Raw genomic sequence first — 54,392 nt, forward strand, 5'->3', positions numbered from 1 at the left:
TTATTCGTTTGGCATCCGGGAAATGTCTTTGTGGGCGGTGGCTAGGTAACTTTACTATCACGGAGGAATGTCTGCTGGTAGGTGTTTTTCAGTTTACCTGCAAACAACACCAATTAGATAGCTAGGGAAGCAGGACAAGTCTGGGTTGCTGTGGATAGGCATGAGGCAGTCGTTGGGTATGCGATCGCTCGTGAAGTGGATGGCACACTCTACCTCCAACAAATAGACGTTGCTCCCCAATATGGACGAAGAGGGATTGGATCTGCATTGGTGGGTACAGTTTGTACTTGGGCAAAACAGCAGGGGTATCGCATCGTATCATTATCAACCTTTCGAGATATTCCCTGGAATGCTCCTTTCTATTCAAAACTAGGGTTTCACCCTGTTGATGAAGCTTCACTGACGACTGGGTTTCAGCAGGTTAGACGCGAAGAGTTGAAAGCCGGATTGCCAATATCTGAGAGAGTCATCATGCATTGTGTGCTTCTGAATTCAAAGAACAACTGATATACCCGTAAATTGAAGGAGATAGTTGGATGAAAACACTACTTATCGGCAGTTGTATATGCGGTGCGATCGCCAGCTTCCTCTCCAGGCTTGATGAAAAAAATGCCTATGCAGTACGATCCAGCGCAACTGCTGAGGATTTACCGACAGCCTCTTTTGCAGGCCAGCAGGATACGTATTTAAACATTATTGGAAAGGAGGCAATCTATCAGCATATCAGCAAGTGCTGGGCATCGCTATTTACCGAGAGGGCAGTCATTTACCGCCTTCAAAACGGCTTCGACCACCGTAAAGTCCACCTGTCTGTGGTTGTTCAGAAGATGGTCTTTCCACAGGTGGCAGGAATTTTGTTTACTGCCGATGCCGTCACTTCTAATAGGAAGGTGTTATCCATTGATGCCAGTTTCGGACTTGGTGAGGCTATGGTCAAAGGCATTGTGAATGCTGATATCTATAAAGTGTGTAACGGCAAGGTTATCGATAAGAAGATATCCACCAAGAAACTGGCTATTTACGCTTTAAAAGATGGCGGTACGAAAGAACAGGAGATTGAGCAACAGAGACAGAACAGGCAAGCGCTGACGGATGAGCAGATTTTACAGCTTGAGCGCATAGGCAGAAAGATCGAAGAACATTTCGGCCGCCCCCAGGACATCGAATGGTGTTTGGTTGATGATACATTTTATATTGTCCAGAGTCGGCCAATCACTACTTTATACCCGATCCCTGAAGCGAACGATCGGGAAAATCATGTCTATGTATCTGTCGGTCATCAACAAATGATGACTGACCCCATCAAACCATTGGGACTGTCTTTATTCCAGTTAACAGCTGCTCGACCCATGTATAAAGCTGGTGGAAGGTTGTTTGTTGATATCACACCCGATCTGGCTTCACCTGTTAGAAGAGAATTTATAGTAGATGTTTTGGGAAAATCCGATCCGCTCATAAAAGACGCACTTATGACCATCATAGAGCGAGGAGATTTTATAAAATCGTTACCAAATGATCAAAAAGAACTGAGTTCCGGTAAAAGCAATAAAGGTATGTCGCCTGCGGATTTTCAAACACAAATCGAATACGATCCAACAATCGTTCCCAATCTGATTAAGAGTAATCAAGTATCAATAGACGATTTAAAACATAACATCCAAACAAAATCAGGATCGGATCTAATTGATTTTATTCTGGAAGATATCCAGCAATTAAAGAAGATTCTATTTAATCCACAAAGTTTTGGTGTGATTATGACTGCTATGAATGCTTCATCATGGATCAATGAAAAAATGAAGGAGTGGTTAGATGAAAAAAACGTAGCTGATACGCTTTCTCAATCTGTACCCAACAATATTACTTCGTCTATGGGTCTGGAACTATTGGATGTCGCAGATGTGATTCGTCCTTATCCTGAAGTAATTGATTATTTACAACATGTAAAAGATGATAGCTTTTTGGATGAACTGGTCAAGTTTAATGGTGGAAAGGAAACTCAAGACGCTATGTATGCTTATCTCAACAAATACGGAATGCGATGTGCCGGAGAAATCGATATTACTAAAACTCGTTGGAGTGAAAAACCAACTACACTTGTCCCTATGATTCTCAGTAAGATCAAAAACTTTGAGCCTAATGCCAGCAATCGGAAATTTGAGCAAGGGCGACAGTCAGCTTTGAAAAAAGAACAAGAGTTATTAGATCGATTGAAGCAATTACCAGATGGTGAACAAAAAGCCAATGAAACAAAACGAATGATCCACCTAATCCGGAATTTCATCGGTTATCGTGAATATCCAAAATACGGCATAGTTAATCGCTACTTCGTTTATAAGCAGGCTTTACTCAAAGAAGCCGAACAACTCGTACAAGCGGACGTTATTCATGAAAAAGAAGATATATACTATCTCACTTTTGAAGAACTTAGCGAAGTCATACGCACAAATAAACTGGATTACCAGATTATCAGCAAACGAAAAGACGATTACAAATTTTATAAAAAACTAACTCCCCCACGTGTTATCACATCTGATGGCGAAATCATTGCAGGTCAGTACAAACGAGAAAATCTCCCTGCCGAAGCTATTGTAGGTCTACCTGTTTCTTCCGGAGTTATAGAGGGACGAGCACGCGTCATCTTAAACATGGAAGATGCCGATCTAGAAGATGGAGATATATTAGTCACCTCCTTTACTGACCCTAGCTGGACACCATTGTTTGTATCCATAAAAGGCCTAGTCACCGAAGTTGGTGGACTGATGACGCATGGAGCAGTTATCGCACGTGAATATGGCTTACCAGCAGTTGTCGGAGTGGAGAATGCTACCAAGCTGATCGATGACGGGCAGAGAATCCGCGTGAATGGAACACAAGGGTATGTAGAAATCCTATATTAAATCGAAAATTACTTTCATTGGATTTTAAATATTGAGCATAGCTTGATTGTTACTAACATCCAAGGATTCTAAGCCAATAGATAGACCACCTGACTCAAGTAAACGACGTTCACCCTGCTGTGCTTCCGAGCGAATTTTATTGATACGAGAAACTCCTATTGCACCCAGGGCGGCCACATCATGTCAATAAGCAAAGCATATTCTCAATAGACTCTAAAATCATGTCATTAACTCTTACTTATTGCGAAAGTTTTAGGCGTTGGCGTCACCCGCCGCAGGCATCACTTTGGGGCTTAAAAAATAATCAAACGCGAAAGGAAAGATTTTTTCGTTGGTTCTTAACCTTCGTTGTAATTAAGAGTAATTTAGATGCGTTTGCCCTGCTTATAAGCTAGCGATCGCTTATTTTTAATAATAGTTTATTTATCGAATTTGCCAAACATCCCAACCATTAATTCTGCTACTGGAGCAGGGGTCAAAAATTGGCCCAGTTTTCCTTTTTGCTTTTGATCCTGTTTCAAGCTTGCAGCAATCCTCAGAAGGTCTACTTCACCAAGTAAGTTTCTGGCAGAACATTTTGACAAGCTTTTGAATTCCAACGGCTTGTGATGATTGTCTGTAGACTCTCTACTGCTTGATTGGAACATCACGGGTCATTTTCACAGAATAAAAACCAACTTTATCAGGTTTTGAATTTACGCCATGATATTTTAAGGAAAAACCGATGCAAGAAGCGTCTCTTTTTCCAAAAATTATTTTAAAACTATGCTTCAAGCTAAAGTCTTCGTCACTCGTCGCCTATCCATCGAATTAGAGCAACTGCGATCGCTCGCCATTGTCGAAGTTTGGCCAGAACGTCAACCCCCTCCATACGAAATTTTACTAGAAAAAGTTAAGGAAATAGATGGATTGCTATGTCTGCTGACTGACCAAATCGATCGGCAACTCATCGAGTCTGGGAAACTCAAAGTCATCAGTCAAATGGCTGTGGGTTACGATAACATTGATATTGACGCAGCTACGGCACGAAAAATTCCCGTCGGTAATACTCCTAGGGTGTTAACCGATGCTACCGCAGATTTTGCCTGGGCATTACTAATGGCAGCTGCACGGCGAGTAGTGGAGGCAGACCGATTTACTCGTGCAGGTTTGTGGCAGACTTGGGAACCAGATTTGTTATTGGGGCCAAATGTTACGGGTGCAACCTTGGGAATTGTTGGTTTTGGTCGGATTGGTCAAGCGATCGCTCGTCGTGCTAAAGGGTTTGAAATGCGGATTTTGTATACGAGTAGGCAACGATGCAGCCCAGAATTAGAACAATCTCTAGGTGTGGAGTTTACTACGTTAGAACACTTACTGCAAGAGTCGGATTTCGTGACACTGCATACACCATCGGCTGATGATACTTACCATCTGATTAGCGATCGCCAATTTGAATTAATGAAGCGATCGGCTATTTTGATTAACACGGCGCGGGGAACGATTGTAGATCCAGATTCTCTGTATCGTGCCCTTGCAAGCGGTCAAATCGCTGCGGCAGCTGTAGATGTCACCGAACCAGAACCGATTCCCAGCGATAGCCTGTTGTTGACCTTAGAAAATCTAATTATTGCACCGCATATTGGCAGTGCCAGCCGTCAAACGCGCTCAAAAATGGCAACAATGGCGATCGCTAATTTAATCGCGGGATTGAGGGGCGATCGCTTGGCTAATTGTGTCAACCCTGAAATTTATAATTCATAATTCACGCCTAATGTGAATTATAAACGCCCTCAATATCATGTACGATCGTCCTGCATATTGGCAGCAATCGTTGCGATCGGTAATTGGCTTTGAAAAAGATCCCCAGTACCGCAAGGCGAAATTCAAAAGGGACGCATAACTATGCGTCCCTAAAGCAAATTGCTGTAAACCTTTAGAAAGTGAAAGTTGTTCTCAGCGTACCGATAATTGCATCATCGTTATTGCTGTTTTGACCAGGAGAGGTCAACCAGATTACACCAGGGGTGATTGAAATGTTATCTGACAAGCGATACTTGTAAAAGCCTTCAAAGTGATAAGGTATATCATTACCAGTACCAGCAAAAACTCCGCCTCGGTTACGGGCATAAGGTTCTGCACCAGCAAAAATCCCTAAAACGTTACCCTTTTTACCGAAGTCAGGTAAGGCTACCCCAAGACCGTAGCTCCAAGCTTCATAATCATCATCAGCACCAACGCCTGTGACATCGTGGTAAGAAATGAAGCCACTAATTGACAGTTTGTCACTGGGTCTGAAAGCTGCGGACACACCATAGGAATTACTGGAAGATGCGTTTAGGAGGGTGTTAGCTTGATTAGTACCTACGACGCGGATAGTGCCAGGCAAACCACTACCTCCATCAAATAAACCGATACTTCCAGCACCATTATAACCGTGAACGTAGGTAGCACCTATAGATAAGCGATCGCCAACACTAAAGTTCAACTGTCCGAGAGCCGCATAGTTACCCTCTAACAAACCTTGATTTGCCCCAGGATCATTAGCATTTGACGCCAAGTAGCCTATAGTCAATGAAGGTTTGAAAAAACTGCCACTACTACCAAAGGGTAAAGTCAGTGCTGCACCTGCACCACCACCAATGCGATAAATCGGACTTTCAGAAGCAAAGGTAGACAAAGCACCATTACCGCCATCAAAATCCTCAAAGTAAGGGTTATTAGTGGCAACATAATCGCTATGAATACCTCCGGTGCCCGCAAAGTAGACTTGGGCTGGGCCTATGGGTACGTAATACGCCAGCCAGTCAATAATGACACTGTTGTTACTAGTGCTGCCGAGTTGAAAAGTTTGTGTACCTTCAGCAGTAGTAATAGGAAGACCAGCATTATCCACCTGATTAAAGGCTAGTGCATTACCGGCTGCAAGACGGGTGTGTAAAACGTCTTTACCCGTAAAGCTGGTTTGCAAGTCTAAACGTACCCTATCTTGGAAGACAGTATTATTTGCATCGCCAGTGTTATTGCCAAAAATATCAGTGACGGCAAAAATAGCTTCACCCACCAATTTTGTGGTAGTGGAAAACTGATTAGCTTCAAGTTCAGCAGTCCTTGCTTCTAGAGAATCTACTCGACCGCGTAGAGTTGCCAGTTCTGCCGAGAATTCCTCTTGCAAACGCTGGAGAGTCGCTAAATCCTGTTTTGTCACCAAGTCAGCAGTTGCTGTGGCAATCAGTTCATTAACTCGATCTAAACAAGCATTCAAACCAGCGGCAAACTCATAACGAGTCAGTGCCCGATTGCCACGGTAAGTAGAATTTGGGTATCCAGCAATACAACCGTAGCGCTCAACTAGGGATTGCAAAGCTTGGAAAGCCCAATCAGTTGGCTGTACATCAGAAAATTGAGAAACTGATGTGACTTGAGACAGTGAATTCTGGTTCTTGCCTTCGTTGCTGTAGCGATTAACCTCTTCTAAAACCTTATTTTCATCAGCCTTTTGGGCAACCAATTGCTGATTAACTTTTGGTTGTTCTGTTTGAATGAATATTGATGAAGCATTAGCAGCTATTGGTGCTTCTGTCTGAGCAGCTTTTGACTTTGTATCTTCAGAAGAACTTGCTACTTCGGCAGCAGCTATAGCCTTAGCGGAAACCAACACCGTCACTCCCAAAACTACTGGACTTAGTACCAGAGTTTTCCACAATAGATGAGACATTTTATTTTCCTTTCCCAAAAAATAACCAAAATCAGTTGGTTCAAGAAAAAGAGAATAAGTGATTATTCTACTTGTTGGGAATCTTATCAGATTGCTGTTACTTAGGCTATATATCTAAGAAAATTTTTACAGATCGGGAATCTTCACGTTTTGCAGATGGCTTATTTGCCACAAGTTTGAGTTTATAAAGTAATTTCGGTCGATTTTCTGCTATTTATGGACTTTAGCTTCTTGTTTTTAACCCTGATTTGCGGTAAATCTTTTTTATCTTTGTAAAAATAACATATTTCTACTAGACTTGGCCATATTTCTAGAGAGCCATGAAATTGGCTAATAACATCATCGATAATTCTGGAAACATTTTGCTGAAAAAAGTCTGGTTCAAATCCATAAAAAACTCTCGATAAATTTTCAGCAAATAATTGAAGTGACTGCTTGCGTTCTTCATTTTGGGTAGAGATTGAGGCTTTGACTACCTGCCTGTGGATAGCAGAGATTTTTTCCAGGATTTCCTCAGAATCTTGTAAAGTGACTTCGCCTGAGTAATCAAACTTGATTCCCAAATCGTCAAGATGATAAACACTGTTTTTAATCTTCTTTTTCAGCAAGCTACATATTTCTTCATTAAATAGTTCGCTAGCTAGAGGATTACGCATATAGTTATTTCTAATATGGTTTTGAACAGCATCAACATGTGCAGATGCAATCCCTTCTTGCTGTATCCAAATCCTGTAGATATAATCCTCAAATCTGAGCCGAGTTGGAAAAAAGGGTGGTAAACCTAGCTGATTGTCATATCCAGCAACTCCACAATCCATTCTCCAGTTTTTGTTAGTAATAACGGGTCGAAAATTGGTAAGAATATAAAAATCATTCAGGTCATTGGGACTAATTTGGTTCTCATCATTGAGATACATGTGAATAAAATCAAGGGTATCAATATCATTAGTTCCTGTGCGGAAAGTTTGGGCAATCTTAACGATCGCATTATTCAATACTCTCCCCTGTTGTAATAAAAGGCTATTTTCTCGAAAGTAACCTTTAGTTGTATTGGTTTCTAAATCCATTGCTGTATCAAGAACTAATTCTCCAGCCTCGAAGTTTTCTGGTACATGACTGGCTTTTTGACCTAGAACATCACCAAAAGCCGTGAGTAAGTCAAAAGATTTATGGACGTAGCCACCTTGTTGGCTAGACTTGATTAATTTTCCTCGACATATTTCATCACCTGATAAAGATTCTGGGCTAGTTTCAATTAATGCATCTGGGCGCATATCGTCATCTGCACTAACCATTAAATGTCCAAGGGTATACATCAGCGTGAAGTTGCGATTTCCGCCATAACTAGGTCGGAATAAGTTTTTGACTAGTGATTCTAGCTTGCGATCGCGCAGTCTTTCGTTTAAAAATGTAATAAATTGCTCTTTTTGCTGGGGACCAACATAAAACACATCATTGACTGTCTTAGTCTGCTCTAAAAGTGGATAATATTTCTCATGGTTGGCAATGCTGGAATCATCAAAAACGATAATTTTTAAAGCATGACCATTTGCCCAGAAATTCTCATCATACTTTTCGATGGTCTGTGCTACATCTCGGAGTCGATGAGTCGGAATAACAAATACTGTTTCTTTTTTTTTCATAAAACTTGTTTGGGTTTTTCAAATGAAGTTTTCAAGCTTCAAACTTTGTTTAAAGGTTCTCAGGTTAACACGGCATCGCTCTGATTACAGCTACATTAGAATTATATATAGTGAGAAACTCACCTATTTAGGGCTGTAGTCAGAACAATTGAGTGCTTCTTTTGTGAGAGCAGTAGTAGGATGTACTGCACACTTTAGGAAATAGTTATTGTTAAAAAATTGGCATTTTTTACAGGTATGTTGCTCTAAGTGTTTGATGCTTACTATTTCGTCTTTATCTTGTGCCGCATTTTCTGGGGGATCTTCTAGTGCCTTGCAAACAGATGAAACGAGAAAAACAACAATTGCCCAAACAAACATGAAGGAAATGTGAGCCAAAAACACTGCTAAAAAGGGAATGTCTCCGTCATGTGGTTTGCTGTTACTATGTGTTGTCTTAGACAAATTAGCTTCAATCAGGGTGGACTGATGAACACTTTTTTGGGCGGATACATAAAGTCGGAAAAGCTCCGAAGTATGCATATTAATAACCTTTAGTTAGTCGAACTCAGATTTAGTAAAGTTAAGGAGGCAGGAGGCAAAAATATATCTTCTTACTCTTGTCGCAAACTAGAACTGCCTTCTGCCTTTATTCGGGAAATGTTCATCTGTTTAATAATATGTGGAATTGAAAGTACTTGATAAATCTGAGTAATCGGAATTAACAGATTGACTGTCTGTTAGTCGAGCTTCCAATAAGCAACTATTCAGGGAATAGTAAACAGAATGGATTTTTTTAAGAGTAACTTTGAGAGCGGGAACCATCATGGGATGGGTTGCTATTACTAAAATGTAATCTCCGGCGAAAATACTAGGATTATCTGTTACTGAAATGACTTGAGTCTCTCTTAAAACTCCTAGAAAAATGCATTGATTTGGCAACTTAATATCACTTAAATGAATGCCACAGTAAACGCTATTATCTTCGATAAAAACACCAAATAGTCTTGGCTCTAAAGCTTTTTTATTTTTCAACACAAAATGTTTTTTAACTCTAATAGTATTGTCCAATACTTTACGAGAAAAATCTGCTGTTGCAGAGATATATTTTGAAGATATATAAAATGTATTAAGTAAATAAAGGATGTGTTTATTAATTAGCTAGGCAAGTATATGTTTAGAGATATAGGTTTTATATATACCTACTAAAAAGCAGATTCTCGACTTATTAAATTAAGCCGAGAATCAAACATTTAGATTTTAAGTAATCATTAAGGATTACTATAGATAACTATTTCGAATAGGAGGCATATAGCAGTCCTAAATCATTTGTGAAAATTATATATCTCTTTCTTTTTTCTTCCCTTTGCGTCCTTGGCGTTCTTGGCGGTTCGTTTCCTTATCTATATTTTTCACGACTCATTTAGGATTGCTATAGCAAGAATCAGCAGCACTCCCTAAAGTTTTATCCTTTAATCTTATCTAGAGCTAAATTCAGCTTCAACACATTAACTCCAGGCTCGCCAAAGATGCCGAGAAAGCGACCATCGGTGTTTTGAGAAATTAAAGTTTCGAGTTGGTTCGGTTGAACTCCTCGCGCCTTGGCTACTCGTGCAACTTGCGCGATCGCAGCTTCCGGGGTAATATGCGGGTCAAGGCTGGAACCAGAGGTATAAACTAAATCGCCAGTCGGCTGCACACCTGCTTTTTTCAGACGATTGAAGTCACCTTCAACTTTTTTGCTGGGGTCTGGGTCATCTTTACCTTTGATGCGTTCCATTAATGCGGGATTACTGGGAGCCAAGTTACTAGCACCGGAAACCCCAGTTTGCAAAACTCCCGCATCATCTTTTTTGGGATCGGCTGTGCTGTAGCTCGTAGTGCTGGGACGGCTGTTAAAATAGCGATCGCTAGTAAAAGGTTGACCAATCAAAGCAGAACCGACAACTTGACCTGTAGCATTTTTCAGGAGACTACCGTTTGCTTGAAACGGAAACACAATCTGCCCAATGGCAATCATCGCAAAAGGATAAATAATCGCTCCAATAACCCAGAGTACTAAGGTAGACCGAACGGCTCTACCAGCTTCGCGTGCAAAACTCATTAGAATTTCTCCGGTACAAACATTACAAAAAATAAATAGATAGAAAGCCCTAGTGTCGTCAGTCCTAACAATCCCAATCCCCAAGATTGACTGCGGGAAAGTTCTTCACCAGTAGCTGCATAGACCATAGGTGCAACCACTAGGTTGAAACACATCGCCAAGAATAAATACAGTGGTAGCTTTTGTCTACGCCATTGACACCAGATTTCAGTTATTTCTTCTAATACTTGGGATGTAGCAATCGCGCGGCGGATCTGAATAGGTTTCATAGTAAATTAAGACAAAGGTAGGATAATATCTATCAGTTTGATGGCAATGAAGGGAGCAACGATACCGCCAAGACCAAAGATCAAGATGTTACGACGTAGCAGTTGATCTGCTGTTAAAGGTAAAAATTTCACCCCTCTGAGTGCTAGCGGAATTAGTGCCGGAATAATTAAGGCATTGTAAATCAGCGCCGAGACGATCGCAGATTGGGCACTCTTTAATCCCATAATATTAAGTGCGCCGATTCCAGCAGCAGCAAAGATTGTCGGAATGATCGCAAAATACTTGGCAATATCGTTAGCGATGGAGAATGTTGTCAACGCCCCACGAGTAATTAGCAACTGTTTACCGATGGTTACTAAGTCAATTAGCTTCGTGGGATCTGAGTCTAAGTCCACCATGTTAGCAGCTTCTTTGGCAGCTTGCGTCCCCGAATTCATCGCCACACCCACATTTGCTTGAGCCAAAGCAGGTGCATCGTTCGTACCATCTCCAGTCATTGCCACCAGTTTACCCTGAGATTGTTCCGAGCGAATCACTTCAATTTTGTCTTCTGGAGTCGCTTCGGCAATGAAATCATCCACCCCAGCTTCCTCGGCAATCACCGAAGCGGTAATTCGATTGTCACCTGTGAGCATGATGGTGCGAACACCCATGCGCCGGAGTTGGTCAAACCGTTCCCGCAAACCAGGTTTGACAATATCTTTGAGGTAGATAACACCATAAATTTTGTCATCTTGGCAAACAGCCAAGGGTGTACCGCCCAAACGGGAAACTCGCTCATAAGCTGCATCTATATCATCAGGAACGTTACCGCCACGGGAACGGACAAATCCCTTAATCGCATCCACTGCACCTTTGCGAATTTGTTTGCCATCGGGTAAATTCGTGCCACTCATCCGGGTTTTGGCGGAAAATTCTACACCTTCGGCTTTATCAATGTTAAAGTCTACCCCAGCCTGGGACTTTTCTGCCAAAATCACAATCGATTTGCCCTCTGGCGTTTCATCAAACAAGCTAGCAGCTAGGGAGACTCGCGCCACATCTATTATTGAGTGATTATCCAAGGGAATAAACTCGTCAGCCATCCGATTCCCCAAGGTGATCGTGCCTGTCTTATCCAGCACCAAGGTGTTGATGTCACCGCAAGCTTCTACTGCTCGACCAGAAGTAGCAATGACATTAAATTGAGCAACTCTATCCATCCCGGCGATCCCGATCGCACTGAGCAAACCACCGATAGTTGTAGGAATTAAAGCTACCAATAGCGAGATGAGAATAGCAACGCTAGCACCCGCCCGCAAACTGTTTCCCGCCTCAGCCCCAAAGGCTGTGCTGATAAAGCTGGCGATGTAGCCGACAAATGGGGGCATTGTCGCTACCACAATCAAGAACACTTGCGTTAACACTGCCAACAATACCGTCAAAGCAATCTCATTGGGAGTTTTGCTGCGTTCTGCTCCTTCTACCAAGGCAATCATGCGATCGATAAAGCCTTGACCAGGATCGGCACTAATGCGAATTGTCAACTCATCTGAGAGTAAGCGTGTACCGCCTGTCACCGAACTGGCAATATCTGTACCTGGTTGCTTCAGTACAGGGGCAGATTCTCCAGTAATCGCCGACTCATCCACTGAGCCAATGCCTTTAATTACATCCCCATCGGCGGGAATCATATTATTTGCAACCACCTTGACCAAATCGCCCCGTCGCAGTTCCGTAGAATTGACTTTTACTATCGAACCATCAGGGAGGATTTTGTTGGCAACAGTATCCGATCGCGTCGATCGCAGTGAATCAGCTTGTGCTTTACCGCGTCCTTCAGCCACAGCTTCGGCAAAGTTGGCAAAAACGAGGGTGAAAAAGAGAATAAAGGTAATCAACCCGTTTAAAACGCGTTGTTGGTTAACATCTGCCTGGATTGTGCCAAACAGATTTGGGTTTAAGGTAACAAGCAAGGTGACAATTGTCCCTACCCAAACAACAAACATCACTGGGTTTCTGACAGTAATTCGCGGATCGAGCTTAATAAATGACTCACGAATTGCTCTTTGGTAAAGTCCCCGCATATCTGTTTTGGGGGTGTGCTTGCGCGAGTCACGAGTTCCAGATGGAATACGGGAAGAGGGAGAATCAGTAGTAATTGGCATACATTAAATTTTGAGCATGAGTCTTTGAGGTTAATGAACGGAGTGCCGAGATCGATAAACGGAGTTCCGAGATCGATAAACGGAGTTCCGAGATCGATAAACGGAGTTCCGAGATCGATAAACGGAGTTCCGAGATCGATAAACGGAGTTCCGAGATCGATAAACGGAGTTCTGAGATCGATAAACGGAGTTCTGAGATCGATAAACGGAGTTCTGAGATCGATAAACGGAGTTCTGAGATCGATAAACGGAGTTCTGAAGTGATCAATCAGTCTCTAATTCCCCTTGTCCCCTTGTCTCCTCATCCCCAATCCCTAGCCAATACCTTTGGCAATAAAGAAAGCTTCACCAATGGGCCCCAATGCAAGTACTGGGAAAAATGTAAGTGCGCCTAAGATTAAAATCACGCCTGCGGTAACGCCTATAAATAGTCCGGTATCAGTTCGCAATGTACCAGTCGTATAAGGAACAGCTTGCTTGCGGGACATACTATCTGCTAAAAACAGCAAACCGATGATTGGAACATAGCGTCCAGCCAGTAAACTGAAACAGGTACTCAAGTTCCACCACAAAGCAGTTACAGTTGGTGCTGTACCTGTAGCGATCGCCAAAGGAGACGGTTGTGAATCTCCCAAACCTTCAAAGCCAGAACCGTTGTTAGCAGCAGCGGACGCATATTCATAGATAACTTGAGCAAAGCCGTGGAAACCGGGATTACTAATTCCTGATAGTTGATCGGGAAACGCTAGGGCGATACCTGCGGGAATCATAATTGCGATCGGGTGAACCAGCAAAAGCAAGAAACTAGCAAGCACGACTTCACGTTTCTCAATCTTGCGTCCCAAAAATTCTGGTGTGCGTCCCACCATTAATCCTGTGGCAAATACTGCCAGGATCAAGTAAGTAAACAAGTAAGCGGTTCCTGTACCCTGTCCACCCCAGATAATTTGTAGGAACATATTGGAAAGAGTAATGAAACCGCCGTTGGGCATGAAGGAGTCGTGTAAACTGTTGACAGCACCGGTCATCGTGCCCGTCGTAACTGTTGCGAACAAGGCAGATTGTGCCCAACCAAACCGCACTTCTTTACCCTCAAGGTTCGGTTGCGAACTTCCTAGAAGTGCATTCACAGTCGGGTTGCCGTTATATTCCCCAATGGCATTGATAACGACAAATACGATGAAAAGCACACTAACCATGCCATATACTAACCAGGCTTGCTTGGTGTTATTAGCAAATAAACCGTAGGCGTAAATCAGGGACGTGGGGATTGAAATCATCGCCACGATTTGAATTAAGTTAGTAAATCCGTTGGGATTTTCAAAGGGGTGTGCTGAGTTGATGGCGAAAAAGCCGCCGCCGTTTTCTCCTAATTGTTTGATAATTTCAAAATGGGCAACAGGCCCACGAGCGATCGCCTGACTGATATTCGCATCTTCCAAAGTGGGGAATACAACCGCACCCCCCAGTGTTTCAGGAACGCCAGCTGCCATTAAGACAATGCCACCGACAAGACAAATAGGCAGTAAAATTCGCGTAATTGAGCGAATTAAATCTACATAAAAGTTGCCTAATGATCTACCCGTCAATCCCCGAATAAAGGCAATCCCCACCGCTAAACCAGTAGCAGCGGAAGTAAACATGTGATAACCAAGCCCCCACATTTGGCTACCATAGCTCATGTAGGTTTCACCAGAATAGTGCTGTTGGTTGGTGTTAGTAATAAAAGAAATAGTCGTATGCAGTACTGTATCCCAAGTTGGGGCATTTATCTTGGTTGGATTTAATGGCAACCATCCTTGATTAATGATGATGAAGAAAATCAGTAACCCCATTGCGACGTTACTGTATAAGATTGCCCGCCCATACTGCCAGCCAGTCATATTTTCTTTGGTTTTAACGCCAACCAAAGAATAAAGCACTCGCTCAACGGGATTCAAAATCGGATCGAGAAAAGTACTTTGCTCTAGGTATACGCGCGCCATATAGCGCCCAAAAACAGGAGTAATTGCTACTACAATTAGTAGCGTTAATATAATTTGAATCCATCCTTCTAGCATGAGTTAATCAAACTCCAACCTAAGTAAATTTGAGATAAATATCAGATATTTTCTGGTTATGAATCGGAAATATTTATGAAGTATATTGGCATACTTATTAACTAACCAACCTATAGTTATGGGCTTTCTCAATCAATCATGGAGCTTTTTTTGAAAGAACACAAGGTATAAATTGATATTTAAACTAGGCTATATAAGAAATATATGTTTCTATCTATAAGAGTGTTTATCTCGATATATATCTGCAAATATAGAAGGACGGCTAAATACTAAACAAATAGCTATTTGACACTAAAACTAGCTGAGTCTTTGAGGATTATAGTAATTTTCAGCTTTATTGACTACGTAGGGAATGAGTAAGAACCTTAGAGGATATTTGAAAACTTTTCTTCTCAGTAACAAAACGTTCTAGATCCCCCTAAATCCCCCTTAAAAAGGGGGACTTTGATTCCGGTTCCCCCCTTTTTAAGGGGGGCTAGGGGGGATCAGTTAGTGCCTAAAATCATAGTTAACCACTTTTCAAACAATTTCTTAAAAAGATGGTTGTCAACTGCAACGATACAAACAAAACCACGATTGACGCGCAATTTGTCAAAAAGCTTAATTTATCAAACCACTTTCTCTACTAAATGCTACGCTTTGCTTCTTTAAAGATTTTAAAAAACACCAAATTAACCTAAATATGGATATTTGGTAATATTACATTTTAATAATTGCATCCAATATTTTGTAGCGTTTTTTTGAGTTATTTCTATATCGCGCAAATTATGACCTTTGCCTATATTTAACATATAATTTGTTAGTTGTATAGCTATAAATAAATAACTTAAACCCAAAGGTTTTAAATGTTGCAAAAATAGGTGATATGTAACTTGAAGTTTCTGTCTATGGCGAAAATGTATCCACCATTTTGTTTGATGTTCGGCTATATTTTTTTGTAGACCTAATATAGCCTCAATCTCTATAAATTTATCTTTGACTTGATTATAAAATTTTATTTCTTTTTCAATTTCTCCAGCCTTGTATGATAAATCAGCATCATCAGATAACTGATAGGCTTCACTAATTAAATGACCAACATTTTCTGCTTTTTGTTGGTCATATCCAAGTTTAATATATATTTCAGTTGCTGCTTCTGCCAATTCAGCAAATTTTTCAGCATCATGTAGCCAATATATTTTTGTTTGTAGTTCTCCTAAAGTAGAAGCTAGAGTATGATTCATCAATTTGGCTTGAGATATGTTTTCGATTATCTAACTTAAAATTAAACACTAAAATATAGCCTTTTGAGCATCTGAACTCAACTCGCTCCCAAATTAGAAAACTAAGATTACTGGTGCTACTCTGATGTATTAGATTTAACCGATCTTTTTACCCACCAAACTCATTAACTGCTTATCCAGTTCGATGAGGTAATCTCTACCGTAAGCTCCATTCTCTAAGCCTGTGACAAGATGATTAGGAATATCTTGTGTAATTTCTTCGCTACAAGAACCAGCAGCCAGTGCGATCGCCGCTACTGTATCTACATCCCCGGTAAAAGCGATACAATCTTGTAAAAGTTCGCTCATGCTGTCATTACGCATCACCGCAGTAATCGCTGCTCTGACACTCATCCAGCCTTTGGACTTGACTTTACCTTCCCACGGTTTATTCCACTCTCCAGATACATAACCTTCCAGAAACCGTCCTAATTTGCGTTTTGCTCCCAGCCGATAAATAAAATAATGCGACATTAAGGCAGCCGCAACGGCAGCATTGATTCCATCGGGTGTATTATGGGTAATTGCCGCTTGAATTGTTGCCGCCTCAATGACTTTTTCTGGTGTGGGATAGATGCCAATGGGTGCTGCACGCATTGCTCCCCCACTTTTGTCGCTATCAGGGTTAATTTTCGTTAAAAACTCTTCCCCATCCTGAATTTCTAGTAAAAAATGGTAGAAGTTTCGAGCATAACCTTCTCTTCGATCGCGTTTAAAAGCTCTAACAAAACTATTGGCTAAAACTTCTGGCGTCCACGGTGCTTGAGCGACAATCACTTCCGCAATAGCAATACTCATCTGAGTGTCGTCGGTATAGCTGCCAGGATTGAGTCGAAACCGCGGATGTTCAACGTATCGACTCAAATCGTTGTTAGCGATCGTTTCGTCTGCATATTCAAAGCCTGCACCGTAGGCATCTGCGATCGCTAACTCTAGCAGCATAAGGGTATTAAACTAAAAACGGACGCGCCAGAAAAAAGCTAGAAACTGATTTAGCATCTACCGACTCTCCCTCCAGAATAGCTTTTTCTAATTCTTCAGGAGTCATAAATACAGTTTCTATATCTTCGTCTCCATCTTGTGGTGGTGGTGTCTCCAGCTTTTCTAAATCTCGCGCCAGAAAAGCATAGATAATTTCATCAGAATAGCCAGGAGCTAGGAAAAATTCGCCTAATTTGTCCCATTTTTGGGCACTATAGCCAGTTTCTTCGGCAATTTCACGCTGTATTGTTTCTAAAGGCTCTTCATTTCTTTCCAATGTCCCCGCCGGAAATTCTAATATCCGTCCCTGAATCGCAAAACGGTACTGGCGCACCAGTATAAGTTTACCTTCCGCTGTCACTGGCACAGCTAACGCACCGCCAGGGTGACGAATACATTCCCATTCTCCTTCCGATTTATTCGGCAAACGCAAGCGATTAACTTCAAAATCAAACTTGCGTCCTTTATGAAACAGGCGTTGTCTCAGCAGTTGTGGTAATTCTCTACCTAATGGCATAGTAAAATCTGATTATCTGTGAATACAGAGGCAAAATCAGTGTTCTTCTGCTTTTAAGGATGGTAATTTTAATTGTCCATCCATAAATCTACATCAGAACAGTCTACCTCTTTCAGCAGCTCTTTAATAACACACCCGGAAACTGGTTCTATCCAATCTGGGGCAATTTCTGCCAGTGGGACTAACACAAAGGCGCGATCCCGCATTCGTGGGTGGGGAATCTGGAGATTTGGTGTATCCAAAGTAATGTCATCATATAATAACAAATCCAAATCTAGGGTTCGTGGCCCCCAGCGTTCCTGACGCACGCGCCCAAATTGTTGTTCAATCCCTAACAAAATTTCTAATAACTCCTGGGGGAGTATTTCTACCTGCAATGTGACGCAGCCGTTGAGGTAATCTGGCTGTGGTGGTCCGACAGCTTTGGTTTGATACCAATGGGATTTGGCTTCTAAAACAATACCTGGCGTTTGGGCTAAAGTCTCTATAGCTGCTTCTAAAATTCTCTGGGAATCGCCAATATTACTACCAAGAGAAACGGCGCTTCGTCTTAGCTCTGCTTCGTCGTAGCCCGATGTAGACATTATACTTTCCTGAAATAAGCCGTTTTCGGGCTGTCTTTGCGGATGCTTGTCAATAGCTTTTATATTCGCAGTATTTATCAAAACTGCAACATTTTTTACAAAACTAAATTAACTAAATTTAAAAAACATTATTTTTTAGTGAATTCAGTTAATTATTTATAGGATATTATACTAACACAATGGTAGTGCTATAACCCCAAAGTTGATTGATGGTGGTTATATAATTGCTTACTACTTTGAGCGAGGAACTGACGTGGGGAAGCTTACCTCCTGGTTCAAGCGAAGACCAACTAATTTGAGTGACTCTGGACGAGGAGGAACGAATGAGAGCTTACCACCAGCATATCTGGCGCAAACGAGGCAGTTACTAAGCAAAATGAAAATTTTACCATCTAAGATGAGGGTCAATCGGGCAACTGGCGCTAGACCACTCTATCGCCGCATCTGGTTTTGGGCAGGTTTGGGTGTTGGTGGTGGGATACTTGCCTTCATCTACGGCATCAGTTTAATAGATCGGACTTTGCCAGATCAGTCCGAGCTGAATGCTGTGTTTCGAGAGCAAACACTGACCATTAAAGCTGCTGATGGCACAATATTACAACAACAAGGTGAAGCGACCAGAGAACAGCTACAGCTAGAACAAATACCAGATAATTTAAAAAAAGCTTTCATCGCCTCAGAAGATAGAAGATTTAGGCAACACAACGGAGTCGATCCGCAAGGGATTGTCAGAGCGGGTTTGAATAATTTGCGATCGCAAGGTGTGGTAGAAGGTGGTAGCACCATCACCCAACAGCTAACGCGGATTCTCTTTTTGAAACAAGAGCAGACAATCTGGCGCAAACTCAAGGAAGTCCGCCTTGCCCAAAAAATGGAGCAAGAATTAACCAAAGATCAGATTTTAGAGCGTTACTTAAATCTGGTTTATTTGGGATCTGGAGCTTACGGTGTGGCAGATGCCGCCTGGGTATACTTTAGTAAGACGCCAGATCAACTTTCCCTTGCGGAAATGGCAACAATTGCGGGATTAGCTCCTGCTCCTAGCTTATATGCCCCAGACAAAAATCCCGAAGCAGCTAAACGGCGGCGGGACTTGGTATTGCTACGGATGCAAGAAGATAAAGTAATTACACCAGAGCAAAGGCAAGCAGCCGTTCAGGAGCCATTAACCCTCAAAAGCAGTTTACCCAAGCGAGTGCAAGTAGAATCACCCTACTTTACCAGTTACATCCAAAAAGAATTGCCGAAGTATGTTTCTCCTAACGTGCTAAAAAATGGAGGTCTAGTAGTAGAAACCACGCTCAACCCAAGTTGGCAGAAGGTGGCAGAAGAGGCAGTTGCAAAAACATTGCGAAATCAAGGACGCTGGGAAAACTTTAAGCAAGCGGCAATGGTGGCTATAGACCCCCGCAACGGTGAAATTAAGGCAATGGTGGGGGGAAAAGACTTTGGTAAAAATCAGTTTAATCGAGTTACCCAGGCACAACGGCAGCCAGGATCGACATTTAAAGGGTTTGTATATGCCACTGCGATCGCTACTGGTAAAAGCCCCTACGATAGCTACGAGGATGCGCCCTTTGTCGTAGACGGCTATGAACCGAAAAACTATAGTGAAAACTTTCGGGGTTCAATGAACATCCGAGATGCCCTTACCCGCTCTGTTAATATTGTTGCCGTCAAGGTGTTGATTGATGTGGGATTTACACCAACGATTAAACTAGCCCATGATATGGGGATAAAATCTGAACTTAAACCCACCTACTCCTTGGCTCTTGGTTCAAATGAAGTCAATCTGCTAGAGTTAACCAGCGCTTATGGTAGTTTTGCGACTCAGGGATTGCACGCAGAACCTCATGGTATTACCCGCATCCTCAACCGCCAAGGCAAAGTCATCTGGTCAGCTAATTTCAAGTCAAAACGCGCCCTGGATGCTGACAGTGCCGCCATCATGACTTGGATGCTACGCAACGTCGTCCAAGCGGGAACTGGCGGTGCTGCTCAATTAGATAATAGAGCAGTTGCAGGCAAAACCGGCACCTCTGACGAAGCCCGCGATTTATGGTTTATTGGCTACATTCCTCAGATGGTGACAGGGGTATGGCTAGGTAACGATGACAACCGCCCTACTTATGGCAGTAGTAGTAGTGCTGCTTACACTTGGCACGAATTTATGGAAAAAGCGGTAGAGGGGATGCCTGTAGAAAAGTTTCCCAAACGACCCAAGTTAGACGGTCGCAAAGGCACTATCAAAGCCCAGTCCATCAAGCCCAAACAAATCCTGAATCGTTCTATTGCCTCTAAAGATGATGACTCAGAAGGGGAAAGTGCGAGAAATTCTGAGGAGAGTGGTTCATCTAGGAGACGTAGAAGCAGAAGAAGATATTCTCAAGAAGCACAGCAATCCAGCGATTATACCCCAAGACGGAGAAGACGCGATCGCAGCGAATCAAGTTCTAGTAACTCCTCCTCAGAATCATCTACTCCACGGCGACGCTCTAGAAGAGTAGAATCTGATTCACCCCCACCTCGAAGAAGTCGGCGAGAGTCGTCTCCTGCAAATAGTTCTGGTTCTTCAGGTTCTTCATCGTCACAACCATCTTGGCGGGATAGACTTAGACCTTCTAACCAGTAATGAGAAGTGGGCATTGTTGATACTATGCACGACTAGTGCTTGAGTTACCTATCCCACTTACACTTACTTCTATCCTTTATTCCCCGTTCGGTGTGTAACAATATATACGTTTTATGGTAGGGCAGGGGGCAGGTGAGACAAGGGAAGATGAGTGAGAACTTGCAATAAGTCTTTCCCCTTGCCCCTCTACCTTTTTAGTCAACCAGACTCAATCTCAGAAGTCAAAAGATAAAAACGCCCAGTTAAAAGCACTGCACCCATAAGTAGCCCTAGTGCTAAACCCAACCATAACCCTATAGCACCCCAGCCGAAAGTGAATGCCATCAAATAGCCCCCACCTAGACCTACTATCCAGTAAGCGAACATAGTAATTAACACTGGCACTTTGGTGTCTTTCAATCCGATTAAAGCACCAGCAGCAATAGTCTGAATAGAATAAAATATTTGGACTATTGCCCCCGCAGCCAGGAAAGAAGTTGCCGTTTTAACTATCTCGATATTATCTAAATTACTGGTGTCCAAATACATTGCCACAATATAGTTGGGAAACAGCCAAAAAATTAGTGCCACAATACTTACAAAAGGAGTAATAAGCGCAATGCAGACTAATCCCGCTGTGCTTGCACCCTTGAGATCGTTTTGTCCCCTCAACTGTCCTACTCTCATCGTGACGGCATAGGAAATACCTATAGACACTGTTTCGACAAAACTTTCTGTCTCGACGGTAATTTCATGTGCTGCTAACGTCTCTGTTCCAAACCACCCCATCATTAAAGCAGTGGCAGTGAATACTCCAATTTCTGCTCCATACTGCAATCCCAAAAACCACCCAGTTTGGAAGATATCTATAAACATATCTTTATCGAACTGATGCAAAGCACAATCAAGCTGATAGTCTTTAAAGTAGTTATCAAAGCAAATCCAACTGGCGGCAGCGATAAAATTTAGCCAAAAAATGAGTGTGCTTGCCCAACCGATACCGGCTAAACCAAGGGCTGGTAAACCAAATTTACCGAACATTAGCACGTAATTAGCAGCCGCATTTAATAATAGTCCAGCTACCGTAATTATTGTTAAAAATTGGGGACGATTGAGGGCAGAGCTAACTTCTTTTAAGATACAAAAACCGAGTGCGGCCGGAAAACCCCAAACAATAGACCGCAAATATGTTTGAGCTAATAATACATTGCTTTCTTCTTGACCAGTGAGCAGCAGAATATAGTCAAAGTGCCAAATGATAAACATTACAGGTAAGCACATCGTCACGGCTAACCAAATTCCTTGACCGGTAGCACGGCTTACTTGGTCTATCTTTCCTGCACCAAAAGCATTGGCGACACTTACACCCGCGGCTGAAAGAACAGAACGACAAACGGAAGCTAGGGTAGAAAACGTAACAGCACCTAAAGCACCCGCTGCTAAAGCTTGGCTGTTAAGTAAGCCCATCATCACCCCATCCAATAAAGGAATGCCCGCTTCTAATATTTGAGTAATTACCAAAGGAACTGCTAATTGCAGGCAAGCTTGGACTTCTGATATCAGTTCTGACTTAAATTCTTTTGAGGTTAACTCCATTGGGGCGCTAAAAAAGCAATACTGAATACATTAAGATATATTAACGCCACAGGTGTAATCAACTCAAGCTATTAGCGATCGCCTCTCCAAAAATTGTGCTTAATAACACTCTTACCAGCACATGACAAAACAGATATCACTATGAGTTGTGAATTTTGAATTAAAAAATTGCTTGAACTCAACACTCACAACTCATAACTTTCTCAGATTATCGCGCTGGTAGTTGTGGGTGTGTGGTCGAGTACTTTGTCACTATGTCAGAAATTTCCGGGTTGTAAAGCCTTAGATAATTCCAGTAGTTGCCAAATACTTGCCGCACATAATTTTTAGTTTCATCAAAGGGAATTTGTTCAACAAACTCATCTGGATCTTTTGTAGTTAGAGTTTGCAACCATTTGGAGACATTGCCGGGGCCAGCATTGTAACTAGCGATCGCCAGCAAAGAGTTATTGTTATATTGATCGTGGGTATGACCCAAATACCATGTACCCATCATGATGTTATCGTTGGGATTTTCTAGATTTATTGTTTTGAAATCCACCTTGATTTGGGGCGCGATCCATTTAGCTGTACTCGGCAACACCTGCATTAAACCAGTAGCTTCAGCGACAGATTTGATTTTTGGTTCAAACCGTGACTCTTGACGCATCAAAGCAGTTACTAGCAGAGGATTGAGTTGACGCTCAGTAGACCACTTTTCAATCTCTCGCTGATAGGGAAATGGATAACGCGCTTGCCAGTATGTGATTTGTTTACTCAGAGTCTGATATTGGGCAAGTTCACCTGGTATTTCCCGGTCTTCTAATTTAGAAATTTTATCAATTCCGATGAGATTTTCTCCTTTAGCCTGCCGCATCAACCCTTCAGTAAATTGCTCTGCTACTGTTGGCTGAATTTTGTTCTGAAATTCTGTTTGCCATTGTAACCAGGCATCGCGGTCTTGACCTAGCAAATACAATTCTTTGAAAGTTTCAGAACCAGCAGGCGGTACTGGACGCTGGGGTGCGATTACTTCCGGGTTCATGACGCGCACGTTGTCAAAGTTACCGACATTTAGCCCCAACATTGTCGCGGCTCGCCATGCATAGTAAGAGTAGGGAAACTGACTAACCACATATTCATAAGCAGTTTTAGATTCTTGCTGTTTCCCCAGTGCAGCCGCCCATTTACCTACCCAAAAGCCTGCTCTAGGAGCCAAAATACTATTGGGGTTATTAGTGACGATTGGTTCTGCCCATTGCCAAGCAGCGACGTAATCTTTGGCATTGGCTTTATCTTGAGCAATTTTCCAACGGTATTCTGCTGCTTCGTCAGAGTTACCGTATTTACCTATGAGTAATTGCCACGCCGCGCTAGCTGACTTTTGATCCTTAAGAGTTTGGATTTTGGCTTTTTGTGCCAGTGCAGTACCAGCTTGTTTGGGGAATTTACTAATTACCTGCTCAAGATAGGGTAAGCCGTCTTGAGGTGTTTTTGCGGTTTCTGCTAACCGTAGTAGTGCCGTCCCAGTTTCCTCACTATTGGGAAATTGCTGCACTAATTGTTTATAGGTGGCGATCGCTTTTTCTTTATCTTTGCCTCCCACCTGTAACCCGCGTGCAGTACGGTAGAGGTTGCGCGATGTTTTGGGTGCTTTGGCGTAAGCATTAGCCGCTTTCGGAAATTGACTATTTTCCCAATAGCTAGTACCAATGAGTTCCCAATCTTCGGGTTTGAGGGTAGTCTGTTTTGCTAGCTGATCCAAAACGCCCACTATACCTGGTTGATCGTAGGCATACTTAGCCAAAATCAATTGTAATTCTGGCTGATTGGGATTTTCTTGCAAGCGTTTGCGGATAATTTCCCAAGTTAGAGGATTAGTAGGAAATTGAGCGATCGCAGTTTCTTGTTGCTTTGGTTGAGCAATCAGATATAAGGCTTTCACGATGGCCGCTTCTTTGGGATACTGTTTCAGCACCCTTTGCCTGAGATCCGAGGCTTTGCCGTCCTCGCCCAGCATATCCTCTGCCTGAGCTTGTTTCAGCAAAATGTAAGGCGCGAGGATGGGATAGTCTTTCTCTAGTCCTTGGAGTAAAACCAGGGCTTTTTGCCCTTGGGTTCTTTCAATATAATCACTCGCCAAAAGATAACGAGCGCGATTCCGATCTGGCGATCGCGATTCTTGAGCGATCGCAGCCAGTTTTGCCGCTCGTTCTGGCAGCGATTGCGATATCAACGGAAAAACGGCTGATTGAGCAACACTACCGTCCGATTTTTGCTCTGTTTGATTCTGACTCAGTTTGAGCCATTTTCCCAGAGACTTGCCAATCTCAGGTGCTGATACCATTGCCCCAGTTAAAAAGGCAAAGAGTGCTGCACCCGCAATTATCGAAATTTGCTTTTTCTGTAGTTTCTTCAGCATGAATACCCGCTGAAAAGTTTCGGTGAATTTCTTGAAACTCTAACACTCCTAACCATCAGTGTTACCAATTTTTAATTTTAGATTTTTAATTTTATGTAGAAAAATACTAATTTTCAATCCTTCATCTGGTAGTATTGAGTAATTAGCACATATTAGATACTATTACATCTATCTTGGGTATATCTTAAAGATGGTAGTAGATAGCCCTTCAGTTAGGGATTCGACTCCTACTGATTTGCGATCGCTGAATTCCCTTACCCTGCGGGAAGCTGACACGACAGTGCAAATCTGAAACTCTTCTCTCGATAAATAAATTTCGTCGCCACCACTTGGGTATTTTCCAGTTTCGTCGGGTGTGTTATCGCCTCAGCGTAACGCACCGTCAGAGATTTTCGTGCGTTATGGACTTTAGTTTTAACGCACCCTAGCAAATTAAAGCTAATTGTAGAGCAGGTTTTTAAATTTGTGCGTACACCGTTGCCGAAACGTGAGAGGAATGGATCGGAGTTTATTAGTATACATTAATACTTAATAAATATCCTCTAAATCCCCCATCGATCGCATTCTGAATTCTGTATTCTGAATTTTGACTTCTCATTTAAGTTTTTCATGAGCAGCCAAAATAATTTTTTCGGTTTCTTCCCAGCTAATACATTTGTCAGTTACAGAAACACCATATTTTAATTCTTCTTGTTTCCCAGTAATCGGTTGACTCCCTTCATACAAATGCGATTCCAGCATCATGCCAACAATTGATGTATTACCATCCACTATTTGCTGAATAATATTTTCTAAGACAGCACCTTGTAATTTGTAATCTTTATTGGTATTACCGTGGCTACAGTCGATAACAATTCTCGTTGGTAAATTTGCCTGTTTTAATTTCTCTTCTACCAGTTTGACATTTGCTGGATCGAAGTTGGGTTGACTACCACCCCTTAAAATTACGTGACCATAGCCATTACCTTTAGTTTGAAAGACGCTGACCTGTCCGTTTTGATTAATTCCCAGAAAACTATGCGGGTTTCCAGCTGATTGTAGGGCATTCAAAGCTACTTGAATATTGCCATCAGTACCATTTTTAAAACCTACAGGCATCGAAAGTCCACTGGCCATTTCGCGGTGAGTTTGTGATTCAGTTGTGCGTGCGCCAATGGCAGACCATGTAATCAGTTCGCTGATATATTGAGGGATGATTGGATCTAGCGCTTCTGTGCCAGCAGGTAATCCCAACTCTGTAATTTTTAATAGTAGCTCCCGTGCAATTAATAAACCTTTCTCTACATGGAAAGAATCATCCATATCTGGATCGTTAATTAACCCTTTCCAGCCTACGGTTGTTCTTGGTTTTTCAAAATACACTCGCATAATTAGTAGCAAGTTATCCTTGACTCGCTCGGACAAGATTTTTAATCTCTCAGAATATTCGAGCGCTGCTTTTGGATCGTGGATTGAACATGGCCCAACTACTATAAATTTCCTGCGATCTTGAAAATCCAGGATATCTTCTATTTCCTGTCTATATGCTAAAACTTTTTGTTCGGCTAATTGTGTTAAAGGTAATTTTGACTTTACTTCATTGGGAGTTAATAAAATGCGATCGTTCTCAATGTTAGCGTTATCGATATTACTATTAAATAATTTGTTGTGCATGGGGGATGCTTTGGCAATTCTATAGACGCACTTCAACTCAAAAGTGTAACACAAACGGATGAAATTTTAAAATAGCTTATTTTCTGCTTGACAAATTTCTAATTAAACTGTAAATGAGTAAAATCATAATTGAAAAAGGGGAAATATTTTCCCCCTTTTCTTTGCTATTAAACTACCGACTGAGCAGTAGTGTAGATCGTTACTGCCATACAAACACTTTGGCTTCGTGTGGCCCTAAGTCAGTTATGATACCATCATCACCAGCTTCGACATCATAATTGCCTGTCCACTCGTGCCATGTACCAGTGCTAGGAAAGTTAGGAACGTGATAGTCAGCTAGGAAGTTTTCTGAGAAATTTGCAATTACGACTACACGAGAACCTTCATCATTCCAACGAGTATAAGCTAATACTTTTGCTTCAGGATTTTCGTGGATAAAATCGATATTTTCTGTGTAGAGAGCATGATTGCTTTTACGCAGGTTGGTTAAGCCTTTGTATAAATCAAATAAACCACGATTTAGATCGTTACTTAACAGCGTCCAATCGATTTTGGATGATTCAGGTTGTTTAGGTTTATACTCGCCAAATTCTTCTCCCATCCAAATCAAAGGCACACCAACAGCAGTCATTAGGATGGCTACTCCTAATTTGACCCGCCGAAATGCTTCTTCGTCAAAAATCTCACGGTTCCCCAGTTCAACCATGACATGATTATGGTCGTGGTTGGTGAGGTAATTTACTACATTGGTAGCACCCAAGAAGCCTTGGCGCTTGCAGTCAATCACATCTTTGAGACGCTCTAAATCAAATGTATCACCGCAAATGTGTTCTAGAATGCAGTGATAAAAACTATCATGCCAGCAGCCATCCATTGGCCCATCTACATTGGTAATGCTGGGAGTTTCAGGAATGTGCTCGGCAACATTATAAAAAGGCTTCATGCTAGCAGTTTTTTTGGCTTCCTGAACAACCCAGTGCATGAAGTCATAGTTAGCAATTTGCCGCGCCGCATCATAACGAATACCATCAAGATGATATTCTGATATCCAAAAACGGATTGTGTCGCCAATAAATTTCCATGCTGGCTTAATATCTAATTTTTCGTCATAATGTTCGTAATTAAACTCAGGTCCCCAGTTATTATCAGGGTCACGAGGTTCGTGATGATACCAATAATCGTGGTCAATTTGCGTTAAAGGAGCAGATGCTTCTGAGTGGTTATAAATACCGTCAAGAATTACACGAATCCCTTTGCCATGACACTCATCAATCAAATTTTTTAACTCAGCAGTAGAACCATAACTTGATTCTGTTGCAAAGAAGTGACGAGGGTTGTAACCCCAACTATAATCACCAGGATATTCTTTAAGTGGCATCAACTCAATAGCGTTAATTCCTAGTTCGCACAAATAATCTAACTTTTCAATAACGTGTTTGTACTTGCCTCGTGCATAAGGGTCGTCCTCGCCACCAGAAAAGTCACCGACATGCAATTCATAAATTACTAATTCGTGGTCAGCAGGTAAAGGTTTATCATCATGTTGCCAAACATAAGTATCGGTAATCCTTTGCCCATCTTTGACTCGGATAACACCATCGTCTTTTCCACTTTGTTCATCTATATCAGTTGCATAAGGATCTGTAACATCAACCCATTGTTCTGGTTCAAAAAACCATGAATTTGATTGAACGCGGAATTTATATTTATAAACGCCGTCTTCTAGTTCAACACTTGTGCGGAAATAACCATCATCACCTTTTTCCATTGGAATTTCTTGCCAATCAGAAAAAGAACCAATTAATGCTACTCCTTTGTTATAAGGTGCAAATAAATTAAATTCAATTGGCTTTGCCATAGAAGTGTTTGTAATATCAAGGGTTGATAGAGATATTCTCTGATGCTCAATATAATTTGCAAATCGTTCTAGAGAAAGAATTATATAACTAGTGCTTCTATCTTGAGGATGAATTTATAAAGTATTTTTTAACTAATATTCAGATTATATTTAGTACACTTGCTGCCTATAATACTAATTTTTAAAAGTTTTTATTAAATTATTAATTAGCAGATATTAAGTAAAACTAAAATGGTTATTGCTAAATATCTGTTGTATAAGATTACTCAATTTTGCCGCTAGTTTTTTGCAGATAACTTAACAACCAATTTGCCGCCGTCGCCCTGCGAGTTTGCCGAGGCCCAAATTCTCCAATTTTGTAACCTTTAAAGCCCAGCTTTTCTTTTAGCATTTGTTTATTTTCAGCAGGAATGGAACGAGTCAACTTGACTGTTGCGGGGCGAGATTCAAGAAAATCTGGTGGTTGTGGGTACTCATCTTGCCATTCTGGTGCAACTAGGCTACTGTCCCATTGTGCAGTTAAGGAATCATAACGATAGCCTAAATAATGCCATAGCAACTGGTTGACTGTGGCATCATCAAGTTTATCGTCAAGAATTGCCCAAATTGTTTCTGTATTGAGTGGTGGCAGGTTAGACATAAGTAATTCAAAATTCTAAGTTGAAAAACTGACTACTGAATTAATTAAATTCACTACAGTTAGGAGGTAGTTAAAAATACTTTATCACTACTTTGCGACACTCCCAAAGAGGGGGATAATTTTATTTTTATCTATACCTGCTGGAAGATTTATCCGCTACAACCATTAGACAAACTACTAAAGTGACCCCAAATAAAGAGATTCACCAACTCAGGAGGAAAATTATGGGAATAGAGGATATGTTCAGAAATATAGTCGGTGGCAAGCAGAAACAACGTGATGAAGAATGGGATAATCGCGATCGCCAGTACAGACATCGCGGCGACGATGATGACGATGACCGCCAGTACAGACATCGCGGCGATGATGATGACGATGACCGCCAGTACAGACATCGCGGCGATGATGACGATGACGAAGAGCGGGATTAATTTTGCGAGTTGGAGTTAAAAACAGGTTGTGTATACACAAACTAGGTAGACTGGAAATCGTAAAGATTAGACCAGTCTATGCAGAATTCCACATCACTGCCAAAGATTATCCGCGCCCATGTATTCATTTCTGGCCGAGTCCACGGAGTAGGCTATCGCTATTCCACTGTGGATACAGCTAGCCAGTTGGGATTAACCGGTTGGGTGCGGAATCTCCCCGATAATCGAGTAGAGGCAGTCTTTGAAGGGGCGCGAGAGGTCGTAGATGATATGGTTCGCTGGTGTCATTCTGGGCCACCTGCTGCTGTAGTTAAAGATATTGTGGTTGAGTATGAAGAACCAGAAGGGTTGCGGGGATTTGAAGTGAAGCGGGTTGAGTAAATAGTTAGTCATTAAAACTACGCGCTCACTCTGCTAACTTGACTTTGTCCATAAACTCAAATACTGAACAAATTGAGAACCCGGTGACAGGCGATCGCATGACGATTCTTCGTTCAACTAATAATATCAATGGGGAGTATGTAAAATTCCGGTTTGAACTGCCACCCGGATCGCAAGGTAGTCCGCTACACTATCACGATACTAAGACAGAAATCTTTGAGGCCTTGAGTGGCTCACTGGAGATGGAAGTCGGAAAGAAAGGAAATATTAAAGTATTGCAGCCAGGAGAAGTCTTGCAAGTTTCTGCTGGCATATATCATAGTTTCCGCAATGCATCTGATAATTGGGTAACTTTCACTTCTGAAATCCGGGGGGCGGGTGAATTTGAGCAGATCGCTCGACGGCAAGGTAAACAAGGAAGGAACTCCTACAAATATCTTGCAATTTGCCTTGCTGATAAAAAAAGCAGATACTATCGTCGTTGGGCCACCAGTATTTTTGCAAAAGCTGACGATCGGAGTTTTAGTTAGAATTGCCTGCTTTTTGCAGGTGGATCGGTCATTGTTTAAATACAAATAAATATCCTAGTGTAATGTCTAAACTAGTGTAAGAGGGTTTTTAGTAAGAACTTCAATGCTGAAAAATAAGCACTAAAGTTCTTACTACGAGCTTGTTTACCCATCAATTTAAACTTGACAGACCGCTAGTTTACCGCCTGTGAAAATTTTGATTACAATGCAGATGTCCACTAGGCGGCGTGCTGTCTATCCACGTAAATCCAGAAGATACTCAATGAGTAATCAATTAAAAGACTACAATCCCAGCGGCGTAGGTGAAATAAATGGCAACCTCTTAGGTTTGCCCTGCGATTATCAGTCTGCAAACTTGATTGTTTTTGGTGTGCCGTGGGAAGTCACTGTTTCTTATGGGGCTGGCACTGCTAATGGCCCACAGCGAATTCTAGATGCTTCGACTCAATTAGATTTGTTCGATTTCGATCACCCTGATGGTTGGAAGCAGGGAATTTTTATGGAAGAAATTTCCCAAGATATTTTAGAAAAGAACACATACTACCGCGCTTTGGCAGCAAAAATTATTGAGCGATTAGCCGAAGGTAAACAACTTTCAGATACACCAGATTTAACATCTGTCCTTACAGAAATTAATCAGGCTGGTCAACAGGTTAATCAATGGCTGTTTGAAAATTGTCAGGCAGCAATTAATAATGGTAAGCGAGTTGCAGTCATAGGTGGAGATCACAGTTCGCCTTTAGGTTATTTTCAAGCATTAGCAGCTAAATATCCAAACTATGGCATTTTGCACATTGATGCCCACGCAGATTTACGCGATGCTTATGAGGGGTTTGAGTTTTCCCATGCGTCGATTATGTTTAATGCGATGAAAATACCGCAAATTACTAAGTTAGTGCAAGTAGGTTTGCGTGATATTAGTCATGATGAAGTGCAAATGATTGACCAATCTGATCGTCGCATTATTGCTTATTACGATCCCGCTATTAAGCAAAAGCTTTACTCTGGCACAACTTGGATTGATTTATGCCAAGAAATTATCAGTCATTTACCTGAGTATGTTTATATTAGCTTTGATGTAGATGGTTTAGATCCAAAACTATGTCCGAGTACGGGTACTCCTGTTCCAGGTGGATTGGAATTAGAGCAAACTTTTTGTCTGTTCCGAGAATTGGTCAATAGTGGAAGAAAAATTATTGGCTTTGATATCTGCGAAGTTGGTGATGCGGAGTGGGATGGTAATGTGGGAGCGCGGGTAGTTTACAAGCTGGCAAATTTGATGGATTTATCAAACAGGATTCAGGAGTCAGGATTCAGAATGGGCTAAACGCCCCGTTACCGATAACAGAATTAATTCTGTACGACACTTCTCTACGTTCGCGTAGGGCGTGTTTTCAAACTACTCGTTTAGCCTCTTAATTTTTTAGATCCCCCTAAATCCCCCTTAAAAAGGGGGACTTGAAGAGATTTTTAGCCCCCATTTTTAAGGGGTTGGGGGGATATAAGACTTTGAAAACATGCTCTAGCATCTGGCTGCGATACGCTACGCGACGCCAACGGCATGGCTTCTCTACGAGACCGCGATAGCGAGTATTCGTTCGCACAGCGTCTCGTAGAGAGCGTCGCGTGTGAACAAGAAGGTTTAAAGCCCCCACTAAATCATTCGCGTAATACCAATTCAATTAACGATCGCAACACATCCTTGAGTAAAGACGTGATGAATCGCGTCTGTACAAATGGTCTATTTGTCGCATTCTTTTTTAAATTGGTATAAGTCTCTGAAAAAGAAGATTTAGTGGTTTTCAATCAGTGGCAGGTCTGTAGCAAGATGCCGCAGAGTATCCCCTACTGATTGTTCTGACTTGTGAATTCTTTTCAACCAGAATTTCTATAAGGAACAAACAATCAATACATTAGCGTCTATCTCTATATCTCTGTTGAAACACAAATACTAAAGTAATTCCAAGTGCTGAAGTTCTGGAATTATATACTTTATTGTCTACTTAGTGGCTGGATACTATTTTTTAGTTATATTTTACTAGGAAAATCATGCTGAAAAACTACTTTAACACCAATCAAGGGCGAATTTTCACTGCTTTTATTTTGACTGGAATTTTGTCTGTTGCTAGCGGTTTAACACTTATAAAAGGTGCTACAGGGGCTTCTGCAAATTTATCGCTAGAAACAAGCAATGAAGTTATCAAAGATAATATTAAACCAAACCGTTTGCCACGTCCAGTAGCTAATGCGGTACTGCGGGATTTAGCCCGCAGGCAGGGAATTTTTACTAGACAACTGCAAATTATTGACTACAATCAACAGACTTGGCGCAATGGTTGCTTGGAACTGCCTCAAGCTGATGAATTCTGTACCCAAGCTTTAGTTCCTGGTTGGCGGGTTGTGGTATCTAATGGCAAACAAAACTGGGTTTATCATACCAATAGTAACGGGCGATCGCTACGTTTAGCTTCGGCAAATACTCCCTCAGAAAATCTGCCAAATAAATTACCCACATCTGTAAAAAATACTGTTTTACAAGCCGCATCCAGACGTTTGCAACAGCCAATTTCTCAGTTAACTATTATTGAGGCTCAACAGCAAACTTGGAGAGATAGCTGTTTAGAATTAGCTAATGCTGATGAATTCTGTACCCAAGCTTTGGTATCAGGCTGGCGGGTGGTTGTCGGCGGAGTCGGCCAAACCTTGGTTTATCATACTAATCAAACAGGTTCCGCACTCAGGCTGAATCAAAACGCTAACGAAACTACACTGGGGCCTGTGCAAATTCCAGCTAGTGAGTTACCACCACCGTTAGATCGAGATATAGTATTTCGCCAAATCTCCAGTGGGGGTTTTGTTGGCAGAACCTATGAGACTGTTTTACTCAAAGATGGGCGGCTGATTCGCGTGCGGATTGGTGATGCTAATGATTCTGAACGTAGTGTTCGCCGCGTTTCTGTGCAACAGATACAACAATTTGTGCGATCGCTAGAACGTTCTCAGTTTAGTAAATTTCGAAATTTGAGTTACCCAGCCCCCAGTGGTGCTGCTGACTATATCACCTACACCCTCACCAGCCAAGAAGGTACGGTTCAGTACAACGATATTTCTCAAAATAACCTGCCAAAGAATTTACAGACAGCAGTCAAAGCCTGGAATCAAATTGTAGCCAGCGCACAATCATAAACTTCATTAATGGAATTGAAGAATAAGAGAGTGGCGGGAACCTAGCTACAGAGTCGCCACTCTCTTATAAAGTGACGGGTTTCAAATTTCCCAGATGCTGGCGATGTCTACGACGGGCTACGCCTACGCGCTATCTTGAAAAATCAACTTTCAAGATAGCGAAACTAATGAAAGGTGTTTACGGCAATATTTGGTTGAAATACTTATCTAATTCGCCGTTTTGTAAAATACCACATAGGATTAAAATTAAACATGAAGCCAACTATTAACGATCGGCTACTCAAACCACAATATTATATTCAATTGTCAATCCCCCAAAAGAAGTATATTAAAAATTTTAATCAAACTTATTTAGTTTAAATTGAGTAAGCAAGTTTGTAGTCAGGACTAAAGTGCTTATTACAAAACCTCTTGTAGTAGTACCGCAAGGCGGAATTAAAAATTAAAAATTAAAAATTAAAAATTAAAAATGAATACAGCATAAGGGTTTCGTTGATTTGGAATGATTAGTTTATTTCTGCCGTGTTGTACTAGTACAGCACAACAGAAATCTAGCTACTATCTCAATTAACTAGATAAGTTGCTCTGAACAACTTATTAAAGGTAGGCAAATTTACACCACAGCGAACTAGTCGTTTTGCTCAACTCTACTCGAATGAGGTGAAAAAATAGCACGCTTAATCAAGTAATATAAACTTAGTTAAAAAAAATGAGTAATAGTAAATTCTATAAATTTTGGAAAAACAGGCTTGTATATTAATCAAACATTAATTACATGGAACAAGTCATTACTTCAATGGCAGATGCTTTGTTAGTAACCAGTAATTCAGGAAAAATAAAAAAAGTAAATCGTGCTGCTCAACAATTATTTGGTTTTCAAGAAGAAGAATTAATAAATCAACCAATATCATTAATTATTGATGAGGATCAATTTTTAATTAAAGCTATTTCTCAACCTTCTTATTTAAAGCGTAATGCTCAAAATCTAGAAGTGGTTTGTCGAACCAAAACTAGAGAGAAACTGTTGATTGCTTTTTCTTGCTCAGTGATTCCCAAAAAAACAGAAGGATTAGAAGATATTGTCTATATTGGTCGGGATATTACTGCTTGGCAACGTCGGGAACAGCGTACAAGTGCCCAGTATTCTATTACTCGTATATTATCAGAATCACAAAGCATAAAGCAGGGAATCCCCCAAATTTTACAGTCGATTTGTCAAAACTTGGGATGGGATTTAGGCGAACTTTGGACACCAAGCCAATATATTGGCACTTCTCTACAAGGAGATAGTCTTAATGCAGTACTAAGATGTGTGGAAATTTGGTCAAGTCGATTAGTTTCTGTCCGAGAGTTTAAAGCAATCACTTGGCAAACTACTTATATACCTGGTGTTGGCTTACCTGGTCGAATTTGGATCGGGCGTTTACCTTTGTGGATTAAAGATATCACAGTAGATGGAGATCAAAGGCGATCGCTACCGGCTGCGGAGGCTGGATTGCACGCAGCTTTTGGCTTTCCCATTTTAGACGATAGTGAAATCTTAGGAGTGATGGTTTTCTTTAGTCGGGAGTTACTACCAAAAGATAAAGACCTATTGCAAATGATGGGTTCTATTGGTAGCCAAATTGCCCAATTTATCAAACGCAAACAAGCAGAAGATGCTCTTGTAGAAAGTGAAGAGCGATATCGAGATTTATTTGAAAATGCTAATGACTTGATTCAATGTGTCAATCCATCTGGTCGTTTTTTGTACGTTAATCGTGCATGGCGAGAAACTTTGGGATATAGCGAAGCTGAAATTGCGAATATGAGTATTTTCGATATTATACATCCAGAGTTTAAACAAAGCTGTTTGCAAAGATTTTATCGCGTACTATCAGGGGAAAAGCTTGGGCAAGTAACAGCTATATTTGTTACTAAAGACGGTCAAACAATCTTTTTAGAAGGTAATATTAATTGTAAATTTGTTGAAGGTCATCCAGTTGCGATTCGCGGCATTTTTCGCAATGTAAGCCAGCGAGTAGCAGCAGAAGAAGCACTTCGTTATCAGCAGAAAGAAACCGAACGTTTATTGCTGAATATTTTGCCAGTCGCAATTTCTAGAGAAGTGAAAGAACAACCAGCTAAAATTGCCGAAGACTTTGCTGATGTCACAGTTTTATTTGCAGATATCGTCGGCTTCACCGAAATTGCTACTTCTATGAGTGCAGTTCAACTGCTGAACCTACTCAACCCAATTTTCTCAGTTTTCGATCGCCTCACCGAACGATATAGTTTAGAGAGAATCAGAACCATTAACGATGCTTATGTGGTGGTTGGTGGCTTACCTACACGTCGCCAAGATCGCGCTCAAGCGATCGCTCTGATGGCACTGGATATGCAAACTGCGATCGCTCTATTTAATACTGAGAATAACCAAAATTTCAGCATCCGTATCGGCATCCATAGCGGTTCGGTAGTGGGGGAAGTCATCGATCTGAATAAGTTTACTTATGAAGTCTATAAAGACACAGTAAACATCGCTCGCTCTATGGAATCCCAAGGTGTTGCTGGTAAAATCCAAGTTACAGAAAATACTTATAAGTGCTTGTGTGATGAATTTGTATTTGAAAAACGAGGCGAAATTGAAGTTAAAGGCAAAGGGAAGATGACAACTTATTTGTTGATTGGACGCAAGGGATGAGGGCATTGGGAAAGAGGAGGCAGGAGGCAGGAGGCAGGAGGCAAAAGTTCTTGAATTTTGAATTTTGAATTTTGAATTGAGTTCTCCCCTGCTCCCTGCCTCTTCCCTAGTGAGTATTCGGAATCAGCCGTCCACAGGGATAAGTTGCTGTTTGCTGTGAAGCACTTTCAGCAACTGCTGCTGGAACTCGATCTGATGGTCTGGTTTTGGCTGCTAGATAATCTTTTTGCAGTTTATCTAAAATGGCTTCTCGCCTGTCGTATATACGCTTCAGGGGACGAGGCTGGCATTTGTTTAACACATACGCTGTCACCAGTGGTAGAGCGATCGTGCTATCGGTATAACAAACTATTGTGTTAGGTAACTCATCCGGGTCAATTTTACCCCAGCTGACAGCTTCTGATGGGGTCGCCCCAGATAAACCGCCTGTATCTGGACGCGCATCGGTAAATTGTACAAAGTAATCGTGTCCTCGTTCTTCCAATCCCAGAACCTCGTGAAGTTGCGGTTGGGTTTGTAGCAAAAAGTTTTTAGGACTACCGCCACCAAGAATTACAGCCGCACTTTTACCTCCTGATTCACGGGCATTATATGCGATCGCTGCTGTCTCATTCACGTCAATTGATGGATCTATCACCAGCTGCGAACCTTCTAATGCTAAAGCCGCCACGTTCATCCCAATTGAGCTATCGCCTGGAGAAGATGTATAAATCGGTACGCCATATTCATAAGCTGTAGCTAGCAAGCAGGAATGCTGCACACCCAATTGCTTTTCTACTTCTCGGACATATTTACCTAATAAATGGTGAAACTCAGCCGTTCCCATCCGCTTCTGAAACGCTTCTCCTTGGAGAATCTTGCGGATAAACGCATCAGTTTCTAGCAGCACATCGTAACCAAAAATAATGTCATAAATGCGGATTGTACCTTCTTGGCGCAGTTTCACATCATCCAAAAACGGATTACCAGCAAAGAGTTCAAAACCCAAACCATAGTGCATATCGTGGTAAAGATTTGCACCAGTGCTAATCATCCAGTCAATAAAGCCGTTGCGAATTAAGGGTGCAAGTGCTGAAACCCCAAATCCTGCTGGCGTCATCGCACCGGAAAGACTAACTCCCACCGTGACACCTTCTGTTAGTACATCGCGACTCAGTAGTTGGCAGATTTCCCGCAACCGCGCTGAGTTGTAAGCGGTGAAGTATCCATCGATCAAATCCACTACACTGATATCATTTGATATCGGTGTAGGTGCAATTTTTTGACCCAGCTGTTTAGACATTTTGGCACTCCCGAACAGTAAACACGCCGCCGAATCTAATGTTATCTAGCTTTCAGCCAAAGTGATAGCAATACTTTTTGATCGCTAGCTTGAAAAAGCTAGTGAGGAGTAGGAGAAGAAACCTTTTTCAGCCCTTTTGAGATTTTTCTATGATTAGCTGTCTTGAAACCTTATAAGCATTTCACAGGCACATTAATCAGATGGCTGCGAAAGTATACCATAGCTTGACTAACACTTGATGTAATCCAGTGTGTGCGATCGCTTTTTCGGTTTTGGAATGGTGATGCCTTAATGGACATTAGTTGCAAAAATTAACAATAAGTATTTTTTCTTTAATAACTATCTTAAATCTTTTAACTATCTGCTTAACTGTCTTAACTGTCTTAACTGTTTTCAATTTTTGATTTAATTATCTGCTTAACTGTCTTAACTGTCTTAACTGTCTTCTAATTCTTCAATTTTTGATTTAACTATTTGCTTAACGGCTTCAATGTACGGCTTGCTTTTTATTTACAACTATGAAAAGTTATGAGAACACCACGATCCAGTAATTAAAATTTATTTGCCAACAACTTCAAATATTAGTCCTATAGTTCGTTATTTAGATATTATCGCCTTGAAACGAGCCACCACGAGCAAACCACATGTGGGGATCTAGCTGGGTGCTGATGATACTTGTGAACTGCAACGATGCTCAGATCGGCCACCAAACAAAGATAGCAAGAAGACCCCAGAGGAGGTTTAGCGCAGATCATGCAACCCTTTGAACTGCCAGAATTTTACACGCCTTGGCCCGCACGGCTGAACCCAAACCTGGAACCGGCACGAGTCCATTCCAAAGCCTGGGCTTACCAGATGGGGATACTTGGCTCAGAAGAGGAAGCGGAAAGCTCGGTTATCTGGGACGAGCGCACATTCGATGCTCACGACTACGCCTTGCTTTGCTCGTATACCCATCCAGATGCACCAGGAACGGAGCTTGACCTAGTGACCGACTGGTATGTTTGGGTGTTCTTCTTCGACGATCACTTCCTGGAAATCTATAAGCGTACCCAAGACATGGCTGGGGCGAAGGAGTATCTCGGCAGACTACCAATGTTCATGCCAATTTACCCCACCGAAACCCCGCCAGTACCTACCAACCCCGTGGAGTGCGGCTTGGCCGACCTGTGGTCTCGCACCGCCTTTACTAAATCTGTGGAGTGGCGACTTCGATTCTTCGAGAGTACTAAGAACCTTCTGGAAGAGTCTCTGTGGGAACTCGCCAATATCAACCAGGATCGGGTTGCCAACCCCATCGAATACATCGAAATGCGCCGCAAGGTTGGTGGCGCTCCGTGGTCAGCGGATCTCGTCGAACACGCCGTATTTATAGAGATTCCGCCCCAAATCGCCTCGACTCGGCCAATGCGTATCCTCAAAGATACATTTGCTGATGGAGTGCATCTTCGCAACGATTTATTCTCTTACCAGAGAGAAGTGGAGGATGAAGGCGAAAATGCCAATTGCGTGTTGGTCTTGGAGCGCTTCTTGAATGTGAGTACCCAAGAAGCGGCTAACCTCACCAACGAACTGCTGACCTCGCGGTTATACCAGTTTGATAACACTGCCGTCACCGAGTTGCCCCCCCTCTTTGAGGAGTACAGACTAGACCCAGTGGCTCGTGTGAACGTTCTCCTTTACATCAAAGGACTTCAGGACTGGCAGTCAGGCGGTCACGAGTGGCACATGCGATCGAGCCGTTACATGAACAAGGGAGGAGACAATTCTCCAACATCTACGGTTCTGGGAGGCCCTACAGGGCTAGGCACATCGGCTGCGCGTATTCAATCGTTATATGCCGCCTTGGGTTTGGGAAGGTTCAAGAGCTTTACTCACGTTCCATACCAGGCTGTTGGGCCAGTAACGCTGCCGAAGTTTTATATGCCCTTCACCACAAGCTTGAATCCCCATTTGAATGCTGCGCGGAAGCATTCCAAGGAATGGGCGCGCCAGATGGGGATGCTGGAATCACTACCTGGGATTCCTGATGCCGTCATCTGGGATGACCACAAGTTTGATGTTGCCGACGTAGCTCTTTGCGGTGCGTTGATCCATCCGAATGGGTCTGGTCCTGAGCTGAATCTGACAGCGTGCTGGCTTGTTTGGGGAACCTATGCCGACGATTACTTCCCGGCACTCTACGGGAATAACCGCAACATGGCTGGTGCGAAAGTGTTCAATGCCCGACTATCAGCGTTCATGCCTCTGGATGACTCCACCCCCAGCGAGGTTCCGACCAATCCGGTGGAAGCTGGCTTGGCAGATATTTGGTCTCGCACTGCTGGCCCCATGTCCACAAACGCGCGGACTCAGTTCCGCCGCGCAATCCAGGATATGACTGACAGCTGGGTGTGGGAACTCGCCAACCAGATCCAAAATCGGATTCCCGACCCGATAGATTATATTGAAATGCGCCGTAAGACCTTTGGCTCGGATCTGACCATGAGTCTGTCCCGACTGGCTCAGGGGAGCGAGATCCCGCAGGAGATTTACCGCACCCGAACGATGCGATCGCTTGATAATTCCGCCGCCGACTTCGCCTGTTTTACCAACGATATCTTTTCCTATCAGAAAGAAATCGAATTCGAGGGCGAAATCCATAACTGTGTGCTGGTCGTTCAGAATTTCCTCAACTGCGGTAAACCACAGGCTGTTGAAGTTGTCAACAACCTGATGACCTCTAGGGCGCTCCAGTTTCAACTCATCGTCGCCACCGAACTGCCGGTTCTTTTCGATGATTTCAACCTGGATGCAAGTACCCGCGAGAAACTGCTCGGATACGTCAAGAAACTAGAGCAGTGGATGTGCGGCGTCCTCAAATGGCATATAACGGTAGACCGCTATAAGGAATTTGAATTGCGTAATTCCTTAGCAGGGCGGCTACTTAGCGGGCCCAGAGGGCTGGGTACTTCAGCTAGGCGTATTGGATCGGTAAGGGTTTAAGGTCATTACTCGGTCAATGAAGTTAGGTTTTTTGTCGGTGAATAGAGTTTTCAAGGTCAGTGTGCGATCGCGTGAAATCGGTTTTTTTAGTAATTAAAAAGTGGAGGATTAAGTTGTGACGTATTCTAACGATCCCAATTTGAATGTAGAAGATCAGCAGCCCCATTTAACTTTAAGTACAGCAGCAGCGCGGAATTTGGCGACAACGGCCAAATCTGCACCGCAAACCCAGGAAATTACATCGCGGTGGTTATTGAAACTGTTGCCGTGGGTGCAGACAAAAGGTGGCGCTTATCGGGTCAACCGTCGGTTGAGTTATTCCGTGGGTGATGGACGGGTGACTTTCACCAACACTGGAGCTGCGGTGCAGGTGATTCCCCTGGAACTTACTGAGTTGCCCTTGCTGCGAGGGTTTAACAACCTTGACGTATTGATCGGGTTAGCAAACCAGTTTGTTCAGCAGGAGTACGCTCCAGATGATGTAATCGTTGAACTTGGCCAGCCTGCCGATCGCGTGATTCTAATTGCTCGTGGTAAGGTCAACAAGATTGGTGTTGGCAAGTATGGCGAGCAGATCGTGTACGATGTGCTAGCTGACGGCGACCATTTCGGCGATGAAACTGTGGTGCAGTCGGAAGATACTTGGCAGTACACCCTCAAGGCGATTACTAGAACCATCGTTTTATCGCTGCCTCAAGCGGTGTTTGAGAGGGCGATCGCTCAGTCTGAGGCGTTGCGAACTCATGTTGAACAGTTCCGCGTTCGCCTGAGCCAGCCACAGACTCCCCAAGGTGAAGCCGCTATTGAGCTGGCGGCTAATCATCCCCAAGAGGCTGAGTTGCCGGGAACCTTCGCCGATTACGAACTCAAACCCAGAGAATATGAGTTGAGCATTGCTCAAACGGTGTTGCGAGTAAGTACGCGGGTAGCCGATCTGTACAACGAACCGTACAACCAGACAGAAGAACAACTGCGGCTGACTATCGAGGCATTGCGGGAACGTCAAGAACACGAGTTGCTCAACAACCGCGAATTCGGGTTGCTGCACAACGCCGACCTCAAACAGCGTATCTACAGCACTAGCGGCGCACCTACCCCCGATGACTTGGACGAACTGTTGGCGACAGTATGGAAGGAGCCGGGATTCTTCCTGGCTCACCCCCGGACGATCGCTGCCTTCGGTCGTGAGGCCAACCGCCTGGGTCTCTATCCACAAAGCGTAGATGTGAACGGCGTTCAGGTCACATCTTGGCGCGGCGTACCTATCTTTCCTTCCAGCAAGATCCCCATCACCAATAACCGCACCAGTTCTATCCTTTTACTCCGCACTGGTGTAGAAAAACAAGGGGTAATCGGCTTACATCAAACTGGTATCCCCGATGAATATCAACCCAGCTTGTCTGTTCGATTTATGGGCATCAGTGAAAAGGCAATCATCTCCTACCTCGTCACCGCCTACTACTCCGCAGCCGTCCTCGTTCCTGACGCACTTGGCATCCTCGAAGATGTCGAAATCGGGCGCTAAATATTCGTGAAAGGATTTAGGCAACTGGCAGATGGAACTAATTTGGCTTTAATGCTGCTGATAAATCAAAGCTTACAAGTATTACAGCAATTTTCAGTTAATTAAACCACAAATATTGGTAAGGGCACAGCATTGCTGTGCCCCTACTGCGTGGTCTATTTCTCTGCAAAAGGCTGTATGCAATTGAAGCTATGTGGCAGTTGACGCACTTTTATTAGTAACTAGAGGATGAGGTGATGACGGATTTTATTGAATCAAATTTAAATGTTGAGAGTGGACAACCTCAACTGAGTTTGAGTAAAGATGCTGCGCGTAATTTGTCCACCACCACCAAATCTGCACCGCAGACGCAGGAAATTACCTCGCGGTGGTTGTTGAAGATGTTGCCGTGGGTGCAGACGAAGGGTGGCACTTATCGGGTTAACCGTCGGTTGACCTATACTGTGGGTGATGGACGGTTGAGTTTCTCCAACACTGGAGCGGCAGTGCAGGTGATTCCCCAAGAACTTGGTGAGTTGCCCTTGCTGCGAGGGTTTGACGATACCGAGGTGCTGAGGGCGTTGGCAAGTCGGTTTGTTCAGCAGGAGTTCGCAGCTGGTGATATCATTGTCCAGTCAGGTCAGCCAGCCAATCAGCTTTTCTTGATCGCACATGGCAAAGTGAACAAGATTGGTATTGGCAAGTATGACGAGCAGCCTCTGTTGGATATGCTAGCTGACGGTGATTATTTTGGCGAACAGGTGTTAGTGGAGTCAGAAAGCAATTGGAAGTTCACCGTCAAAGCTGTGACCCGATGCACCGTATTGGCGCTACCACAACAGGCATTTCGAGAACAGCTCAACCAGTCGCAGGCGTTGCAGGCTCAACTTGAGCAGTTTAGGACTCGCGCAGAACTTCCACAAAACAAGTACGGAGAAGCTGCGATCGCGTTGTCAACCAGTCATAGCACTGAGACGACATTACCGGGAACATTTGTTGACTACGAACTTTCACCCCGCGAATATCAGTTAAGCATTGCTCAGACTGTGTTGCGAGTAAGTACTCGCGTTGCGGATCTTTACAATCAACCATACAACCAGACCGAAGAACAATTGCGGCTGACGATTGAGGCATTGCGGGAACGTCAAGAATACGAGTTGATCAACAACCGCGAATTTGGATTGTTGCACAACGCCGACCTCAAACAGCGCATCTACACCCGCAGTGGTCCCCCCACTCCCGATGACCTTGATGAATTAGTCACCCGTCGGCGGAAGCCGAGGTTCTTCTTGGCTCATCCCCGCACTATTGCAGCCTTCGGTCGCCAGTGCAACCGTCGAGGCGTCTATCCAGACACCATAGACATGGATGGGAGCAAAATAATCACGTGGCGCAATGTACCAATTCTTCCCTGTAACAAGATCCCGATTACTAAGAATCAGACCAGTTCTATCCTTATACTCCGCACTGGTGAGAAAGATCAGGGTGTGATTGGCTTACATCAAACTGGTATCCCCGATGAATACCAACCTAGTTTGTCCGTCCGATTCATGGGCATCAGTGAAAAGGCCATTATCTCCTACCTCGTCACCGCCTACTACTCCGCAGCTGTCCTCATTCCCGACGCACTTGGCATCCTCGAAGATGTGGAAATCGGTTTGTAACTTTTTTGAGTGGAATATGAGTCAATTTTGCTAAACTTTCAGTTACCCTGAAACTCATAACTCACCACTCAGGACTAATGCAAGATAGGCAAGAACAAATTTCGCAAGTGGTAGTGACTGCTGGGCAGATGCGCGATATTGAAAAGCGGATCTTTGCAGCGGGAATGCCTGTAGTTGCTTTGATGGAAAAGGTGGCGGGATTAATTGCCCGTCGCATTCCAGAAATTCCTGCAAACACCCCTTTCTTAAGAGTATCTCGTGTAGGAATTCTTGTCGGCCCCGGTCATAATGGCGGCGATGCTTTAGTCGTAGCCCGTGAATTATACTTTCGCGGGTATGAGGTTTGGATTTATTCTCCTTTTTCTAAGCTTAAAGAATTAACTTCGCAGCACTTGCAATATGCCCAGAGTTTGGGCATTCTAATTTATCAAACAATTGAGCAACTGCCAGATTCTGATTTGTTGATTGATGGCTTGTTTGGATTTGGTTTAGAAAGAAATTTGACCGATCCCATTGCCTCTGCAATTAATCAGCTAAATGAATTATCTATACCGATTTATAGTATCGATTTACCTTCAGGTTTACACACCGACACAGGCGAAGTATTGGGAACTGCCATTCGCGCCACTCACACATTTTGCTTAGGTTTATGGAAACTCGCTTTCTTCCAAGATCGAGCGTTGGAATATCTTGGTAAAGCTGAGTTAATCGATTTTGATATTCCTTTAGCTGATGTAGAAGCTGTTCTCAAAGATGCACCTAAAATTAAACTTATTACACGAGCAAAGGCACTTGCTACTTTACCTTTACCCCGTCCAGCAGTTACTCACAAATATAAGGAAGGACATTTACTGCTGATTTGCGGTTCGCGACGCTATGCAGGTGGAGCAATTTTAACTGGTTTGGGTGCTAGGGCTAGTGGTGTCGGGATGCTTTCGATTGCCGTACCCGAATCCTTGAAATCTCTTTTGGTATCACACTTGCCAGAAGCGTTAATTGTCGGTTGTCCAGAGACGGAAAGTGGAGCGATCGCCCACCTAAAATTACCACAAAACACCGATCTGAGTTCCTTTAATGCGATCGCTTGTGGCCCCGGTTTAACACGAGATGCTACGCCCATTGTGCAAGAAGCGATCGATAGCAATCGCCCTTTGCTTCTCGATGCCGATGGTTTGAATATCTTGGCACAAATGGGAGCGATCGCCACATTAAAAAAACGCCAAGCAGTAACCGTACTCACACCTCACACTGGCGAATTTGAGCGATTGTTTCCTGATGTCGCCGATGCCAAACACGACAAAGTGAAAGCCGTACAAGAAGCGGCCGCGCAAAGTGGGGCGATAGTGTTGTTGAAAGGGGCAAGAACTGCGATCGCAAACCCTCAAGGTGCTGTTTGGATTGTTCCTGAAAGCACACCCGCCTTAGCGCGTGGTGGTAGCGGCGATGTGTTAACTGGGCTACTGGGTGGATTGTTAGCGCAAGCAGGAACTAAACAGATTCCTGTAGAAGATATTGTCGCAACTGCCGCTTGGTGGCATTCGCAAGCAGGTATTTTAGCAGCCCAAGAGCGTACCGAATTGGGTGTAGATGCGTTTACATTGACACAATATTTGATGAAAGCTCTAACTTAGTCAAATTCCTCGTTCCCAGTCTCCGACAGGAAACGAGGAAACGAGGAATGAGGAATTGGGATCAGGGATTGACTAAATACCAACGCTGTAGCGCCAACCGTTGAATTTCGCGCCAGGGAATATCATGCTTTCGGGCTAAGTCTGCACAATCTTCATATTCTGGCTGCACATTTGCAATAACTTTTTCTGGCGATCGCCCTTTCCATGCTATTTTCACGCGCACTTTGCCATATTCCGTTTCCACTTGTTGAATTTCCCGTTGTAAGATGGCGCGTTGCTGAGTTGTTCGCCGAATACCCAAGGTTGTAGTTTCGCGGAAGATAACGGCTTCACAACTGAGTAAATTTTCTGGATAACAAATCACAGTTAGCAAAATTCCTGGACGCGACTTTTTCATACCGATCGCTTGGGTAAAAACATCCAGCGCACCAGCCGCAAACAACGCCTCAAATGCATAGCCGATAGCTTGTGGACTTAAATCATCAATTTGGGTTTCTAATACAGAGATGGTTTCCAAATTTGAGCTAGTTTCTTCAGAATCACTGAAATTTGACTGTAAACTTGTGCTTTCACCCAACCAGAGGCGTAAAATATTGGGAATGGGTAAATTTATGGTTCCTGCTCCCAGTCCTATCTGCTTGATAGCGATCGCAGGTGGTGAACCAAAATCTCTTGCCAAAGTAGTGGCGATCGCGGCTCCTGTTGGTGTTACTAATTCTTTGTCAATGCCATTACTATAAACTGGACAACCCCGCATTTCCCACAGCTTTAATACCGCTGGGACTGGTACTGCCATCTGACCATGTGCAGCCCGAACAGTGCCGCCACCAGTCGGAAACGCCGAGCAGTAAAGTAGGGGCAATCCTTCATCATTGCTCTCAATCCCCAACCAATCCAACCCCAGGCAAGTACCCACAATATCTACGATCGCATCTATAGCACCCACCTCATGAAAATGAACTTTTTCAGGTGCAATGCCATGCACTGCCCCTTCTGCCACCGCTAGCTGTCGGAATACCGCCAAACTCCAAGCTTCTGCCCGTGATGGCAACCCCGCTTTGAGAATCATCTGCTCTATTTCTGGCAAGTGGCGTGTGTGATGGTGACTGTGTTCGCCATCGTGCTGATGGTGGTGATGGCGATCGTGTACTAAATCCACATGGACTTTAGTTGCCTGTTGACCATTCCGTTGGACAAGTTCTGCCCTTAACTGATATTCCTGTTCAATACCCAACCCATTAAGTTTTTCAATTAAATACTCCACAGGAACACCCAAACTTACCAAAGCACCCAGGCACATATCACCAGAAATTCCTGTCGGACATTGAAGATAAGCGATTTTATTCATAATAAATTTGTCATTAGTCATTAGTCATTAGTCATTAGTCATTAGTCATTAGTCATTAGTCATGGGGCATTGGGCATTGGGAATTGATCAATAATTAATAGTTCTTCTTCCTCTGCCCCTCTGCCCCCCTGCCCCTCTGCCCCTCTGCCCCCCAATCCCCAATCCCCAATCCCCGTCCTATGGCAAAAATTTTCCCAGTTCATCCGGATAATCCTCAAATTCGCCGAATAGAGGAAATAAAGTCGGCGCTCTCTAGTGGCGCAGTCATGCTTTACCCTACTGATACAGTCTATGCGATCGGTTGTGATTTGAATGCTAAGTCGGCGGTAGAACGAGTGCGGCAAATTAAACAGCTAGCAAACGATAAACCATTGACATTTTTATGTCCCTCGCTTTCAAATGTGGCAACTTATGCCTTCGTAAGTGACACAGCCTATCGGATTATGAAACGCCTGATTCCAGGGCCATACACGTTTTTGCTCCCAGCTACGAAGTTAGTACCGCGATTGGTGCAAAGCCCCAAGCGGAAAACTACTGGAATTAGAGTACCAAACCATACTGTGTGTTTGGAGTTGCTGGCAGCGTTGGGCAATCCGATTATTTCCACTTCAGCACATCTGCCACCAGATGAAGCAGATAATGGCATGATTCGGATAGATCCTGAAACGATTCAGTCGCGGGTAGAGCTATTCGATCGTTTGGACAAGTTGGTAGACATAATTGTAGACACTGGCGAGGAACCTACTTATGAAGTATCCACCATCTTGGATATGACTGGAGACGAAGCAGCAATTATACGGAGGGGTTTAGGTTGGGAAACAGCAGCAGCATGGGTATAAGAATCCCCTTTCACAGGCGCACCTTTCCGTTTCGGAAATTGCGATAAAAATAACTCCAGTTTTAAAATTGTCATATTTAAAAGCGATGTCTATGATGGGCTGTTCCGTGAAGCCGTGGATATAAGAGGATGGTGGCAAAACTTGGCACAGTAAGGTATTTGACAACTTTAAGAAAATAGCGGGTACTCGTGTGCCAGCGTTGAGATGGTGGCTTGTGAAGAAAACCTACACATTGCCATAACTGTAACTCTTTCGTATTTCCTATAGTTTTGATATATGAGCTTTAGATGTGAGCATTATATACGGCAAGTCTTGATGGATGAATGCCTAAAGATTCACAAGCCTTGGACGGTCTTGATTGCTGTGTCTGCGTTGTAATTACGGTGCAATACTACTGGAAAAGTTATGAAAGCTAACGTCGTCAATCTACCAAACTCTACACCAATTTTTGAGAACCACGTTTCAACTGAAGAATTTTCAAATAGTAGCAGCGATCGCTTGATTCAATTGCTGTCTGAGGAAATGCAAGCGCAAGTGAAAGCAACACCCAAGTGTGTAGAAGCTTTAGCAAAGCGCATAGCCGTAGAAGTAGAACGTATTTGCGACAAAAGCTCTCGCATTCAAACATCTGGGGAAATCAAATCCTGGCAGATGACGTTGGGAAGGCATCGGATGCAAAAGTGCTTACGTTACTACCAACTAGGTTCCAAACAAGGGCGCGTGGAATTACATAGCAATTTAGGTGCTATGGTTTACCGTCATGTAACTATAGCTGGTTCCGAGTTGGGCTTTGATGCTCGTTACAGTCTGATTGAAGATTTTTTACAAGCATTTTATATCGAAGCGATTAAAGCTTTCCGTAGAGAAAACGAACTACCAGAGAATCACACGCCGCGTACTCAGCTGCAATTAGCTGAATACATGGCTTTTACAGAACAGTATGCCAAACGCCGGATCAATTTACCTGGTGGTGCAAATCAGCAATTGATTATCTTGCGGGCCCAAGGTTTTGCTCGTCGTCAGCCCCAAGAAACCACTGTGGATATTGAAATGGCGGTAGAGTCTGCTAAGGGTGAAGAAGCAGAATCTTACCAGCGTAACTCGGCGGTGCAACAGCTGCGATCGCAAATGATTGCCCAAACTAATTTCGATCCATCTGAAGAATCAGAACGCGATCGCGTCATCACTGAATTGATGAAATACCTGGAGTCTCAAGGTCAATCTGATTGTATGAACTACCTCAGCTTGAAACTTCAAGACCTTTCAGCCCCAGAAATTGACCAAATTCTCGGTTTAACTAGCCGTCAGCGCGATTATCTCCAACAACGCTTTAAATACCACGTAGAAAAGTTTGCCAAGCAACACCACTGGCAATTAGTACATCAATGGTTAGGCGCGGGTTTAGAGCAAAAATTAGGTTTATCTTCCCAGCAGTGGGAAATCTTTGTAAATCAACTCACTGAACAGCAACAGCAAATATTGCAGTTAAAAACTGCACGGGAAAACGACGTTGCGATCGCCAAGACCATCAAATGCACCCCCAAACAGTTGCAAAAGCGCTGGACTCAACTTTTAGAAATCGCATGGTCTATCCGCAACGGTCATACTGAGGCCCAGACAGGTTGAAGTCAAGGCGAAATAACTAAAATTTATCCAAGCTAAATTCCAGTTATTACAGAGGTTGTTGAAGACGTAAAAGCTAGAATCTCTCAACGTCATGGCTAGACAAGTTAACTATCCTTATAGCCGTATAATTAAACATTATTGAGGCTTATAACTGTTACGAGGGGCGCGAATTTGGGTTAGGCGCTGAGTTCCTACGCTGTATTGATGCCTGCCTAAATTTAAGTTAGCATCACCCCAACACATACCAGATTGTTCATGAAACCTATAGCCGCGCTACAATTAGGCATTTTCCCTACGTCGTTTTTTACGAGTTAATGAACAGTAAATTATGATCTATGCTATTTTGCACTGTTCCCAAGATCCAGAAAAATGGCGTAGTTGCTTGTAATAGTTGCTCTTTGAGACTAAAGATAAATCCATTATTTTAACTATTATCTAAATTAGTATCGTTCCTAATCCAAATTATTAATACATTTGTATTTGTTTAGTACAAAAATACCAATAAATTTGGCTTTTTTACCTATTAATCCAACCATATTTAGCCAAAATCAAAAATTCATATTAAGCAACTGAACCTTTTTTACTGCTTCTGTGAAATCCTATAATAAGCAGGACTTTTGGCAGAGGGATTTAGGATGGCTCTGACTCAAGGCGGACGGGCAAATAAGTCTGGGAATATTTTAGAAGCAAATGTAGAAGCAATCTTACATGGGCATAATTATTTCCAAGTAGGGAACTATGTCCAAAAAGAATTTATAGTAAATGCTACTTTATTGTCAAAACGTTATGGAAAAGAAGTCTATATTGGAACTGGAATTTATCATACCTATCTGAAGGTTGATTTTTATGTTGTCGGCTCATCTGCAATGCCATCTGGTTTAATTTTCGAGTGCAAATGGCAAGAAAGCCCCGGTTCAGTTGATGAAAAATTTCCTTACTTGAACATGAACATTCAGCACTATTATCCTGCACCAACTATCGTAATTTTAGGCGGTGAAGGTATGCGAGAAGGCGCAAGCAAATGGCTGAAAGCAAGGGTTAATGATAACCATAATTTATTAGCAGTTTATAGCTTAGATAGATTCATTGCTTGGGCAAACAAAAATCTTTAAATGATGTAATTAATAGTTCATCAATCACACCTCTATTTTTTATTTTTGAGTTAATTGAACGTGCTGCTTTAATTTTATAGGTTTCAAAATTAATATCAGTATAAATTTTTTTAATAAATTCACTATCAGAATTGCATACCATAACTTTGACGCCACGACTTGCTAACTCTGCACAAGTATCTCTTAAAAGTTCTTGGTCTTTTTTACTAAAACAATTTTGGCTATAAGCAGTGAAATAGCTAGTGTCACTGATAGGATGGTACGGCGGATCGAAAAATACAAAGTCATCACTGCTAGTCGCATGATTTAGGACTTCTGTAAAATCTGCTTGTTTAATTTCTGCATAAAAAAGTGCTTCGGAGGCTGCTTTGAGTAAAACCTCAGCACAAATATTGGGATTGTCATATCTGCCTAAAGGTACATTGAATTTACCCTGTGAGTTGACCCGATAAAGACCATTAAAACAAGTCTTATTAAGATAAATTAGACGAGCAGCTTTTTCTATATCAGTACCACTAGAGTTGTTTCTCACACTATAGTAATAATCTTTATTATGTTGGATTTTATGCTCTTTTAAGAGAGAAATTAATTCTTCAACCCGATCTCTAACACAACAATAAGTGTTAATTAATTCGGCATTAATATCAGTTAAAATGGCTGCACTTGGTTGGAGATAGAAAAAAACAGCACCACCACCTAAGAATGGCTCATAGTAATTTTTATAACTTTTGGGAAAATAAGGAATATATTGCTGTATCAACCGACTTTTACCCCCTGCCCACTTCAAAAATGGACGCGGGCTAGTTTCCTTCGAGGCTTGAATAACCATTTACTTACAATTTAACTGAAAATAATTATGACTAAATAAAGCCAATATAACCGACAAGCCAAATTTTAGATTAACTGACTAATTTTCCAGCCGCATATATTACAATTGAGTAGATAAAGCATATCAAAACAAACGTAAGTATATAACAAGGCAGTTTACATTCAGATGTTTGACGGATTTTGGGATAACGTTTTTCGCTACCCCCGATACTTAATTACGATCGTCTTAGGACTGTTTCTGAACACCTTTGCGCCATTAGTGCCACTGTTGAAGCGCCCAGTCACCTCGATCGCTATTTTGGGTTTATTTGTGAGCAGCCTAGTTTTCCTAACTCTCACCCTACGGGCAATGCTGGGCTTGAGTCCAATCTAGACTAGCGTTATATCGGGGCTGTGCCCTACAGACGGTTGCTTTTGGCGTTGCTCCCGCTAAGTACTGTCTACCCTGCATCTATTTTTGTCGTACAACCTCTGTGATGAGGCAAAATTTTTATGGCTACAAATCGTCGGGTTTCCCGCGTTGCTGAACTGATCAAACGGGAAGTTAGCCAAATGCTGCTTAACGGAATTAAGGATGACCGTGTGGGTACCGGAATGGTCAGTGTGACTGATGTTGATGTTTCCGGCGATCTCCAACACGCCAAAATCTACGTCAGCATCTATGGTACAGATGAAGCTAAGGTAGAAACAATGGCAGGCTTAAAGTCGGCCACAGGCTACGTCCGCAGCGAACTTGGGGCGCGGGTACGGCTACGTCGTACACCAGAGGTGATATTTCTCGAAGATCGCTCTATAGAACGCGGTAATAAAGTATTGGCATTACTAAACCAACTTAACCACGATCGCCCGCCAGAAAATCTGGAAGCAGTAGAAGACAGCACTGTTCAAAATGACGAAGAATTCTCCGAATAAGTAACTAAAACAACAATGTAACTTCAGAACAATTAATCTCAGCAAATCCGCCAAACAGTTTACAGACGTGACTAGATCGCGTCTGTTTTAATGTGAACATAACCTAATTCAGCAAGACACTTCTCTTCTTATAGGCGAAACAAGATTTAAATATTCTTCCTTGCTAAAACTCCATTCCTTGATGGGTGGAATATTCACTAATTGTGAAATTCTGACTCCTGTTTATGAGTGTCCTGATTACGAATTAGAGTATTACTCGACCCTTTTACAGATCTTTTTCAAAACAAAACTGGATGGTGTTAGTGCTGAAATTAACTAAGAAATTACAGGCTTACTTAAGAAATTGTTAACAGATGCTATGGTTAAAGCCTTCGTAGTATACTTTGTCCGTTATATTTTGTAACAGTTTATACCACAAAAACTGACAAATATTATTGTGTTGTTTACCTTAGATGAATACCCGCAGTTATAGATCCAGTTTTTAAGGTGATTATTTGATATGTAAGAGATCGCCATATAAACCCTTCCCACCCACCAAATCTTGCCTAAATACAGTAATGGCAAGACTTTCAGACTTGTGGCATCAAAGTCATCCAGCTACATAAGCAGGTTAAGTTAACTACTTGGAATTTTTTTTGTAAAGCGGATTTTCGATAAATGTCAGGATTCGTTGACTTTCTTAACATTTCTTGAGATAATTTCAGGAGATGTAGCGTCAAAATAAAAATAGTTCCGTATAGCAAACTACAAAATCTTAGCCACAAGTCTAATTTCTGTAATGTTTGTTCCTAATTTTTAACGGGAACACTATCGTAAGTGTTAATTTGTGAGTAAAAAACATGAGTGTGAATACGGTGCCTTCTATCAGTTACTACTCTCTAGATGTGATTCAAGACGAAGCACGCCGACTGGTGCAAAAGGGAATGGTTAGCCGACAACAGCCAATATATAGCCTTTGCCAATACATTCCAGCGAGAGAGTGGGTTTGCGTTGAATGTGAATTAGAGAAATGTGACTTTTTGTTACGCGATCGCATTGGCGACCTAATTGGTCGCGAACAGTGGGACAACGACTAATCAATTCAATGTTTGATTTCAGGTTTGGGATTGGGGGTTTGTTTTTGATGTGTGAATCTCACCATCAGCGATTCATCGCTCAATCAGGGGAATAATCTCTGGTTTTTGATGAGCATTACCCTATACAGAATCTTGCATTTTTGATTAATACAGAAGCATTTGAGTCTGAATTTATACAACTTTTCAAGTTAAAGAAGGCGTAAAAACCATTTGTTGCGTACATCTGGTGTCACGGCTTGAGTTTAGTATGTAGATTCTGCGAAGTTCCTACATCGATCTGATAGAAGTGTAGGAACTTCACTCTTGACTCGCAATTTATAGCATCGCTTCCCTCAAGTAAGTGATAACCTGCTTGCTGTTCAAAACCAAAATCCGTCTAGAAAAGTTTGCTAAGTCGGGCTAACCGACACCAGTTGCGACAACAAAGGGAAACTCCGCCAGCAACTGGCTCAACTTTCACAAAATCCAAAATTTTTATAGTATTTTTCTGAAAAAATCTCGAAAAGCACAGAAAAATCGGATGAACTATTATCCTACTTGCTCTAAATATTGATTAATGTCTTCAATGATGCGAGTAAGTTCAGCTTCAGTAGTCAAGCGGATGTTGACATTGCGGACAGTCAGCAAAACTTTGGCTGCGAAGGGTGTTGGCCAAATATTAGGATTACAAAAAACTTCTAAAAATACTTCACCCGTATAACGATATTCCAGGGGAGGTTGGGGAGTGACTCTACCACCGCCAGGAGTGGGTTTAGCGGCGATCGCTTTCAGGCGTTCCATCAGTTGATCCGTCGCTGTCTTTAATTCTCGTGCTGCTTGGGGTGAAAAACTGAAGGAGACTGAACCTTCAATTAAGTTCAATGTTAGAGGAATTGAAGACATATTTTTTTTATTAAAACTTCTTGATAAGTACTTATATTACCGGAAGAAGGGGTCTGAATCCCACTCTGATAGTTTGCAGTGTCTTCTTGAAAGACCACTAGTACCGCTGCACGTAATTCGTTAGTCTGTCAAGACGAGTATTTTTTCCTGGGTAAATAAGTTTGTAGTAAGGACTTTAGTCCTTGTGTTAAGCACTGAAGTGCTTACTACGTAACAGGCTTTCATTAGTTTGCAACCAGAGTATTACCCTGTCGTTCTGTTACCGCCGAATCAGGCTGCGAAGCCGCCATCAATTTTCAGATTCGCACCAGTGACGAAACCAGCTTCTGCACTGGCAAGATAGGAAACCATGTCGGCGACTTCTTCACTCCGACCATAGCGCTGGAGGGCGATCATACTTCTCATAGTGTCGGCAAAGGAACCCTCCGCCGGGTTCATGTCGGTATCCACAGGGCCGGGTTGGATATTAGACCTCTTGCAAAAGTCGCTCAGGAAGATTTTATTTTGGGGAGACAAAGCTCATAATTGTAGAGAGCAGCAATCAGATTAAACCTTAAACTAAATCTTTTTCGGCGATTTCTATAAGTAAGGG

44 protein-coding genes are annotated in these 54,392 nt (G+C 42.5%); 20 read left to right on the forward strand and 24 right to left on the reverse strand.

The features are described from left to right. The first annotated feature begins 117 nt into the window (after positions 1-117). Positions 118-507: a GNAT family N-acetyltransferase gene (locus tag AC1F2U_RS27965; protein WP_480264138.1), complete on the forward strand. Its 390-nt coding sequence runs from the start codon at positions 118-120 to the stop codon at positions 505-507. Between the two features lie 29 nt (positions 508-536). Beyond that, positions 537-2,897 carry a phosphoenolpyruvate synthase gene (gene ppsA / locus AC1F2U_RS27970; RefSeq protein WP_480264100.1) on the forward strand — a complete coding sequence of 787 codons (2,361 nt, stop codon included), beginning with the start codon at positions 537-539 and terminating at the stop codon, positions 2,895-2,897. A 24-nt stretch (positions 2,898-2,921) separates the two neighbouring features. Here ppsA and AC1F2U_RS27975 read toward each other — a convergent pair whose 3' ends face one another. Both AC1F2U_RS27975 and AC1F2U_RS27980 read right to left on the reverse strand, forming a co-directional pair. Further along, positions 2,922-3,074 (reverse strand): hypothetical protein, encoded by a 153-nt coding sequence (locus AC1F2U_RS27975; protein WP_480264101.1) that lies wholly within the window; start codon positions 3,072-3,074, stop codon positions 2,922-2,924. Between the two features lie 242 nt (positions 3,075-3,316). Beyond that, positions 3,317-3,547, reverse strand: a complete 231-nt coding sequence (locus tag AC1F2U_RS27980; RefSeq protein ID WP_480264102.1) for a hypothetical protein — start codon at positions 3,545-3,547, stop codon at positions 3,317-3,319. A 115-nt stretch (positions 3,548-3,662) separates the two neighbouring features. Here AC1F2U_RS27980 and AC1F2U_RS27985 point away from each other — a divergent pair, with 115 nt between their 5' ends. Continuing rightward, on the forward strand, positions 3,663-4,640 hold the full coding sequence (locus AC1F2U_RS27985) for a 2-hydroxyacid dehydrogenase (RefSeq protein ID WP_480264103.1): 978 nt from the start codon (positions 3,663-3,665) through the stop codon (positions 4,638-4,640). Positions 4,641-4,812: 172 nt separating this feature from the next. On the opposite strand, the gene AC1F2U_RS27990 is transcribed toward AC1F2U_RS27985, so the two are convergent. The 12 genes from AC1F2U_RS27990 to folK all read right to left on the reverse strand — a co-directional run bounded on the left by AC1F2U_RS27990 (position 4,813) and on the right by folK (position 18,141). Next, positions 4,813-6,594, reverse strand: coding sequence for an iron uptake porin (locus AC1F2U_RS27990; protein WP_480264104.1), 1,782 nt, complete (start codon positions 6,592-6,594; stop codon positions 4,813-4,815). A 182-nt stretch (positions 6,595-6,776) separates the two neighbouring features. Then, positions 6,777-8,237 carry a hypothetical protein gene (locus AC1F2U_RS27995; protein ID WP_480264105.1) on the reverse strand — a complete coding sequence of 487 codons (1,461 nt, stop codon included), beginning with the start codon at positions 8,235-8,237 and terminating at the stop codon, positions 6,777-6,779. A gap of 123 nt (positions 8,238-8,360) precedes the next feature. Continuing rightward, positions 8,361-8,759: a hypothetical protein gene (locus tag AC1F2U_RS28000; RefSeq protein ID WP_480264106.1), complete on the reverse strand. Its 399-nt coding sequence runs from the start codon at positions 8,757-8,759 to the stop codon at positions 8,361-8,363. Positions 8,760-8,888: 129 nt separating this feature from the next. Beyond that, a complete protein-coding gene (locus AC1F2U_RS28005) occupies positions 8,889-9,254 on the reverse strand; it encodes a TrkA C-terminal domain-containing protein (protein WP_480264107.1) in 366 nt (121 codons plus the stop codon). Between the two features lie 427 nt (positions 9,255-9,681). Continuing rightward, positions 9,682-10,320 carry a K(+)-transporting ATPase subunit C gene (kdpC, locus tag AC1F2U_RS28010; RefSeq protein ID WP_480264108.1) on the reverse strand — a complete coding sequence of 213 codons (639 nt, stop codon included), beginning with the start codon at positions 10,318-10,320 and terminating at the stop codon, positions 9,682-9,684. Then, positions 10,320-10,589: a potassium-transporting ATPase subunit F gene (locus tag AC1F2U_RS28015; RefSeq protein ID WP_292718156.1), complete on the reverse strand. Its 270-nt coding sequence runs from the start codon at positions 10,587-10,589 to the stop codon at positions 10,320-10,322. Before AC1F2U_RS28015 ends, kdpC begins: the two co-directional genes overlap by 1 nt. A 6-nt stretch (positions 10,590-10,595) precedes the next feature. Next, on the reverse strand, positions 10,596-12,737 hold the full coding sequence (gene kdpB / locus AC1F2U_RS28020) for a potassium-transporting ATPase subunit KdpB (protein ID WP_480264109.1): 2,142 nt from the start codon (positions 12,735-12,737) through the stop codon (positions 10,596-10,598). Positions 12,738-13,051: 314 nt separating this feature from the next. Next, the gene (gene kdpA, locus AC1F2U_RS28025) at positions 13,052-14,797 is read right to left on the reverse strand and encodes a potassium-transporting ATPase subunit KdpA (protein WP_480264110.1); all 1,746 of its coding nucleotides are present in this window, start codon (positions 14,795-14,797) and stop codon (positions 13,052-13,054) included. A gap of 671 nt (positions 14,798-15,468) precedes the next feature. Beyond that, on the reverse strand, positions 15,469-16,020 hold the full coding sequence (locus tag AC1F2U_RS28030; protein ID WP_480264111.1) for a hypothetical protein: 552 nt from the start codon (positions 16,018-16,020) through the stop codon (positions 15,469-15,471). A 135-nt stretch (positions 16,021-16,155) separates the two neighbouring features. Continuing rightward, positions 16,156-17,001 (reverse strand): ADP-ribosylglycohydrolase family protein, encoded by an 846-nt coding sequence (locus tag AC1F2U_RS28035; RefSeq protein WP_480264112.1) that lies wholly within the window; start codon positions 16,999-17,001, stop codon positions 16,156-16,158. A 7-nt stretch (positions 17,002-17,008) separates the two neighbouring features. Then, entirely contained in the window at positions 17,009-17,557 is a 549-nt protein-coding gene (locus AC1F2U_RS28040; protein WP_480264113.1) for an NUDIX hydrolase, read from the reverse strand. 68 nt (positions 17,558-17,625) lie between these two features. Continuing rightward, positions 17,626-18,141 carry a 2-amino-4-hydroxy-6-hydroxymethyldihydropteridine diphosphokinase gene (folK, locus tag AC1F2U_RS28045; RefSeq protein WP_334841060.1) on the reverse strand — a complete coding sequence of 172 codons (516 nt, stop codon included), beginning with the start codon at positions 18,139-18,141 and terminating at the stop codon, positions 17,626-17,628. A gap of 253 nt (positions 18,142-18,394) precedes the next feature. Here folK and AC1F2U_RS28050 point away from each other — a divergent pair, with 253 nt between their 5' ends. Beyond that, positions 18,395-20,773, forward strand: coding sequence for a transglycosylase domain-containing protein (locus AC1F2U_RS28050; RefSeq protein WP_480264114.1), 2,379 nt, complete (start codon positions 18,395-18,397; stop codon positions 20,771-20,773). Positions 20,774-20,971: 198 nt separating this feature from the next. Here AC1F2U_RS28050 and AC1F2U_RS28055 read toward each other — a convergent pair whose 3' ends face one another. The 5 genes from AC1F2U_RS28055 to AC1F2U_RS28075 all read right to left on the reverse strand — a co-directional run bounded on the left by AC1F2U_RS28055 (position 20,972) and on the right by AC1F2U_RS28075 (position 28,900). Then, the gene (locus AC1F2U_RS28055; RefSeq protein ID WP_480264115.1) at positions 20,972-22,348 is read right to left on the reverse strand and encodes an MATE family efflux transporter; all 1,377 of its coding nucleotides are present in this window, start codon (positions 22,346-22,348) and stop codon (positions 20,972-20,974) included. Positions 22,349-22,556: 208 nt separating this feature from the next. Next, entirely contained in the window at positions 22,557-24,749 is a 2,193-nt protein-coding gene (locus AC1F2U_RS28060) for a lytic transglycosylase domain-containing protein (RefSeq protein WP_480264116.1), read from the reverse strand. A 594-nt stretch (positions 24,750-25,343) separates the two neighbouring features. After that, a complete protein-coding gene (locus AC1F2U_RS28065) occupies positions 25,344-26,402 on the reverse strand; it encodes a 3-deoxy-7-phosphoheptulonate synthase (protein WP_480264117.1) in 1,059 nt (352 codons plus the stop codon). 199 nt (positions 26,403-26,601) lie between these two features. Next, complete coding sequence (locus tag AC1F2U_RS28070; protein WP_480264118.1) at positions 26,602-28,260, reverse strand: alpha-amylase family glycosyl hydrolase; 1,659 nt, start codon at positions 28,258-28,260, stop codon at positions 26,602-26,604. A gap of 262 nt (positions 28,261-28,522) precedes the next feature. After that, complete coding sequence (locus AC1F2U_RS28075; RefSeq protein ID WP_480264119.1) at positions 28,523-28,900, reverse strand: DUF1823 family protein; 378 nt, start codon at positions 28,898-28,900, stop codon at positions 28,523-28,525. A 239-nt stretch (positions 28,901-29,139) separates the two neighbouring features. On the opposite strand from AC1F2U_RS28075, the gene AC1F2U_RS28080 reads away from it, so the two are divergent. The 6 genes from AC1F2U_RS28080 to AC1F2U_RS28105 all read left to right on the forward strand — a co-directional run bounded on the left by AC1F2U_RS28080 (position 29,140) and on the right by AC1F2U_RS28105 (position 36,111). After that, complete coding sequence (locus tag AC1F2U_RS28080) at positions 29,140-29,331, forward strand: polyribonucleotide nucleotidyltransferase (protein ID WP_480264120.1); 192 nt, start codon at positions 29,140-29,142, stop codon at positions 29,329-29,331. Between the two features lie 78 nt (positions 29,332-29,409). Continuing rightward, positions 29,410-29,712, forward strand: coding sequence for an acylphosphatase (locus tag AC1F2U_RS28085; protein ID WP_480264121.1), 303 nt, complete (start codon positions 29,410-29,412; stop codon positions 29,710-29,712). A 44-nt stretch (positions 29,713-29,756) separates the two neighbouring features. Continuing rightward, positions 29,757-30,242: a cupin domain-containing protein gene (locus AC1F2U_RS28090; RefSeq protein ID WP_480264122.1), complete on the forward strand. Its 486-nt coding sequence runs from the start codon at positions 29,757-29,759 to the stop codon at positions 30,240-30,242. A 262-nt stretch (positions 30,243-30,504) separates the two neighbouring features. Then, on the forward strand, positions 30,505-31,569 hold the full coding sequence (gene speB / locus AC1F2U_RS28095) for an agmatinase SpeB (RefSeq protein WP_480264123.1): 1,065 nt from the start codon (positions 30,505-30,507) through the stop codon (positions 31,567-31,569). Between the two features lie 722 nt (positions 31,570-32,291). Then, entirely contained in the window at positions 32,292-33,428 is a 1,137-nt protein-coding gene (locus AC1F2U_RS28100; protein WP_480264124.1) for a hypothetical protein, read from the forward strand. Between the two features lie 775 nt (positions 33,429-34,203). Continuing rightward, positions 34,204-36,111, forward strand: a complete 1,908-nt coding sequence (locus AC1F2U_RS28105; protein WP_480264125.1) for an adenylate/guanylate cyclase domain-containing protein — start codon at positions 34,204-34,206, stop codon at positions 36,109-36,111. A 106-nt stretch (positions 36,112-36,217) separates the two neighbouring features. Here AC1F2U_RS28105 and AC1F2U_RS28110 read toward each other — a convergent pair whose 3' ends face one another. Continuing rightward, entirely contained in the window at positions 36,218-37,393 is a 1,176-nt protein-coding gene (locus tag AC1F2U_RS28110; protein WP_480264126.1) for a homospermidine biosynthesis protein, read from the reverse strand. 753 nt (positions 37,394-38,146) lie between these two features. On the opposite strand from AC1F2U_RS28110, the gene AC1F2U_RS28115 reads away from it, so the two are divergent. The 4 genes from AC1F2U_RS28115 to AC1F2U_RS28130 all read left to right on the forward strand — a co-directional run bounded on the left by AC1F2U_RS28115 (position 38,147) and on the right by AC1F2U_RS28130 (position 45,177). Continuing rightward, entirely contained in the window at positions 38,147-40,378 is a 2,232-nt protein-coding gene (locus AC1F2U_RS28115; protein WP_480264127.1) for a family 2 encapsulin nanocompartment cargo protein terpene cyclase, read from the forward strand. A gap of 115 nt (positions 40,379-40,493) precedes the next feature. Further along, a complete protein-coding gene (locus AC1F2U_RS28120; protein ID WP_480264128.1) occupies positions 40,494-41,903 on the forward strand; it encodes a family 2B encapsulin nanocompartment shell protein in 1,410 nt (469 codons plus the stop codon). Positions 41,904-42,139: 236 nt separating this feature from the next. Next, a complete protein-coding gene (locus AC1F2U_RS28125; RefSeq protein ID WP_480264129.1) occupies positions 42,140-43,546 on the forward strand; it encodes a family 2B encapsulin nanocompartment shell protein in 1,407 nt (468 codons plus the stop codon). A gap of 77 nt (positions 43,547-43,623) precedes the next feature. Next, positions 43,624-45,177: an NAD(P)H-hydrate dehydratase gene (locus AC1F2U_RS28130; protein WP_480264130.1), complete on the forward strand. Its 1,554-nt coding sequence runs from the start codon at positions 43,624-43,626 to the stop codon at positions 45,175-45,177. Positions 45,178-45,238: 61 nt separating this feature from the next. Here the strand turns inward: AC1F2U_RS28130 and larC are convergent, their stop codons facing one another. Continuing rightward, the gene (gene larC, locus AC1F2U_RS28135; protein ID WP_480264139.1) at positions 45,239-46,525 is read right to left on the reverse strand and encodes a nickel pincer cofactor biosynthesis protein LarC; all 1,287 of its coding nucleotides are present in this window, start codon (positions 46,523-46,525) and stop codon (positions 45,239-45,241) included. A gap of 179 nt (positions 46,526-46,704) precedes the next feature. Between larC and AC1F2U_RS28140 the strand changes: the two genes are divergently transcribed. The 3 genes from AC1F2U_RS28140 (at position 46,705) to AC1F2U_RS28150 (ending at position 50,102) form a co-directional block, all read left to right on the forward strand. Beyond that, positions 46,705-47,364: an L-threonylcarbamoyladenylate synthase gene (locus AC1F2U_RS28140; protein ID WP_480264131.1), complete on the forward strand. Its 660-nt coding sequence runs from the start codon at positions 46,705-46,707 to the stop codon at positions 47,362-47,364. 405 nt (positions 47,365-47,769) lie between these two features. Then, positions 47,770-48,990 (forward strand): HetZ-related protein, encoded by a 1,221-nt coding sequence (locus tag AC1F2U_RS28145; RefSeq protein ID WP_480264132.1) that lies wholly within the window; start codon positions 47,770-47,772, stop codon positions 48,988-48,990. Between the two features lie 635 nt (positions 48,991-49,625). Next, positions 49,626-50,102: a PD-(D/E)XK nuclease superfamily protein gene (locus AC1F2U_RS28150; protein WP_480264133.1), complete on the forward strand. Its 477-nt coding sequence runs from the start codon at positions 49,626-49,628 to the stop codon at positions 50,100-50,102. Here AC1F2U_RS28150 and AC1F2U_RS28155 read toward each other — a convergent pair. Then, complete coding sequence (locus tag AC1F2U_RS28155; RefSeq protein ID WP_480264134.1) at positions 50,074-50,931, reverse strand: DNA adenine methylase; 858 nt, start codon at positions 50,929-50,931, stop codon at positions 50,074-50,076. The two genes, AC1F2U_RS28150 and AC1F2U_RS28155, sit on opposite strands and share 29 nt — an antisense overlap. 165 nt (positions 50,932-51,096) lie before the next feature. Between AC1F2U_RS28155 and AC1F2U_RS28160 the strand changes: the two genes are divergently transcribed. From AC1F2U_RS28160 to AC1F2U_RS28170, 3 genes are all read left to right on the forward strand, one after another. Beyond that, positions 51,097-51,303 (forward strand): DUF751 domain-containing protein, encoded by a 207-nt coding sequence (locus tag AC1F2U_RS28160; RefSeq protein ID WP_480264135.1) that lies wholly within the window; start codon positions 51,097-51,099, stop codon positions 51,301-51,303. A 119-nt stretch (positions 51,304-51,422) separates the two neighbouring features. Beyond that, positions 51,423-51,842 (forward strand): 30S ribosome-binding factor RbfA, encoded by a 420-nt coding sequence (rbfA, locus tag AC1F2U_RS28165; RefSeq protein ID WP_322673394.1) that lies wholly within the window; start codon positions 51,423-51,425, stop codon positions 51,840-51,842. Positions 51,843-52,681: 839 nt separating this feature from the next. Beyond that, entirely contained in the window at positions 52,682-52,918 is a 237-nt protein-coding gene (locus AC1F2U_RS28170; RefSeq protein WP_480264136.1) for a DUF4327 family protein, read from the forward strand. A gap of 528 nt (positions 52,919-53,446) precedes the next feature. Here the strand turns inward: AC1F2U_RS28170 and AC1F2U_RS28175 are convergent. Further along, on the reverse strand, positions 53,447-53,800 hold the full coding sequence (locus tag AC1F2U_RS28175) for a hypothetical protein (protein WP_194046709.1): 354 nt from the start codon (positions 53,798-53,800) through the stop codon (positions 53,447-53,449). Positions 53,801-54,070: 270 nt separating this feature from the next. After that, the gene (locus AC1F2U_RS28180) at positions 54,071-54,316 is read right to left on the reverse strand and encodes an SDR family oxidoreductase (protein WP_480264137.1); all 246 of its coding nucleotides are present in this window, start codon (positions 54,314-54,316) and stop codon (positions 54,071-54,073) included. Positions 54,317-54,392 lie beyond the last annotated feature (76 nt).

It is taken from the genome of Nostoc sp. LEGE 12454 (assembly GCF_056620565.1).

Excerpts from the sequence above, each read along its gene's own strand:
- ppsA (WP_480264100.1), top strand. The coding sequence starts at position 537 with ATGAAAACACTACTTATCGGCAGTTGTATATGCGGTGCGATCGCCAGC.
- AC1F2U_RS27985 (WP_480264103.1), top strand. The coding sequence starts at position 3,663 with ATGCTTCAAGCTAAAGTCTTCGTCACTCGTCGCCTATCCATCGAATTA.
- AC1F2U_RS27990 (WP_480264104.1), bottom strand. The coding sequence starts at position 6,594 with ATGTCTCATCTATTGTGGAAAACTCTGGTACTAAGTCCAGTAGTTTTG.
- AC1F2U_RS27995 (WP_480264105.1), bottom strand. The coding sequence starts at position 8,237 with ATGAAAAAAAAAGAAACAGTATTTGTTATTCCGACTCATCGACTCCGA.
- AC1F2U_RS28000 (WP_480264106.1), bottom strand. The coding sequence starts at position 8,759 with ATGCATACTTCGGAGCTTTTCCGACTTTATGTATCCGCCCAAAAAAGT.
- kdpC (WP_480264108.1), bottom strand. The coding sequence starts at position 10,320 with ATGAGTTTTGCACGCGAAGCTGGTAGAGCCGTTCGGTCTACCTTAGTA.
- AC1F2U_RS28015 (WP_292718156.1), bottom strand. The coding sequence starts at position 10,589 with ATGAAACCTATTCAGATCCGCCGCGCGATTGCTACATCCCAAGTATTA.
- kdpB (WP_480264109.1), bottom strand. The coding sequence starts at position 12,737 with ATGCCAATTACTACTGATTCTCCCTCTTCCCGTATTCCATCTGGAACT.
- kdpA (WP_480264110.1), bottom strand. The coding sequence starts at position 14,797 with ATGCTAGAAGGATGGATTCAAATTATATTAACGCTACTAATTGTAGTA.
- AC1F2U_RS28030 (WP_480264111.1), bottom strand. The coding sequence starts at position 16,020 with ATGAATCATACTCTAGCTTCTACTTTAGGAGAACTACAAACAAAAATA.
- AC1F2U_RS28035 (WP_480264112.1), bottom strand. The coding sequence starts at position 17,001 with ATGCTGCTAGAGTTAGCGATCGCAGATGCCTACGGTGCAGGCTTTGAA.
- AC1F2U_RS28040 (WP_480264113.1), bottom strand. The coding sequence starts at position 17,557 with ATGCCATTAGGTAGAGAATTACCACAACTGCTGAGACAACGCCTGTTT.
- folK (WP_334841060.1), bottom strand. The coding sequence starts at position 18,141 with ATGTCTACATCGGGCTACGACGAAGCAGAGCTAAGACGAAGCGCCGTT.
- AC1F2U_RS28055 (WP_480264115.1), bottom strand. The coding sequence starts at position 22,348 with ATGGAGTTAACCTCAAAAGAATTTAAGTCAGAACTGATATCAGAAGTC.
- AC1F2U_RS28060 (WP_480264116.1), bottom strand. The coding sequence starts at position 24,749 with ATGCTGAAGAAACTACAGAAAAAGCAAATTTCGATAATTGCGGGTGCA.
- AC1F2U_RS28065 (WP_480264117.1), bottom strand. The coding sequence starts at position 26,402 with ATGCACAACAAATTATTTAATAGTAATATCGATAACGCTAACATTGAG.
- AC1F2U_RS28070 (WP_480264118.1), bottom strand. The coding sequence starts at position 28,260 with ATGGCAAAGCCAATTGAATTTAATTTATTTGCACCTTATAACAAAGGA.
- AC1F2U_RS28075 (WP_480264119.1), bottom strand. The coding sequence starts at position 28,900 with ATGTCTAACCTGCCACCACTCAATACAGAAACAATTTGGGCAATTCTT.
- AC1F2U_RS28080 (WP_480264120.1), top strand. The coding sequence starts at position 29,140 with ATGTTCAGAAATATAGTCGGTGGCAAGCAGAAACAACGTGATGAAGAA.
- AC1F2U_RS28085 (WP_480264121.1), top strand. The coding sequence starts at position 29,410 with ATGCAGAATTCCACATCACTGCCAAAGATTATCCGCGCCCATGTATTC.
- speB (WP_480264123.1), top strand. The coding sequence starts at position 30,505 with ATGAGTAATCAATTAAAAGACTACAATCCCAGCGGCGTAGGTGAAATA.
- AC1F2U_RS28100 (WP_480264124.1), top strand. The coding sequence starts at position 32,292 with ATGCTGAAAAACTACTTTAACACCAATCAAGGGCGAATTTTCACTGCT.
- AC1F2U_RS28105 (WP_480264125.1), top strand. The coding sequence starts at position 34,204 with ATGGAACAAGTCATTACTTCAATGGCAGATGCTTTGTTAGTAACCAGT.
- AC1F2U_RS28110 (WP_480264126.1), bottom strand. The coding sequence starts at position 37,393 with ATGTCTAAACAGCTGGGTCAAAAAATTGCACCTACACCGATATCAAAT.
- AC1F2U_RS28115 (WP_480264127.1), top strand. The coding sequence starts at position 38,147 with ATGCAACCCTTTGAACTGCCAGAATTTTACACGCCTTGGCCCGCACGG.
- AC1F2U_RS28125 (WP_480264129.1), top strand. The coding sequence starts at position 42,140 with ATGACGGATTTTATTGAATCAAATTTAAATGTTGAGAGTGGACAACCT.
- AC1F2U_RS28130 (WP_480264130.1), top strand. The coding sequence starts at position 43,624 with ATGCAAGATAGGCAAGAACAAATTTCGCAAGTGGTAGTGACTGCTGGG.
- larC (WP_480264139.1), bottom strand. The coding sequence starts at position 46,525 with ATGAATAAAATCGCTTATCTTCAATGTCCGACAGGAATTTCTGGTGAT.
- AC1F2U_RS28140 (WP_480264131.1), top strand. The coding sequence starts at position 46,705 with ATGGCAAAAATTTTCCCAGTTCATCCGGATAATCCTCAAATTCGCCGA.
- AC1F2U_RS28145 (WP_480264132.1), top strand. The coding sequence starts at position 47,770 with ATGAAAGCTAACGTCGTCAATCTACCAAACTCTACACCAATTTTTGAG.
- AC1F2U_RS28150 (WP_480264133.1), top strand. The coding sequence starts at position 49,626 with ATGGCTCTGACTCAAGGCGGACGGGCAAATAAGTCTGGGAATATTTTA.
- AC1F2U_RS28155 (WP_480264134.1), bottom strand. The coding sequence starts at position 50,931 with ATGGTTATTCAAGCCTCGAAGGAAACTAGCCCGCGTCCATTTTTGAAG.
- AC1F2U_RS28160 (WP_480264135.1), top strand. The coding sequence starts at position 51,097 with ATGTTTGACGGATTTTGGGATAACGTTTTTCGCTACCCCCGATACTTA.
- rbfA (WP_322673394.1), top strand. The coding sequence starts at position 51,423 with ATGGCTACAAATCGTCGGGTTTCCCGCGTTGCTGAACTGATCAAACGG.
- AC1F2U_RS28170 (WP_480264136.1), top strand. The coding sequence starts at position 52,682 with ATGAGTGTGAATACGGTGCCTTCTATCAGTTACTACTCTCTAGATGTG.
- AC1F2U_RS28175 (WP_194046709.1), bottom strand. The coding sequence starts at position 53,800 with ATGTCTTCAATTCCTCTAACATTGAACTTAATTGAAGGTTCAGTCTCC.